Source organism: Bacillus sp. FSL M8-0071, from assembly GCF_037975455.1.
Classification (GTDB): Bacteria; Bacillota; Bacilli; order Bacillales; family Bacillaceae; genus Bacillus; species Bacillus subtilis.
Genome location: NZ_CP150256.1, coordinates 2,432,171 through 2,488,713, shown reverse-complemented (window position 1 = coordinate 2,488,713; position 56,543 = coordinate 2,432,171). Strand labels below are relative to the sequence as shown.

Here is a 56,543-nt window from a genome sequence, read left to right as displayed (position 1 = left end):
TATTTAAACGCACTCGAACAGGAAATGATAAATACAATAGCAAAAACTGGGCAGCCTGATCTCAAAACAATCTTTATCGGAGGAGGCACGCCAACCTCCCTGTCTGAGGAACAGCTCAAAAAGCTGATGGATATGATCAACCGTGTGCTGAAGCCCTCAAGCGACTTATCGGAATTTGCGGTTGAAGCGAATCCGGACGACTTGTCCGCAGAGAAATTAAAAATATTAAAAGAAGCAGGCGTAAATCGCCTCAGCTTTGGTGTGCAAACGTTCGAAGACGATCTGTTAGAAAAAATCGGCCGAGTGCACAAGCAAAAAGATGTATTCACCTCTTTTGAAAGAGCGCGGGAAATCGGTTTTGAGAATATCAGTCTTGATCTCATGTTCGGGCTTCCGGGGCAAACCCTCAAGCATCTGGAACATTCCATAAACACTGCTTTATCATTGGACGCCGAGCATTATTCCGTTTACTCCCTTATTGTAGAACCGAAAACGGTATTTTATAATTTGATGCAAAAAGGGCGGCTTCATCTTCCGCCGCAGGAGCAGGAAGCTGAAATGTATGAAATGGTGATGAGCAAGATGGAAGCTCACGGCATTCATCAATATGAAATCAGCAACTTTGCTAAGGCAGGCATGGAATCTAAGCACAATCTAACGTATTGGAGCAACGAACAATATTTCGGTTTCGGAGCCGGCGCTCACGGATATATCGGCGGCACACGAACAGTGAACGTCGGACCTGTTAAGCATTACATTGACCTGATAGCTGAAAAGGGTTTTCCGTACAGAGATACACATGAAGTGACAACAGAAGAACAGATTGAGGAAGAAATGTTTTTAGGTTTGAGAAAAACAGCCGGTGTCAGCAAAAAACGATTCGCAGAAAAATACGGCCGTTCCCTGGATGGACTTTTCCCAAGCGTGTTAAAAGACCTCGCTGAAAAAGGGCTGATTCACAATTCAGAGTCTGCCGTTTATTTGACTCATCAAGGGAAATTATTAGGCAATGAAGTTTTTGGCGCTTTTTTGGGTGAGTTATAATTGACATTTTTCTTGTGGTTTGATATTTTTGTTATAGAATTAGCACTCACTTATTGAGAGTGCTAACAGAGGTGATGATGATGTTAACAAATCGTCAGCTGCTGATCCTTCAGGTTATAATCAACGATTTTATTAAATCGGCACAGCCGGTAGGATCAAGAACTCTTTCGAAAAAAGATGAAATCACATTTAGCTCTGCAACAATAAGAAACGAGATGGCTGACTTGGAGGAATTGGGCTTTATTGAAAAAACCCATTCATCCTCAGGACGTGTTCCGTCAGAAAAAGGGTATCGGTACTATGTTGACCATTTGCTGTCACCCGTCAAACTGACGAAAAGCGACCTGGACCAAATCCACTCGATCTTCAAAGAGAAAATTTTCGAGCTGGAGAAGACAGTTCAAAAATCAGCGCAAATTTTGTCCGATCTGACGAATTACACATCCATCGTACTCGGGCCGAAGCTGAGTGAGAATTACCTTAAACAGATTCAAATCATTCCGATTCAGCCTGATATGGCGGTAGCGATTCTCGTTACCAATACGGGGCATGTGGAAAACAAAACGATTAACTTTCCGACCAAAATGGATCTGTCTGATATTGAAAAACTGGTAAATATACTGAACGACCGTTTAAGCGGCGTTCCAATGGATGAACTGAATGAGCGCATATTTAAGGAAGTTGTCATGTACCTAAGACAGCACATTAAGAACTATGACAATATACTCGACGCGCTTCGTTCAACCTTTCATTCCACAAATCATGTTGAAAAGTTGTTTTTTGGCGGGAAAATCAATATGCTGAACCAGCCTGAGTTCCATGATATCACCCGAGTTCGGTCGCTCCTTTCATTAATTGAGAAGGAACAGGATGTTTTAAAGCTGGTTCAATCCCCGCACACGGGAATTTCGATTAAAATCGGAAAAGAAAACGACTATGAAGAGATGGAAAATTGCAGTCTGATTACGGCTTCTTATTCCGTAGACCAGAAGCAGATCGGCTCAATTGCGATCATCGGCCCGACCCGCATGAATTATTCCAGGGTTGTCAGCCTGCTTCAGCATGTGACTTCGGACTTGTCAAAAGCATTAACAAGTCTGTATGATGAATAAGGGAATTTTGGCAAAATTTATCGAAGGGCAGCACCTGTCCTTCTCCTTACACTTTGAGGGAGGTGAACACAATGTCAGAAGAAAAACAAACCGTTGAACAAAACGAAACAGAAGAGCAAGAAATCATTGAAGAACAAGCTGCCGCTGATGAACATCAGGAAGAAACAAATGAAAGCGAACTTCTTCAAAACCAAATTAACGAATTGCAAGGTTTGCTTGAGGAAAAAGAAAACAAACTTTTGCGTGTTCAAGCAGACTTTGAAAACTATAAACGACGCAGCCGTTTAGAGATGGAAGCGTCCCAAAAATACCGTTCTCAAAATATCGTGACTGATTTACTGCCGGCTCTTGACAGCTTTGAACGAGCGCTTCAGGTTGAAGCCGACAATGAACAGACGAAAAGTTTGCTCCAGGGAATGGAAATGGTCCACCGTCAGCTCGTAGAAGCCTTGAAAAAAGAAGGCGTCGAAGCCATCGAAGCTGTAGGGCAGGAATTTGATCCTAATCTGCACCAAGCTGTTATGCAGGCTGAAGACGAAAACTACGGCTCCAACATTGTTGTTGAGGAAATGCAAAAAGGCTATAAGCTGAAGGATCGCGTCATTCGCCCTTCCATGGTCAAAGTGAATCAATAATTACATAGCAGGAGGTTATTCAAGTGAGTAAAGTTATCGGAATCGACTTAGGAACAACAAACTCATGTGTGGCAGTGCTTGAAGGCGGCGAGCCTAAAGTTATTGCTAACGCTGAAGGAAACCGCACAACGCCATCAGTTGTTGCATTTAAAAACGGCGAACGTCAAGTAGGGGAAGTGGCTAAACGCCAATCTATTACAAACCCTAACACAATTATGTCTATCAAACGTCATATGGGTACTGATTATAAAGTTGAAATTGAAGGAAAGGATTACACTCCACAAGAAGTGTCTGCTATCATCCTTCAACACCTTAAATCATACGCTGAAAGCTATCTTGGCGAAACAGTATCAAAAGCAGTTATCACAGTTCCTGCATACTTTAACGATGCTGAGCGTCAAGCAACAAAAGACGCTGGTAAAATTGCAGGTCTTGAAGTAGAACGTATCATCAACGAGCCGACTGCAGCAGCGCTTGCATACGGACTTGATAAAACAGATGAAGATCAAACGATCCTAGTATACGACCTTGGCGGCGGTACATTCGACGTTTCCATCCTTGAGCTTGGCGACGGTGTATTCGAAGTTCGTTCAACTGCCGGCGACAACCGTCTGGGCGGGGACGATTTTGACCAAGTTATCATCGATCATCTTGTGTCTGAATTCAAAAAAGAAAACGGCATTGATTTATCAAAAGACAAAATGGCGCTTCAGCGTTTGAAAGACGCAGCTGAAAAAGCGAAAAAAGATCTTTCCGGCGTATCTTCTACGCAAATTTCTTTACCGTTTATCACAGCTGGAGAAGCAGGACCGCTTCACCTTGAACTTACATTAACTCGCGCTAAATTCGAAGAGCTTTCTTCTCATTTAGTAGAGCGCACAATGGGTCCTGTCCGTCAAGCGCTTCAAGATGCAGGACTTTCTGCAAGCGAAATCGATAAAGTCATCCTTGTCGGCGGATCAACTCGTATCCCTGCCGTACAAGAAGCAATCAAAAAAGAAACTGGAAAAGAAGCTCATAAAGGCGTAAACCCGGATGAAGTTGTGGCGCTTGGTGCTGCGATTCAGGGCGGCGTTATCACAGGTGACGTAAAAGATGTTGTTCTTCTTGACGTTACACCGCTTTCTCTCGGTATCGAAACAATGGGCGGCGTGTTTACAAAACTGATCGACCGCAACACGACGATCCCAACAAGCAAATCTCAAGTGTTCTCAACTGCTGCTGATAACCAAACAGCTGTTGATATCCATGTTCTTCAAGGTGAGCGCCCAATGTCTGCCGACAACAAAACACTCGGCCGCTTCCAGCTTACTGATATCCCGCCAGCACCGCGCGGCGTGCCTCAAATCGAAGTTTCTTTCGATATTGACAAAAACGGTATCGTAAACGTAAGAGCAAAAGACTTAGGCACAGGAAAAGAACAAAACATTACAATTAAATCTTCTTCAGGTCTTTCTGATGAAGAGATCGAACGCATGGTAAAAGAAGCGGAAGAAAATGCTGACGCTGATGCGAAGAAAAAAGAAGAAATCGAAGTCCGCAACGAAGCAGATCAGCTTGTTTTCCAAACTGAGAAAACATTAAAAGATCTTGAAGGCAAAGTGGACGAAGAACAAGTGAAAAAAGCCAACGATGCCAAAGATGCTTTAAAAGCAGCGATTGAGAAAAACGAATTTGAAGAGATCAAAGCGAAAAAAGATGAGCTTCAAACAATCGTTCAAGAGCTTTCTATGAAGCTTTATGAAGAAGCTGCTAAAGCACAGCAAGCTCAAGGCGGAGCAAACGCTGAAGGCAAAGCGGATGACAACGTTGTCGACGCTGAATACGAAGAAGTAAACGACGACCAAAACAAAAAATAAGTTCTTTTTAGTGTCAGCCCCGCTTCCGGAGCTGACCGAAAAGAACACATTTCATAATCTGATTCAATGATTAGAAAGTCAAAGTCAGGCATCTCTTGGCTTTGACTTTTTTTCTTGCCCGGGATAAAAGGAATTGAAAAATCATAATTCAAAATGATACAATCTAATTTATGTGAGAAATTCGGGAGAGTGAAGCGAGATGAGTAAGCGTGATTACTATGAAGTGCTGGGAGTAAGTAAGAGCGCTTCAAAGGATGAAATTAAAAAAGCTTATCGGAAGCTGTCAAAAAAATATCATCCTGATATTAACAAAGAAGCCGGATCAGATGAAAAATTTAAAGAGGTAAAAGAAGCGTACGAAACGCTGTCAGATGACCAAAAACGTGCGCATTACGATCAATTTGGTCACACTGACCCTAACCAAGGCTTCGGCGGCGGAGGTTTTGGCGGCGGCGATTTCGGCGGTTTTGGTTTCGATGATATTTTCTCAAGTATTTTCGGCGGAGGCACAAGACGGAGAGATCCAAATGCTCCGCGCCAGGGTGCTGATTTACAGTATACGATGACCCTGTCGTTTGAGGATGCGGCTTTCGGTAAAGAAACAACCATCGAAATTCCCCGCGAGGAAACGTGCGAAACATGTAAAGGCTCAGGTGCGAAACCTGGAACAAATCCAGAAACATGCTCCCACTGCGGAGGCTCCGGCCAGTTAAACGTGGAGCAAAATACACCGTTTGGAAAAGTCGTTAACAGACGGGTCTGCCACCACTGTGAAGGAACAGGCAAAATCATTAAAAACAAATGTGCGGACTGCGGCGGCAAAGGAAAAATCAAAAAACGCAAGAAAATCAACGTGACAATTCCAGCCGGTGTAGATGACGGGCAGCAGCTTCGTCTCTCGGGACAGGGTGAACCAGGAATAAACGGCGGCCCTGCCGGGGATTTATTTGTCGTGTTCCATGTACGCGCACACGAGTTCTTCGAGCGTGACGGCGATGATATTTACTGTGAAATGCCGTTAACGTTTGCTCAGGCTGCTCTTGGAGATGAGGTAGAAGTGCCGACGCTGCATGGAAAAGTGAAATTGAAAATTCCGGCCGGTACACAAACAGGAACGAAATTCAGATTAAGAGGCAAAGGCGTTCAAAATGTCAGAGGCTATGGACAGGGTGACCAGCATATCGTCGTCCGCGTCGTTACGCCGACAAATCTGACTGATAAACAAAAAGACATTATCCGCGAATTTGCCGAAGTCAGCGGAAACCTGCCTGACGAACAGGAAATGAGTTTCTTTGACAAGGTAAAACGCGCGTTTAAAGGCGATTAATTATTGGATGAGGAGTTGGTAGTTTTGAAATGGTCCGAATTAAGCATTCACACAACACATGAAGCGGTCGAACCTATCTCAAATATATTGCATGAAGCTGGTGCAAGTGGGGTTGTGATAGAGGACCCGCTTGATTTAATTAAAGAACGTGAGAATGTGTACGGGGAAATCTACCAGCTCGACCCCAATGATTACCCAGATGAGGGTGTCATTGTCAAAGCATATCTGCCGGTTAACAGTTTTCTGGGCGAAACTGTAGACGGCATTAAAGAAACGATTAATAATCTCCTTCTTTACAATATTGATTTGGGCAGAAACCACATCACTATTTCTGAAGTAAATGAAGAAGAGTGGGCGACTGCCTGGAAAAAGTATTATCATCCTGTGAAAATTTCTGAAAAGTTTACAATTGTGCCGACGTGGGAGGAATATACGCCGGTCCATACTGATGAACTGATTATTGAAATGGACCCGGGAATGGCTTTCGGCACAGGGACACATCCGACAACCGTACTCTGCATTCAGGCGCTTGAACGCTTTGTGCAAAAGGGTGATAAGGTGATTGATGTCGGCACTGGTTCGGGAATTTTAAGTATTGCGGCTGCAATGCTTGAGGCTGAATCGGTTCATGCCTACGATCTTGATCCCGTGGCTGTAGAAAGTGCACGCCTCAATCTCAAGCTGAACAAAGTCAGCGATGTTGCTCAAGTGAAGCAAAACAATTTGTTAGACGGGATTGAAGGGGAACATGATGTGATTGTGGCCAACATTTTGGCTGAAGTCATTCTTCGCTTTACTTCACAATCGTACAGCCTGTTAAAAGAAGGCGGCCACTTTATTACGTCAGGAATCATCGGTCATAAAAAACAAGAAGTAAAAGAAGCACTGGAACAAGCTGGCTTTACCATTGTAGAAATCCTTTCAATGGAAGATTGGGTCAGCATTATTGCGAAAAAATAACAGTTAGTAGGTGTCACAGCGTATGCAACGATATTTTATCGAGCTCACGAAGCAGCAAATAGAGGAAGCGCCGGCTTTTTTGATTACTGGCGAAGATGTTCATCATATTGTGAACGTGATGAGAATGAATGAGGGAGACCAGATTATCTGCTGCTCTCAAGACGGCTTCGAGGCAAAATGTGAACTTCAATCTGTTTCCAAAGATAAAGTGTCCTGCCTTGTGATAGAATGGACGAATGAAAACAGAGAGCTTCCGATAAAGGTCTATATTGCGAGCGGCCTTCCGAAAGGAGATAAGCTTGAATGGATTATCCAAAAGGGGACTGAGCTCGGAGCTCATGCCTTTATTCCTTTCCAAGCCGCGCGTTCTGTTGTCAAGCTGGATGACAAAAAGGCAAAGAAAAAGCGGGAAAGATGGACGAAAATTGCGAAGGAAGCGGCTGAGCAATCGTACCGTAACGAAGTGCCGCGAGTGATGGATGTCCATTCTTTTCAGCAGCTTCTTCAAAGGATGCAGGATTTCGATAAATGTGTCGTTGCATACGAGGAGTCATCGAAGCAAGGGGAAATAAGCGCATTCAGCGCGATTGTAAGCAGCCTTCCGAAAGGATCATCTCTATTGATCGTATTTGGTCCCGAAGGCGGTTTAACAGAAGCGGAGGTTGAACGGCTCACAGAGCAAGACGGTGTGACGTGCGGCCTTGGACCGAGAATTTTAAGGACAGAAACCGCTCCGCTATACGCGTTGAGTGCGATTTCTTATCAAACAGAGTTATTAAGAGGTGATCAGTAATGGCAACTGTTGCTTTCCATACGCTTGGCTGTAAAGTCAACCATTATGAAACAGAAGCAATCTGGCAGCTTTTCAAAGAAGCGGGCTATGAAAGAAGAGACTTTGAACAAACAGCTGATGTATATGTCATTAATACATGTACGGTTACAAATACGGGAGATAAAAAAAGCCGCCAAGTGATCAGACGCGCCATTCGTCAAAATCCTGACGGTGTCATCTGTGTCACAGGCTGCTACGCGCAAACCTCACCTGCTGAGATTATGGCGATCCCCGGTGTCGACATTGTAGTTGGAACACAGGACCGTGAAAAAATGCTTGGCTACATTGACCAATACCGAGAAGAACGCCAGCCGATTAATGGCGTCAGCAACATCATGAAAGCAAGAGTATATGAAGAGCTTGATGTGCCTGCTTTCACGGACCGCACAAGAGCGTCATTGAAAATACAGGAGGGCTGCAATAATTTCTGCACATTCTGTATCATTCCGTGGGCGCGCGGCCTGCTCCGCTCCCGCGACCCTGAAGAAGTCATTAAACAAGCGCAGCAGCTTGTTGATGCCGGATATAAGGAAATTGTTCTTACGGGTATTCATACAGGCGGCTACGGCGAAGATATGAAAGATTACAACTTCGCGAAGCTTTTGAGCGAATTAGACACCCGTGTGGAAGGCGTGAAACGGATCAGAATTTCTTCAATCGAAGCCAGCCAAATCACTGACGAAGTGATCGAGGTCTTAGACCGCTCAGATAAGATAGTGAATCATTTGCATATTCCGATCCAATCCGGATCAAACACAGTGCTTAAACGGATGAGACGCAAATATACAATGGAATTCTTTGCAGACCGTTTAAATAAATTGAAAAAAGCACTGCCAGGCTTAGCTGTTACTTCTGATGTCATCGTCGGATTCCCTGGAGAAACAGAAGAAGAATTTATGGAAACCTATAACTTTATTAAAGAACATAAATTCTCTGAACTGCATGTTTTCCCTTACAGTAAACGTACAGGAACACCAGCTGCGCGAATGGAAGACCAAGTGGATGAAAACGTGAAAAACGAACGTGTGCACCGCCTGATTGCTCTTTCTGACCAGCTTGCAAAAGAATACGCTTCTCAGTATGAAAATGAAGTGCTTGAGATTATTCCTGAGGAAGCCTATAAAGAAACAGAAGAAGAGAACATGTTTGTCGGTTACACAGACAACTATATGAAGGTTGTTTTCAAAGGCACGGAAGATATGATCGGCAAAATCGTAAAAGTCAAAATCCTAAAAGCAGGTTATCCTTACAACGAAGGACAGTTTGTCCGTGTGGTTGAGGATGAAATAACTGAACACATGCGTTTGTCTTCTTAACCTAAAAAATCGGTGCATTAAAATGTACCGATTTTTTTATTTAGCCGGGATAAGAAGGTGAATCAATCGGTAAAACAAGTTTGTAAGCGGAAGAAATAAAAGAGCTGTCACCACATTAAATAAAAGGCTGAAATGCGCGATCTTTTGTGCGGGATCAGGTGATAACTGCTCTACAAAGCCGGTCGCTGCGGTCAGAAAAGGCAATACTAGAGCCACCCCTAGCACGTTAAATACCACATGGGCATATGCTGTCTGTTTCGCCGCATATCCGCCGGATACAGCAGCCATGACAGCTGTAATGCATGTCCCGATATTTGATCCGAGTACGACGCTCATCGCCTGTGTCAGTCCGATAATCCCTTCATTCATAAAACTCATCAAAATGCCGATACAGACAGAACTGGAGTGAATGATGGCAGTTAACACCATGCCGATGAGCAAAGCGGACCAGTTTGAATCGTTAACATGGTATAGAACGTCGGCGCCCGTTTTCAGCTTTGTCAGCGGCCCGGCAAGATGGCTGAATCCGCTGATGCAAAAGAAGATGATGCCCAGTCCAAGGAAGCTTGTTCCCAGCTGTTTCAAAGGATACCTGCCAGTCAGAAAAAACAATAAACCTCCTATTAAAAGAACCCAAATCACAATATCCATTTTGATAGCAATAAATTCAGTTGTAAAGGTAGACCCAACGTTTGTTCCGAGAATCATCGGTATCGTCCGCTTAAAAGAAAGCACACCCGCACTAACAAAGCCGATGACAATGACCATAAAGGCTGAACTGCTCTGAAGTATCCCCGTAAATACAATGCTGATAAGAAACGCTTTTAATGGATGGTCTGTAAATAAAAGCAAACGATCTTCAATTTTTGAGTACGCCATAGAAATTAAGCCTTTTCGAAGCATGTTCATGCCTGTGAGAAAGAATAATATAAGAGCAGTAAAGCTAATCAGAATTAACATCCTATTCACCAACCCCTTTCTATCATTATATAGACAGGCAGTCGCACTCATGACGGAAAAGTGAACTCACTTAGTTGACCTGACTGATGGCTTATATTATAATGTCAAAGTACATGTTTATATGTGTAACTTAAAGGTAGTCGATTGGTGTATTCGGAGGGAGGGAAAGAGAATGTCAAAAACGGTCGTTAGAAAAAACGAATCGCTTGAAGATGCTCTTCGTCGCTTCAAACGCAGTGTATCAAAGACAGGTACTTTGCAAGAAGCAAGAAAGCGTGAATTTTATGAAAAACCTAGCGTAAAGCGCAAGAAAAAGTCTGAAGCTGCTAGAAAACGCAAATTCTAAAAGAGGGTGGATTTATGAGTCTTCTTGAGCGTCTCAACCAGGATATGAAGCTGTATATGAAAAACCGTGAGAAAGACAAACTGACTGTCGTTCGAATGGTTAAGGCTTCACTTCAAAATGAAGCAATTAAGCTTAAGAAAGACAGTTTGACCGAGGATGAGGAACTCACTGTCCTTTCTCGTGAACTTAAGCAACGTAAAGACTCCCTCCAGGAATTTTCAAACGCTAATCGTTTAGATTTAGTAGATAAAGTTCAAAAAGAGCTGGACATTTTAGAAGTTTATTTACCTGAGCAGCTGTCAGAAGAAGAGCTGCGTACAATCGTAAATGAAACCATCGCGGAGGTCGGTGCGAGCTCAAAAGCGGACATGGGCAAAGTGATGGGGGCAATTATGCCTAAAGTAAAAGGTAAAGCTGACGGAAGTTTAATTAATAAGCTTGTGAGCAGTCAACTGTCTTAAATGGCAAAGAAAAGGACATCTTTCTAAGAGAGATGTCTTTTTTTATACATAAAAAAATGAAACCTTTGATACATTTGTTACGTATGAAGAGAAGGCACTTTATTATAAAGGAAGGAGGGATACACCGCCCTTGCTTCAAATCAAAGGATTCCGTGCTGCTCTTTTGGGTATATTTTTGCTTTCTTTATTAGGCGTACAGCTGAACGCAAAAGCAGAAAAACAAACTGTTTATGTGATCCCGGTTGAAAAAAATGTCGAACAGGGTCTCGCCTCGTTTTTGTCCCGTTCGTTACAAGATGCAAAGGATGCACATGCAGACCATATTATTCTCGATATCAATACCCCGGGGGGATTGGTCAAATCTGCTATTGATATGGCCGATTTGATAACCGAAAGCGAGATCCCCGTAACTGCATATGTCAACAAACGCGCGTTGTCTGCTGGTGCATATATTGCACTTCAAGCAGATCACATTTATATGGCGCCTGGCGGAAAAATGGGAGCCGCCGCGATTGTTGATGGCCAAGGCAATGCCGCTGACCAAAAAGCTCAATCACTTTGGCTGGCAGAGATGCAAGATTCCGCAGTGAAAAATAACCGCGATCCAAAATATGCGCTCGCAATGGCTGACCCAGATATAGATGCCAAGGAAGTTGGCGCGCCTAAGGGAGATCTGCTGACACTTAACGCAGACAAGGCGATTGAGGTAGGCTATTCAGAAGGCACTGCTGACAATTTCTCCACGCTCGTAAAGAAGCTTGGGTTCGAAAAGGCGCAGATCAGCTATGCAAAGGAGAGCTTTGCGGAAAAGACAGCAAGATGGCTGACGAATCCGGTCATTGTCCCTATTCTGCTGACAATCGCTTTTTTAGGTCTGACGGTAGAGCTTTTTTCCCCGGGTGTCGGCCTCCCTGGAACGGCTGGACTCATTGCGTTATTGCTGTTCTTTTACGGGCATCTTGCAGCCGGCCTTGCCGGGTATGAGACGGTTCTCCTCTTTATAGCAGGGGTGATTCTCATTCTGCTTGAGATTTTTCTTCCCGGAGGAATCATTGGATTACTGGGCTTGGGAGCGATTATTGCGAGCCTGTTTTTAGCCGCGGGGAGCTTCACTGTCATGGCGGTTTCTCTCTTGATCGCCTCAGCTGTTTCGATTACAGCTTTTATTTTACTGACAAGGGTGTTGGGAAAGCGTATGAAATTCTTTAAGAAATTGATATTAAATGATTCTACAAATACGGAGAGCGGCTACGTTTCAAATCAAACCCGCACGGACTTAATGGGAAAAGTGGGTATAACCTTTACACCGCTGCGTCCTTCCGGTACCGTCATTATTGATGATGAACGCCTTGACGTTGTTTCGGAGGGATCGTTTACAGAAAAAGATAAAAAAGTAAAAGTGATTAAAGTAGAAGGCTCACGCATTGTCGTGAGAGAAATTTAAATAGAAACGAGGAGAAGTTATATGGATCCGTCAACACTTATGATTCTGGCAATTGTCGCAGTAGCGATCATTGTTTTGGCAGTATTTTTTACATTTGTGCCTGTAATGCTTTGGATTTCAGCTTTAGCAGCCGGAGTGAAAATCAGCATTTTCACTCTAGTTGGGATGAGGCTTCGCCGTGTCATTCCGAATCGGGTTGTTAACCCGCTGATTAAAGCGCATAAAGCGGGACTGAATGTTGGAACAAACCAGCTTGAAAGCCACTACCTGGCTGGAGGTAATGTTGACAGAGTCGTCAACGCGCTGATCGCTGCTCAGCGAGCTAACATTGAACTCACATTCGAGCGCTGTGCTGCCATTGATCTTGCAGGCCGGGACGTGTTGGAAGCTGTTCAAATGAGCGTTAATCCTAAGGTGATTGAAACACCATTCATTGCCGGTGTTGCAATGGACGGGATTGAAGTGAAAGCGAAAGCGAGAATCACAGTAAGAGCGAATATCGAGCGCCTCGTTGGGGGAGCAGGGGAAGAAACCATTGTAGCTCGTGTAGGTGAGGGGATCGTTTCTACAATCGGTTCATCTGATAATCATAAAAAAGTGCTTGAAAACCCTGACATGATTTCTCAGACAGTCCTTGGAAAAGGATTGGACTCAGGAACTGCGTTTGAAATTCTCTCAATTGATATTGCAGATGTAGATATCGGCAAAAACATCGGGGCAATTTTACAAACCGATCAGGCCGAGGCTGATAAAAACATCGCGCAGGCAAAAGCGGAAGAACGACGTGCGATGGCTGTCGCTCAAGAACAGGAAATGCGTGCCCGCGTAGAAGAAATGCGCGCGAAAGTGGTAGAAGCCGAGGCGGAAGTGCCGCTTGCGATGGCAGAAGCTTTGCGTGAAGGGAATATTGGCGTCATGGATTACATGAATATCAAGAACATCGATGCTGACACAGAAATGCGTGATTCATTCGGCAAGCTGACGAAAGACCCTTCGGATGAAGACCGCAAATCATAATCTCTCTAAGAAGGGAGAACGCTGATGGAAGATTTACTGACCAATCCGCTTATTATTGCAGCGATCATCGGAATCATTTCTGCGATTTTCGGCAAAAAGAGCAAAGAAGAAAAGCAAAACAGCCAAAAAAGTAAAAAACCTCAACACATGCAATCTGCTTCTCCTCAAAAGAAGCAGTCAAAAGAAGATGCCCCTGCACCTATCCCTAACCGTATGGAACAGGCAAGACGGGAAGCGGAAGAAAGACGCAGGGAAACAGCAAGAAACCTGAAAGGGCTGGAACGAGATCTTGCTGCTGCCAAACAAAAAACAGTATACACAAAACAAAAAATGCTTCAGGTGAATAAAGACACCGTCGTACAGGGGATCGTTCTAGGAGAGGTGTTCGGACCTCCACGGGCGAAAAAACCTCACCGTACGATGCGCCCTGCCCGTAAAAATTAAAGTGTTAGAACCTCCTTTCAAATCATACATATGAGATGAAAGGGGGTTCTTTTTGTATGGGGCAAAGAAAGAATCGTATGAAAGCTTGGCTGACAAGAGCATTGGAAATTCCCCCGGACGTTATGATGGATCTGCCGAGGATTACAATGGTTGGCAGACTTCATATCTACATAGAAAACCACAGAGGCCTTTTGCTTTTCAGTGAGAATGAAGTGCGGCTGATGCTGAAGCAGGGCCAGTGCATCATATCTGGTAAAAATTTTGTCATCAAGGCGATTCTTCCGGAAGAGATACTTTTGGAGGGTACGATTGATGTCGTTCGATATGTTGAGTCATAAAGCCGAGGGGGAAATGTTGTGAAAAATAAATGGCTGTCTTTTTTTTCGGGTAAGGTCCAGCTTGAATTGACGGGAAGAGGGATTGAGCGGCTCCTTAATGAATGCACAAGACAGGGGATTCCGGTCTTTCATGTCAAAAAAAAGAAAGAAGCCGTATCGTTATATATACAGCTTCAGGATGTACATGCCTTTCGGCGGGTAAGAAGTAAATTTAAATGTAAAGCCCGATTTATCAATCGGAAGGGATTTCCCTTCCTGTTGCTGAAATCAAAGCTGAATATAGGGTTTACGATCGGTTTTGCGATTTTTTTCATTCTTTTGTTTTTGCTGTCCAATATGGTGTGGAAAATTGATGTGACAGGCGCTAAGCCTGAAACAGAACATCAAATGAGGCAGCATCTTAATGAAATCGGCGTCAAAAAGGGCCGTCTGCAGTTTTTAATGATGTCGCCCGAAAAAATACAGAAATCATTAACCAATGGAATAGACAATATCACTTGGGTCGGAGTTGATCTGAAGGGGACGACCATTCATATGAAAGTTGTGGAGAAAAATGAGCCCGAAAAAGAAAAATATGTTAGCCCGCGCAATATTGTCGCCAAAAAGAAAGCAACCATTACGAGAATGTTTGTGCAAAAAGGACAGCCCATGGCCGCCATACACGATCATGTTGAAAAGGGACAGCTGCTTGTTTCGGGACTGATCGGCAGCGAAGACCATCAGCAGGAAGTCGCCTCAAAAGCAGAAATTTACGGAGAAACCTGGTATAGATCAGAAGTGACAGTCCCGCTTGAAACATTATTTAACGTCTATACGGGCAAAGTAAGGACAAAGCACAAGCTTTCTTTTGGTTCTTTGGCAATCCCGATCTGGGGGATGACGTTTAAAAAAGAGGAATTGAAGCATCCAAAAACAGAACAAGAAAAGCATTCGCTTCATTTTCTCGGATTTAAGCTCCCTGTATCCTATGTCAAAGAGCAAACGAGAGAAAGTGAAGAGGCTTTGCGAAAATATACAAAAGAAGAAGCAGTTCAAGAAGGCATTAAATTGGGTAAACAGGATGTAGAGGATAAAATAGGCGAAAACGGCGAGGTGAAAAGTGAAAAAGTTTTGCACCAGACTGTTGAGAATGGTAAAGTAAAGTTGATTATTCTCTACCAAGTTATAGAAGATATCGTTCAAACCACACCTATTGTCAGGGAGACTGAAGAATGACAGAACATTTACTTGCGATGAATCAAAAACTGAAAAACCCGGACGAGGCGCTTTCACTCTTCGGGAACCAAGATTCTTTTTTGAAATTGATGGAGAAAGATCTGAATGTAAATATCATTACGCGCGGCGAGACGATTTATGTTTCAGGCGATGATGAATCGTTTCAGATTGCAGACAGGCTGCTGGGATCGCTCCTCGCTTTAATTCGCAAGGGGATAGAGATCTCTGAACGTGATGTGATTTACGCCATCAAAATGGCAAAGAAGAATGAACTTGAATACTTTGAAAGCATGTATGAAGAAGAAATTACAAAAAACGCAAAAGGCAAATCAATCCGTGTAAAAACAATGGGACAGCGGGAATACGTGGCCGCTATGAAGCGGAATGACCTTGTATTCGGCATTGGTCCGGCGGGAACCGGGAAAACGTACCTGGCTGTCGTAAAAGCAGTCCATGCTTTAAAAAACGGACATATCAAAAAAATCATTTTAACAAGACCTGCCGTGGAAGCCGGTGAAAGCCTTGGTTTTCTCCCAGGTGACCTAAAAGAAAAAGTAGATCCTTATTTGCGCCCGCTGTATGACGCTCTCCATGATGTGCTTGGGGCAGATCATACAGAACGTCTGATGGAAAGAGGCATCATTGAAATTGCTCCGCTCGCATATATGAGGGGGCGGACGCTCGATGATGCTTATGTTATACTTGATGAAGCACAGAATACCACGCCTGCTCAAATGAAAATGTTTTTGACGAGACTGGGTTTTGGCTCTAAAATGATCATTACAGGTGACGTCAGCCAAATTGATCTGCCGAAAGGCGTCAAATCGGGACTTGCAGTAGCGAAGGAGATGCTGAAAGGAATAGACGGCATTTCTATGATTGAGCTAGACCAGACAGACGTGGTCAGACATCCGCTTGTTGCGAAAATTATTGAAGCATACGATAAGCAAAATTAATGCTGAATGACCCGATCGCGCGTTATCGGGTCATTTTTATGATTGCTTATGGGCTTGATGTTTCAAGAGGAGGTTCTTGTGTTGAAAAAGAAGGCTAAGACCAAAAGCAGCTCGAAAAAATGGAGCAGTTTTAAAAATGCCCGCTCCATGCATGTACTGCTGTATCTTCTGCTGGCTGCCATTATGTTTGCTTTGCTTTTTGTACATGTTAAGCCGGAAACACTTGATTTAGACCTGTTTTCAGTCAGCGACAAGACCATTTACGCTCCGGCAACCGTAGAAGATCAAAAAGCCACAGAGGAAAAAAAGCAAGCCGCTGAGGACGCGGTTGAAGATCAATATACATTAAAAAAAGAATATACAGACAATCGGATTGACCTTGTGTCATCAATATTCGACAGTATTAGTGAAGTGAAAAAATCATCGGAAGAAGGCAGTAAATCACCATCGGAAAAATCAATGGTCAAATCTGTAAAGGACAAATTGACATCAGATGTGAATGATTCTATATCGGAGGATTCCATCAAGACATTGCTGAAAGCAGACAGTGAAGACTTTTCTTTTGTCAGAGATACGGTCATTACCGCAGTAAATACGGTCATGAGCAGTGAAATCCCCTCGGATAAACTATCTGATGCAAAGGATAAGGTAGAAAAAGAGCTAAAAAGCAATTCTATTCCTTCTAAATACTTGGGAGCTGCGACAGAAATCGGGCGTTTTGCTATTATTCCGAATTACGTCTTCGATCCGAAAGCAACAGAGGCAAAACGGCAGGAAGCCTCAGATAATGTCCAGCAGGTTCAAATCAAACAGGGGCAAGTGCTCGTGGAAGAAAATGACCTCATTGATCGGGAAGTGTACAGAAAACTTGAGCTGACCGGGTTATTAAATAACTCAAATCTCTTTAAACCGATCAGCGGGCTATTGATTATGATCGGACTTTTCATTGCAACACTTGTATATTATTTTGAAAAACAGAAACAAAATCTGAAGTTTAAAAACCAATCCATTCTGTTATTCTCCATAATCACAACACTTTTGCTTGTGATCATGGAGGTTGTCAGTTTGTTTCAGAAGATGGAGTATAATAATATCGGCTATCTGGTCCCCATTGCGGCCGGCGCCATCTTAATCAAACTGCTGATGAATGAACGCATTGCCATTTTGGGAAGTATCATTCTTGCGATTTGCGGAAGTATGATGTTTAATCAGGGTGTGACAGGAACATTCAATTATGTCATAGGGATTTATTATTTGATCAGCGGCATTTCAGGTGTATTATTTTTAGGAAAACACAATGCAAGATCAAAGATTTTGCAGACCGGACTTTTCGTGGCGTTTATTAATATGGTTGTCGTTCTATCCTTATTATTGATCCAGAACACTGCGCTGTCGGGTCTTGAAATCGGCACGTTAATGCTCATGGGGGTTGTGTCGGGGTTTGCTTCATCTGTATTGATCATCGGCCTGATGCCGTTTTTTGAGACGGGCTTTGGCATTTTATCCACCATGAGGCTGCTCGAGCTGTCTAATCCTAACCATCCGCTATTGCGCAAAATACTGACAGAAACACCAGGTACATATCATCACAGTGTAATGGTTGCCAATTTATCAGAGGCAGCCTGTGAAGCGGTTGGGGCTAATGGTTTGCTTGCAAGAGTCGGCGCATATTATCACGATCTCGGAAAAACAAAGCGCCCGCAATATTTTATTGAAAACCAAATGAATATTGACAATCCGCATGACAAGCTGTCACCTCAGTTGAGTAAAAATATTATTATCTCGCATACGACAGACGGTGCGAATATGCTGAGAAGCTATAAATTTCCGAAAGAGCTTGTCGATATTGCTGAGCAGCATCATGGAACCTCGCTTTTAAAGTTTTTTTACTATAAAGCGAAGGAAAAAGGCGACCAGATTACAGAGGAAGAGTTCCGTTATCCGGGGCCGAAGCCGCAGTCAAAGGAAGCCGCAATTATATCAGTGGCCGACAGTGTTGAAGCGGCCGTCAGATCCATGCATAATCCAAATCCTGAACGAATTGAAAAGCTTGTCCGGGGTATTATATCCGATAAGCTTCAGGACGGACAGTTCAGTGAATGCGATTTGACATTTAAAGAGCTGGATACAATCGCAAAAACGCTTTGTGCAACATTAAAAGGAATTTTCCACTCCCGGATTGAATATCCGGAGGCTACTAAGAAGGTGAAATAGATGAGTTTACTGATTGATATCGTTGATGAAACGGGAAGCGTCTCAGAAGAGATGCTCAAAGAAGTAGAAAATCTGCTTCAATTTGCCGCTGAGCGTGAAGGCGTTCAGGATCAGGCTGAAGTTTCTGTCACGATTGTTTCCAATGATGACATACATCAGATTAACAAAGAATACCGGGGAAAGGATGCTCCGACAGATGTCATCTCATTTGCTCTTGAAGAAGAGGGGGAAGGCGAGATCGAAATCGTGGGCGCCGAAATGCCTCCGGTTTTAGGTGATATTATCATCAGTGCCGATCGCACAAGAGAGCAGGCAGAGGAGTATAATCATTCTTTTAAAAGAGAGCTCGGATTTCTAGCTGTACACGGATTTCTGCACCTTTTAGGATATGACCATATGACGAAAGAGGAAGAAGAGGAGATGTTTACTAAGCAAAAGGAATTGCTGGACGCTTATGGACTCAAAAGATCATAGAAATGAGCTGAAGCGATTCTTCAAAAGCTTCGTGCATGCAGGCCGGGGCATCTGGGAAACAGCGCGGACGGAGCGGAATTTCCAATTTCATGCCGCAGCCGCCTGTGCTGTTCTCATTTGCGGCTTCCTTGTAGAGCTCAGCATGATTGAGTGGATGATTATATTCCTTTTGATAGGCGGTATGTTTTCGCTTGAGCTTTTAAATACAGCCATTGAACATACGGTTGATTTAATAACTGACAAACATCACCCTCTTGCTAAAGCGGCCAAGGACGCTGCCGCCGGGGCTGTTTGCGTTTTTGCCGTGATTTCGTGTATCATTGGTTTACTTATTTTTTTGCCAAAGCTGTAATGGCTGAAAATTCTTACATTTATTTTACATTTTTAGAAATGGGCGTGAAAAAAAGCGCGCGATTATGTAAAATATAAAGTGATAGCGGTACCATTATAGGTAAGAGAGGAATGTACACATGAACAGACAAGAATTAATAACAGAAGCTTTAAAAGCGCGTGATATGGCATATGCGCCGTATTCCAAATTCCAAGTAGGAGCCGCTCTTCTTACCAAGGATGGAAAAGTGTACAGAGGCTGCAACATTGAGAACGCGGCATACAGCATGTGCAATTGCGCCGAGCGTACCGCTTTATTTAAAGCTGTTTCTGAAGGGGATACAGAGTTTCAGATGCTGGCCGTTGCGGCTGACACCCCTGGACCGGTATCTCCGTGCGGAGCCTGCCGCCAGGTGATTTCTGAGCTTTGCACAAAAGACGTTATTGTCGTACTGACTAATTTACAAGGACAAATAAAAGAAATGACTGTGGAAGAATTATTGCCAGGCGCATTTTCATCGGAGGATTTACATGACGAACGAAAGCTTTAAATCAGGATTTGTATCCATTATTGGAAGACCAAACGTAGGAAAATCTACATTTTTGAACAGAGTCATTGGACAAAAAATCGCGATCATGAGCGATAAGCCCCAAACGACGAGAAACAAGGTGCAAGGAGTACTGACGACAGGCACATCACAAACCATTTTTATTGACACACCAGGGATTCATAAACCTAAGCATAAGCTTGGGGACTTTATGATGAAAGTGGCGCAAAATACATTAAAAGAAGTCGATTTGATCTTGTTTATGATCAATGCTGAGGAAGGCTACGGGAAGGGCGACGAATTCATCATTGAGAAATTGCAGACGATGTCTACACCTGTATTCTTAATCGTAAACAAAATCGATAAAATTCATCCCGACCAATTGCTTCTGCTAATTGACGAATACCGCAAACGTTATCCTTTTAAGGAAATTGTTCCGATTTCTGCTTTAGAAGGAAATAACATCGAAACCTTGCTCGCTCAGATTGAAGCGTATTTGCCGGAAGGGCCGCAATTCTATCCGAGTGACCAGGTAACTGACCACCCTGAGCGATTTATCATTTCTGAATTAATCAGGGAAAAGGTGCTGCATTTGACGAGAGAAGAAATCCCGCACAGCATTGCGGTGGCCATCGAATCCATCAAAGGGCAGGACAACGGTTCTGTGCACGTAGCGGCAACGATTGTGGTCGAGCGGGATTCCCAGAAAGGCATCGTGATCGGTAAAAAAGGAAGCCTTCTAAAAGAGGTTGGAAAAAGAGCGAGAGCGGATATTGAAGCACTGTTGGGCTCCCGTGTCTACCTTGAATTGTGGGTGAAAGTGCAGAAAGACTGGCGTAATAAAATGTCCCAGCTTCGCGATTTTGGCTTTAAAGAGGACGAATATTAATCTCTAGCTGTGTGTGTCATTATCTCACAGGAACAGGGATACATTAGCAAATTTTGTTTAACATGAAATGGAGGACATCTGGTCAAGATAAAGGTAAGAATTTGGAGTTTAGGTAAGCTAGTTTAACTACAGAAAGGTGGGTTTCTTGTGTTGAATTTTACCTGGAACGTATTTTCTCAAACAGGAAATGTTGATACGTATCTTCTTTTTAAAGAACTGGAAAAAGAGAACATGGAAAGACCCGAAGAACTAGAAGATGAGCTAGCCCGATTTGATTATCCAATTTTATAAACCTCTTGGCCGCTCCTGCTTGAGGAAGGTGCGGAAATGCTGACAAAATGTGAAGGAATCGTTCTTCGCACAAATGATTACGGAGAGACGAATAAAATCGTAACTTTACTGACAAGAGAACACGGAAAAATAGGTGTTATGGCACGAGGCGCCAAAAAACCGAACAGCCGTTTATCAGCAGTCAGCCAGCCCTTTTTGTATGGTTCTTTCTTAATGCAAAAAACATCGGGCCTAGGAACGCTTCAGCAGGGGGAAATGATCCTCAGCATGAGAGGCATCAGGGAAGACTTGTTTTTAACAGCATATGCTGCCTATATTGCTGAGTTAGTCGACAGAGGCACAGAAGAAAAAAAGCCAAATCCTTATTTATTTGAATTCATATTAGAGTCATTAAAACAGCTAAATGAAGGAACAGATCCGGATGTTATCACCTTCATTGTTCAAATGAAGATGCTCGGTGTCATGGGCCTGTATCCTGAGCTAAATCATTGTGTACATTGTAAAAGCCAAGACGGAACCTTTCATTTCTCTGTTCGTGATAATGGTTTTATATGCCACCGCTGTTTTGAAAAAGATCCTTACAGGATACCGATCAAACCGCAAACGGCAAGGCTGTTAAGACTCTTTTACTATTTTGATCTGTCGAGACTCGGCAATGTGTCCTTAAAAGAGGAAACAAAAGCTGAATTAAAGCAAGTGATTGATTTATATTACGAAGAATATTCGGGATTGTATTTAAAATCAAAGCGCTTTTTAGATCAAATGGAAAGCATGAAACATTTTATGGGTGAAAACAAAAGTTGACTTTTGGTCCATCTTTTTATATGATCATTTATTATAAAATATGTTGCAGTGAGAGAAAGAAGTACTTGCGTTTACCTCATGAAAGCGACCTTAGGGCGGTGTAAGCTAAGGATGAGCACGCAACGAAAGGCATTCTTGAGCAATTTTAAAAAAGAGGCTGGGATTTTGTTCTCAGCAACTAGGGTGGAACCGCGGGAGAACTCTCGTCCCTATGTTTGCGGCTGGCAAGCATAGAGACGGGAGTTTTTTGGTTGCTGCCGCAGTCAACTTATGAAAGAAAAGTGGAGGTGCTTGAAATGAATATTCAAGACATGATTCTAACCTTGCAAAAGCATTGGTCCAGTCAGGGCTGTGTGCTTATGCAGGCTTACGATGTAGAAAAAGGAGCCGGCACGATGAGCCCGTATACATTTTTGCGCAGTATCGGTCCTGAGCCGTGGAAAGTGGCTTATGTAGAGCCTTCCAGACGTCCGGCAGACGGCCGCTACGGGGAGAACCCGAACAGACTGTATCAGCATCATCAGTTCCAGGTCATTATTAAACCGTCACCTGATAACATTCAAGAGCTGTATTTGGATTCCTTGCGTGCTCTTGGAATTGATCCGCTTGAGCACGATATTCGCTTTGTTGAAGACAACTGGGAGAATCCGTCTTTAGGCTGCGCGGGTCTAGGCTGGGAAGTTTGGCTTGACGGAATGGAAATAACACAATTTACGTATTTCCAGCAGGTCGGGGGATTAGAGTGTAAACCCGTTTCTGTAGAGATTACGTATGGAATTGAGCGTCTCGCGTCTTATATCCAGGATAAAGAAAACGTGTTTGACTTGGAATGGACGTCAGGGTTTACAGTAAAAGATTTATTCATGATGGCTGAATATGAGCATTCTGTTTATACGTTTGAAACATCAGACGTCGATATGCTGTTCCAATTGTTCAGCACATATGAAAAAGAAGCGATCAAGCAAATGGACAACGGACTTGTTCATCCAGCATATGACTATGTGCTGAAATGCTCGCACACTTTCAACCTGCTTGATGCCAAAGGTGCGATCTCTGTTACCGAGCGGACGGGCTATATCGCAAGAGTGCGGAATTTAGCTAGAAAAGTAGCAAAAACCTACTATGAGGAACGAGAAAAACTAGGGTTCCCAATGCTTAAAGGGGAGGGTTCTTCTCATGAGTAAACAGGATTTACTTTTAGAGATCGGATTAGAGGAAATGCCGGCGCGCTTTTTGAATGAAAGCATGGTTCAGCTTGGCGACAAGCTGACAGGCTGGCTTAAAGAAAAAAACATTACTCACGGTGAAGTGAAACTCTTCAATACACCGAGACGTCTTGCTGTGTTCGTTAAGGATGTCGCAGAAAAGCAGGATGATATAAAAGAAGAAGCAAAAGGGCCTGCGAAAAAAATTGCCCTTGATGCGGACGGGAACTGGACAAAAGCGGCAATCGGCTTTTCAAAAGGCCAAGGCGCAAATGTGGAAGACCTGTACATCAAAGAAGTAAAAGGCATAGAGTATGTATTCGTGCAAAAATTCCAAGCCGGCCAAGAAACGAAGTCGCTTCTGCCAGAATTGAGCGGTTTAATTACAAGCTTGCATTTCCCGAAAAACATGCGCTGGGGAAATGAAGATTTGCGTTATATCCGACCGATCAAATGGATTGTCGCATTATTTGGACAGGATGTCATTCCATTTTCGATCACAAACGTTGAGTCTGGACGGACAACACAGGGACACCGTTTCCTCGGACATGAAGTGTCAATTGAATCACCTTCAGCTTATGAAGAGCAGCTGAAAGAACAGCATGTTATTGCTGATCCTAGCGTCCGAAAGCAAATGATTCAATCTCAGCTGGAAACAATGGCTGCTGAAAACAATTGGAGCATTCCAGTTGACGAAGACCTTCTTGATGAAGTGAATCATTTAGTAGAATACCCGACAGCTCTTTACGGTTCATTTGAATCCGAGTTTCTGTCAATTCCTGAAGAAGTGCTTGTCACAACAATGAAAGAGCATCAGCGCTACTTCCCTGTCAAAGACAAAAACGGTGACCTGCTGCCTCACTTTATCACAGTCCGAAACGGCAACAGCCACGCGATTGAAAATGTGGCCCGAGGCAATGAAAAAGTGCTGCGCGCACGTTTATCTGATGCTTCATTCTTCTACAAAGAAGATCAGAAACTAAACATTGATGCAAATGTGAAGAAGCTTGAAAATATCGTTTTCCATGAAGAGCTTGGTTCTCTTGCTGATAAGGTTAGGAGAGTCACATCAATCGCAGAGAAACTTGCCGTTCGTCTTCAGGCTGATGAAGATACATTAAAACATGTGAAGCGGGCTGCTGAAATTTCTAAATTCGACCTTGTGACGCATATGATATATGAATTCCCTGAACTTCAAGGAATTATGGGCGAAAAGTATGCGAGAATGCTTGGCGAAGATGAAGCTGTGGCTGCGGCAGTTAATGAACATTATATGCCTAGATCAGCGGGCGGAGAAACGCCTTCTACTTTCACCGGAGCTGTTGTAGCAATGGCGGATAAGCTTGACACAATCGCTTCATTCTTCTCTATCGGCGTAATTCCGACCGGTTCCCAGGACCCTTACGGACTGCGCCGCCAAGCAAGCGGTATTGTTGCGATTCTTCTTGACCGCAACTGGGGAATTTCATTTGAAGAGCTGCTTACTTTCGTTCAAACCGATAAAGAAAATGAACTGCTGGATTTCTTCACTCAGCGCTTGAAATATGTCTTGAATGCTGAACAAATCAGACATGATGTCATTGACGCCGTGCTGGAAAGCTCTGAGCTTGAGCCGTACTCTGCGCTGCATAAAGCACAAGTACTGGAGCAAAAGCTTGGTGCACCTGGCTTTAAGGAAACAGCCGAAGCGTTAGGCCGAGTGATCTCTATCAGCAAAAAAGGAGTCCGCGGAGACATTCAGCCTGATCTGTTTGAAAATGAATACGAAGCAAAACTGTTTGATGCCTACCAAACAGCGAAGCAAAATCTGCAGGAAAACTTCAGCAAAAAAGATTATGAGGCGGCGCTTGCTTCACTTGCAGCCTTAAAAGAACCGATCGATGCTTACTTCGATCATACAATGGTTATAGCGGATAATGAGTCATTAAAGGCAAATCGTTTAGCGCAAATGGTAAGCTTGGCGGATGAGATCAAGTCCTTTGCGAATATGAATGCCCTTATTGTAAAATAAAGAGAGAAAAGGCGGTTGCTGTGTGATCGGTAATCGTCTTTTCCCCATTTATAAGTTTTTTGTTTGATTACAAGATATTTACGTTATAATATGGATTATTATTTCTTTACATAGCTATGAAGTGAAAAGGTGGTGAGTACGATCGAACTAAATAAACGGCAAGAACATATTTTGCAGATTGTAAAAGAAAACGGGCCGATTACAGGGGAGCATATTGCAGAAAAGCTGAACCTAACCAGGGCCACATTGCGCCCGGATTTAGCCATACTCACCATGTCAGGATTCCTCGAGGCGCGCCCGAGAGTCGGTTATTTCTATACGGGAAAAACCGGCACACAGCTTTTGGCGGATAAACTCAAAAAGCTTCAGGTGAAAGACTTTCAATCTATCCCCGTAGTGATTCACGAAAACGTTTCTGTGTACGATGCGATTTGCACCATGTTTTTAGAAGATGTAGGTACTCTGTTTGTGGTGGACCGCGATGCTGTTTTAGTCGGGGTGCTTTCACGAAAAGACTTGCTCAGAGCGAGCATTGGCCAGCAGGAGCTTACATCGGTCCCTGTTCACATCATCATGACAAGGATGCCGAACATTACGGTGTGCAGACGCGAGGATTATGTGATGGACATAGCAAAGCACTTAATAGAAAAACAAATTGATGCACTGCCTGTCATCAAAGACACCGATAAAGGCTTTGAAGTGATCGGCAGAGTGACAAAAACAAATATGACCAAAATACTTGTCAGTTTATCTGAAAATGAAATCCTATAAGATTGCAAACTAACGGGGGGATAATATGAATAACCGCATCATCTATGTTGTATCGGATTCCGTCGGTGAAACGGCTGAATTGGTAGTAAAAGCAGCACTCAGCCAATTTAACGGATCGGCGGATGATACTCATGTAAGAAGAATTCCTTATGTTGAAGATATAGGCACTATCAATGAAGTGATTTCACTTGCAAAGGCAGACGGCGGCATTATCTGTTTTACACTCGTAGTGCCGGAAATCAGAGAATATTTGATAGCCGAAGCGGAAAAAGCAAATGTTTTATATTATGATATTATCGGCCCGTTGATTGATAAAATGGAAACAGCCTACGGTTTAACAGCGAAATACGAACCGGGGCGGGTGCGCCAGCTTGATGAAGATTATTTCAAAAAAGTGGAGGCCATCGAGTTTGCAGTTAAATACGATGATGGACGTGATCCAAGAGGAATTTTAAAAGCTGATATCGTTTTGATCGGCGTGTCAAGAACGTCTAAAACACCGCTGTCTCAATATCTCGCACACAAACGCCTGAAGGTTGCCAATGTTCCGATTGTACCGGAGGTTGATCCGCCGGAAGAACTCTTTAACGTTGATCCGAAAAAATGCATCGGTTTAAAGATTAGCCCTGATAAACTGAATCATATCAGAAAAGAACGTTTAAAATCACTCGGGCTTAATGATAAAGCGATTTATGCAAATATCAACAGAATCAAAGAGGAACTCGAGTATTTCGAAAAGATTGTGGATCGGATCGGCTGCCAGGTTGTTGATGTTTCAAATAAAGCGGTTGAGGAAACAGCAAATATTATCCATCATCTCAAAACAAAAAACATATAACTCAGGACGCTCTATCCTGGGTTTTTGGCTGTGCCAAAAGGGAATAATGAAAAACAATAGCATCTTTGTGAAGTTTGTATTATAATAAAAAATTGTGATAAAATGATTAATTTTAGGTTTAAGGATCGTGTGATACGAATAAACTATTATGGGTAAGATGTCAAGAATTTCTCCCGGAAATTTTTCGACAAATTCATATACATCCACAATAATAAAGGATGTGCGATTTTGCTTGCTTTTATGCAGGAGTTTAATGGAGGGATGGAGAATTACTCTTCTTAATGAACAAGAAAAGACGATTTTTGTCGATGCTGATGCTTGTCCGGTAAAAGATGAAATTTTACAAACAGCATCCGAGTATGAAGTTCAAGTTCTTTTTGTCGCTTCATTTGAACATTATCAGCTTTCCAGAAGCAATGAAGAAAAATGGAAGTATGTTGATCCTCATAAAGAAGCTGCTGATTTATATATCGCAAATCACGTGAAACCGGGAGATATTGTTGTGACGCAGGACATCGGATTAGCATCTCTGCTGTTGAACAGAAATGTCTCCGTTATGTCGGAAAGGGGTCGTCTTTACAAAGAAGACACGATTGATTTTGCCCTAGAGGGCCGTCATTTTTCCGGCAAACAAAGAAGAAAAGGCGTATATGCCAAAGGGCCTAAAAAATTGAATAAAGAAGATCGAGAACGATTTATTACACTGCTGCAAAAAATCCTGTCGAACGATGAAGGGATTTTGCACTAAAGCATCGAATAATGTACGACGGAGTGTTATAAGATGGGAAATCGGATACCAGATGAAATTGTGGATCAGGTGCAAAAGTCGGCAGATATCGTTGAAGTCATAGGTGATTATGTTCAATTAAAGAAGCAAGGCCGAAACTACTTTGGACTCTGTCCTTTTCATGGAGAAAGCACACCTTCGTTTTCCGTATCGCCCGACAAACAGATTTTTCATTGCTTTGGCTGCGGAGCGGGCGGCAATGTTTTCTCTTTTTTAAGGCAGATGGAAGGCTACTCATTTGCCGAGTCGGTTTCTCACCTTGCTGACAAATACCAAATTGATTTTCCAGATGATATAACAGTCCATTCCGGAGCCCGGCCAGAGTCTTCTGGAGAACAAAAAATGGCTGAGGCCCATGAGCTCCTGAAGAAATTTTACCATCATTTGTTAATAAATACAAAAGAAGGTCAAGAGGCACTGGATTATCTGCTTTCTAGGGGCTTTACGAAAGAGCTGATTGATGAATTTCAGATTGGCTATGCTCTTGATTCTTGGGACTTTATCACGAAATTCCTTGTAAAGAGGGGATTTAGTGAGGCGCAAATGGAAAAAGCGGGTCTCCTGATCAGACGCGAAGACGGAAGCGGATATTTCGACCGCTTCAGAAACCGTGTCATGTTTCCGATCCATGATCATCACGGGGCTGTTGTTGCTTTCTCAGGCAGGGCTCTTGGCAGCCAGCAGCCTAAGTATATGAACAGTCCTGAAACCCCGCTCTTTCATAAAAGCAAACTGCTTTACAATTTTTATAAGGCCCGCCTTCATATCAGAAAGCAGGAAAGAGCAGTCTTATTTGAAGGGTTTGCTGATGTCATATCGGCCGTAAGCTCGGGTGTAAAAGAAAGCATAGCCACGATGGGAACATCTCTTACAGATGATCATGTCAAGATCCTGAGAAGAAACGTCGAAGAAATCATTCTTTGCTATGACTCTGATAAAGCCGGTTATGAAGCCACCTTAAAAGCTTCGGAGCTTCTGCAAAAAAAAGGCTGCAAAGTCAGAGTTGCAATGATTCCTGACGGATTGGACCCTGATGATTACATCAAAAAATTCGGCGGGGAAAAATTTAAAAACGACATTATTGATGCCAGTGTCACCGTAATGGCGTTCAAAATGCAATATTTCCGAAAAGGAAAGAACCTGTCCGATGAAGGCGACCGACTAGCTTACATTAAAGACGTACTGAAAGAAATCAGCACGCTTTCAGGGTCTCTAGAGCAGGAAGTCTATGTAAAGCAGCTTGCTTCAGAGTTTTCGCTTTCACAGGAGTCTTTAACTGAGCAGCTGTCTGTTTTCAGCAAGCAAAACAAACCTGCTGACAATAGCGGTGAAACAAAAACGCGGCGAGCGCATCTGACGACAAAAGCAAGGCAAAAACGTTTGCGTCCGGCGTATGAAAATGCAGAAAGGCTGTTACTCGCTCACATGCTTCGAGATCGGAGCGTCATCAAAAAAGTGATTGACCGGGTAGGGTTTCAATTTAATATTGATGAGCACCGGGCATTAGCCGCCTATCTTTATGCTTTTTATGAAGAGGGAGCCGAGCTTACGCCTCAGCATCTGATGGCCAGGGTGACGGATGATCATATAAGCCAGCTCTTGTCCGATATATTAATGCTTCAGGTTAATCAAGAGCTTAGCGAAGCCGAGTTATCAGATTATGTAAAAAAAGTGTTGAATCAAAGAAATTGGTCAATGATAAAAGAAAAAGAGGCGGAAAGAGCCGAAGCAGAGAGGCAAAAAGATTTTTTAAGAGCTGCTTCTTTGGCTCAAGAAATCGTTACATTGAACCGATCTTTAAAATAACTGGAGAACTGATGAGGAGCATTTATTGGCAATGATTCCTTGCGGAGGAGCAAATAGATCGCTTAACCTCATCATGAATTGTCATTTCATTATTCGCACATTGTTAAAGGCAGTTCACATAGAAAACGCCTGAATGGACCGAATAAGAATCATACCGCTTATAGAATTCGTTGCAAGCTTTGGAAGGAGGGATCCATAATGGCTGATAAACAAACCCACGAGACAGAATTAACATTCGACCAAGTAAAAGAGCAATTAACAGAGTCTGGTAAAAAACGTGGCGTTTTGACATATGAAGAAATTGCTGAGCGTATGTCCAGCTTTGAAATTGAATCAGACCAAATGGATGAGTATTATGAATTTTTAGGTGAACAAGGTGTTGAATTAATTAGTGAGAATGAAGAAACAGAAGATCCTAATATTCAGCAGCTTGCCAAAGCCGAAGAAGAATTTGACCTTAATGACCTAAGTGTACCGCCTGGCGTTAAAATCAATGACCCAGTTCGTATGTATTTAAAGGAAATCGGTCGGGTTAACCTTCTTTCTGCAAAAGAAGAAATCGCCTACGCTCAAAAGATTGAAGAAGGTGACGAAGAATCTAAACGCAGATTGGCTGAAGCGAACCTGCGGCTTGTTGTCAGTATCGCAAAACGGTATGTCGGACGCGGTATGCTGTTCCTTGATCTGATCCAGGAAGGAAACATGGGCCTGATGAAAGCCGTTGAAAAATTTGATTATCGCAAAGGTTATAAATTCAGTACGTATGCTACGTGGTGGATCAGACAGGCGATTACACGCGCCATTGCCGATCAGGCGAGAACGATCCGGATTCCCGTTCATATGGTTGAAACCATTAATAAATTAATCCGTGTGCAGCGTCAATTACTGCAAGACTTAGGCAGAGAACCAACACCTGAAGAAATTGCGGAAGATATGGATTTAACGCCTGAAAAAGTACGCGAAATCTTAAAGATTGCTCAAGAGCCGGTATCTCTGGAAACACCGATCGGTGAAGAGGATGACTCGCACCTTGGTGATTTCATTGAAGACCAAGAAGCAACTTCACCTTCTGACCACGCCGCATACGAGCTATTGAAAGAGCAGCTGGAAGATGTGCTTGATACGTTAACTGATCGTGAAGAAAATGTATTGCGTCTTCGATTCGGTCTTGATGACGGCCGTACAAGAACATTAGAAGAGGTCGGCAAAGTATTTGGAGTAACGAGAGAGCGTATTCGACAAATCGAAGCCAAAGCGTTGCGGAAACTAAGACATCCTAGCAGAAGTAAACGTTTGAAAGATTTCCTTGAATAAGATGGAACGGGTCTTGAAGATCCGTTCTTCTTTTTTTTAAAAAGATATATGGATAATATGCCTTTATTTTACTGAAAAATGATGTCATTTGCAAATGAACATTGTGGTGAAAAATTTCAAAATCTAATTCCATATTTTCTATTGTAAGCGTATACAATACATTATACAATAGAATAAAAAGGATATTAGAGATTTAGGCATGTTTCAATTCAATTTTGTATAAAGTGTGAATAAAAAACTTTTGTATAGCAATCCATTTACTTTTTGTAAAAATAAGTTAGAATTAGAAGTGTTTACATAGGGGGAAGGATCAAAAAGGGGGAAGGGAAATGAAATGGAACCCGCTTATTCCATTTTTGCTGATCGCTGTTTTAGGAATTGGTCTAACTTTCTTTTTATCAGTAAAAGGACTTGATGACTCTCGGGAGATTGCAAGCGGAGGAGAAAGCAAATCTGCTGAAAAGAAAGATGCAAACGCTTCACCAGAAGAAATTTACAAGGCAAACTGCATCGCATGCCACGGTGAAAATTATGAAGGTGTTTCGGGTCCGAGCTTAAAAGGTGTAGGGGATAAGAAAGATGTCGCTGAAATTAAAACAAAGATCGAAAAAGGCGGTAATGGAATGCCTTCCGGTCTTGTTCCTGCCGATAAGCTGGATGATATGGCAGAGTGGGTGTCAAAAATTAAATAAAAGAACTATTTTTCTCTTTATACATTCACAGGCCGCCGAGATGTTCTCGACAGCCTTTTATTTTTGACTGCCGCGTGCAGACCCGCATCAAAAGAAATAATTTCAAAATCATTTGCTTCAGCTTGGATTCCGGGCTGATTTTTTATATGATAGTAAAGGAAAAAATGATTGAGAAAAGTTGTGATGACAAGTGAACGAATTAAAATTATCTAAACGATTGCAAACAGTAGCGGAGTACATACCGAATGGAGCGGTGATGGCCGATATCGGCTCTGACCACGCCTACCTTCCTTGTTATGCGGTGCTGAATCATAAAGCCAGCGGGGCGATTGCCGGAGAAATAACAGACGGCCCATTTTTGTCTGCAAAGCGGCAGGTTGAAAAATCAGGCTTAAACTCGCACATTTCTGTAAGGCAGGGAGACGGACTGGAAGTGATTAAAAAAGGTGAAGCTGATGCCATTACGATTGCCGGAATGGGCGGATCTTTGATCGCTCACATTTTAGAAGCGGGCAAAGACAAATTAACGGGGAAGGAACGGCTCATTTTACAGCCGAATATTCATGCTGTTCATATCAGGGAGTGGCTTTATAAAGAAAGATATGCGCTGATAGATGAGGTAATCCTTGAAGAGGACGGAAAGTGCTATGAGGTGCTGGTGGCAGAAGCGGGAGACAGGGATGCGGCTTATGACGGTATTTCTTTATCAGCCGGGATGCTCGTCGGCCCTTTCTTGGCAAAAGAAAAAAATGCTGTCTTTTTGAAAAAGTGGACACAAGAGCTTCAGCACACTCAAAGCATTTATGAACAGATCAGCCAAGCGGCGGATACAGAGCAAAACAAACAAAAATTAAAGGAGCTCGCTGATCGAATGGAGCTGTTAAAGGAGGTAATCGATCATGGCTAAAAGTGTAAATGGGCAGCAGATCATCCAGCTGTTTGAACAATTTTCCCCGAAAGCCTATGCGGTTGAAGGAGATAAAATCGGCCTGCAAATCGGCACCTTAAACAAACCAATTAAAAATGTGATGGTTACACTTGATGTGTTAGAGAGCGTTATCGATGAAGCGATTGAAAAAGAGGTTGACTTGATTATTGCACACCATCCTCCTATTTTCCGGCCGCTAAAGCATATTTCAACAGATCAGCCTGCCGGAAGGTTAATTGAAAAGTGTTTGAAGCATGATATTGCTGTTTATGCAGCTCATACAAATTTAGACGTTGCGGACGGCGGCGTGAATGATTTGCTTGCTGAAGCATTAGAGCTGAGTGAGACGGAAGTGCTGGCACCTACTTATACGGATCCTCTGAAAAAGCTGGCAGTTTACGTGCCGAAGGAATATGAAGAGCAGGTCAGAGCCGCGCTCGGAAATGCGGGGGCCGGCCATATCGGTGAATACAGCCATTGCGCGTTTTCATCTGAAGGAATCGGCAGCTTTAAGCCATTAGAGGGAGCTAAGCCTTTTATCGGTGAAGTGGGAGAGCTTGAGCTTGTTCATGAAGTAAGGCTTGAGACTGTATTTCCTAAAAGCGTCGAAAAGGCTGTTATCAATGCAATGATAAAAAGCCATCCATATGAAGAAGTCGCTTACGATATCTATCCTGTCGAACAGACTCCCGCCGAAAAAGGGCTCGGCCGTGTCGGAACCCTTAAAAATGAGATGACGCTCAAGGAATTCGCTTTATTTGTGAAAGACAAGCTTGACGTCAATGGTGTCAGAATGGTTGGGGATGCTGACAGCATGGTGAAAAAAGTAGCTGTTCTTGGTGGAGATGGAAACAAGTATATTCATCATGCAAAACGAAAGGGAGCCGATGTTTACGTCACAGGAGATTTATACTTCCATGTGGCCCATGATGCGATGATGCTTGGCCTAAATGTGGTTGATCCGGGCCATTACGCGGAAAAAATCATGAAAGAAGGCGTCACGAGAAAACTTACATCAATGTGTAATGATAAAAAGTTTGGCGTGAATATCTTTGTTTCTGAAACAGATACAAATCCATTTACATTTCTATAAAAAAACTGAGGCTTTTACAGCCTCAGTTTTTTGCTTTTACTTTTGGAAGTATTTTTTTGAGCGGTATATTATGTTCAGTTGTCCAAGTTGATGGATCTTCGTGATCAAACTGCTCTAAAAAGCGAATGACTTCTTTTGTGATCGGCGTCGGTGTTGAAGCTCCCGCTGTAACTGCAACGGTATTAACGCCTTTCAGCCATTCGAGCTTCAATTCGCTTAAGTCGCCGATCCGGTATGCTTTTGTCCCGGCTATTTCCTCTGACACTTGAGCAAGCCTATTTGAATTGTTGCTTTTCGGGTCTCCGACAACGATTGTTAAGTCCGCTTTTTTTGCCTGCTCTGATACAGCTTCCTGCCGCACTTGAGTAGCGAGGCAAATCTCTTGGTGATATTCGACATGAGGATATTTTTCTTTGACAAGCTCCATAATGTCGTGAACATCCCATTGAGACATTGTTGTTTGATTCGTCACGATTAACTTCTCGGCTTGGATATCAAGGTTCTTTACATCTTCTTCTGTTTCAACTAAGTGAACGATCTCCGGCGCTACGCCAACGGCTCCCTCAGGCTCTGGATGCCCTTTTTTGCCGATATAGATCACGTGATATCCTTTTTCTTTCATCTCTAAGATTAGATTATGAGTTTTCGTCACATCCGGACAAGTAGCATCAATTGCGACTAACCCTTTTTCTTCTGCGATTCTTCTGACTTCGGGAGAAACACCGTGCGCAGTGAAAATGACAGTTCCTTTGTCAACCTGCTTTAAGATGTCCAGACGGTTAGAGCCGTCCAATGTAAAAATCCCTTCCTCTTCAAACGCATCAGTGACGTGTTTATTATGAACAATCATCCCGAGTATATAGATGGGTCTTGGCAAGCTTTTATCTAGCGACGCATTTTTGGCAATGACCATAGCATCAACAACACCATAGCAATAGCCGCGCGGTGAAATTTTAATTACGTCCATTTTCGGTTGTCCTCCAATACTGAAGTGAGTAAAGGCAATATAAAAAGCCGTAATCAAACGGCTCTATTCTTGCATTCTTCTGATCTCATTATAGCCAATCTCACTTAAGATATCAAAGAATGTTAAATATATAATCTCGGTTTTGAACTGCCTGATGTTCTTTTCGGAGCAGGAGAGGCAGCTTCCTTTTTCTTCGGGGCAGATGTTTTTAATTCTTGTTCTTTATTGTCAGTTGTTTTAGATTTCTTTGGGAGAGAAGAACTTTTTGGTTTTGATTTTTTGTTCCCATCTGAGGTTTTTGTTTCAGTCTCTTTTTCTTTTTCTGATGATTCTTCTGAAACGGATTGTTTTTCACTTTCCTCATTGGCCTCTGTCTCAGTATCATCACTTTTACTTAATTGGCTGTACAGCTTCATCATTGCTGGCAGATTGCGGACTAATGGGCCGTACTGCTGGATCATAGGGGTGACTTGCTGCGCCATGCCGAGTACTTTTTGCACATTTCCAAGCATACTGGATAATGATGCAGGATTGGCAATATTTTGAATGCCTTGCAGGCCAGCACCTCCGCTTGCTGCTGCACCTGCTCCTGGAATTCCGGGAACCCCGGCGCTGCCAGCGCCTCCTCCGCCGGGGAGGAACCTTGACAGCATTCCTTTTAAGCCTCCGCCTGCACCTGCACCATTTCTCGCTCCGGCATTTGCCTGAGGAAGAAATTGTCCGGCTTGCTGAAAACCTTGCTGCTGTGCTCCAAATGAAGGTCCTCGCATATTAGGCGGTCTTCTGCCCATCATTCGCTGATTTGGCATGGGGCGGGGCGGTCCGGGCTGTGGGTAATTTCTCATTGGCTGCTGCGGTGAAAACATACTTGTACCTCCTTTCAGCTCTCTCTGCTATTAGAATATGCATGGGCTGCGGTATTTGCTTTACATAACTGAATAAAACAAACGCCTTGCAAACGTGGTGTTTTTAAGCAAAATCGGGTATAATGTGATGATGGACACATAATGTGCCGCTTTAAGGAGCTGGGAAAAATGAAAGAAACGAAATTTGAACTTTATGAATTGAAACCATTTATTATAGATGCAGTACATCGCCTTGGTTTTTACGAACCGACTGATATCCAGAAAAGGCTGATTCCTGCAGTGTTAAAAAAAGAAAGCGTCATCGGCCAGTCTCAGACGGGTACTGGAAAGACTCACGCTTATTTACTGCCTTTATTAAACAAAATCGATCCTGCTAAGGATGTCGTTCAGGTAGTCATTACGGCTCCGACAAGAGAGCTTGCCAACCAGATTTATCAGGAAGCGCTTAAAATCACGCAGGGTGAAGAAGGAAGTCAGATTCGCTCGAAATGTTTTATCGGAGGCACTGATAAACAAAAATCAATTGATAAATTGAAAATACAGCCGCATCTTGTTGTCGGTACACCTGGACGGATTGCTGACTTAATCAAAGAACAGGCGTTAAGTGTTCATAAAGCGGAATCTCTTGTTATTGATGAAGCGGATTTAATGCTGGACATGGGATTCCTTGCAGATGTAGATTACATCGGTTCCCGCATGCCTGAGGATCTGCAAATGCTTGTGTTCTCAGCGACCATACCGGAAAAGCTGAAACCATTCTTGAAGAAATACATGGAAAATCCGAAATACGCCCATGTGGAGCCAAAACAGGTGACTGCTGCGAAAATCGAGCATATCCTCATTCCTTCGAAACATCGTGACAAGGACAAGCTCCTTTTTGACATCATGTCGCATCTGAATCCATACCTGGGGATTGTGTTTGCCAACACGAAAAATACGGCTGACCATATTGCCCAGTATCTGACTGGCAAAGGCATGAAAATCGGCTTGCTGCACGGCGGATTAACACCACGTGAGCGGAAAAAAGTCATGAAGCAGATCAATGATTTGGAATTCACATATATCATTGCAACTGACCTTGCCGCAAGAGGTATTGATATTAAAGGTGTCAGCCATGTTATCAACTATGAGCTGCCGGATGATCTCGATTTCTATGTTCACCGTGTGGGCAGAACGGCTCGTGCCGGCTCATCAGGACAAGCGATGACCATTTATGAGCTTACTGATGAGGATGCATTAGTAAGACTTGAAAAAATGGGCATCGAATTTGAGTACTTAGAGCTTGAAAAGGGCGAATGGAAAAAAGGCGATGACCGTCAGCGCCGCAAAAAACGTAAAAAAACGCCGAATGAAGCGGATGAAATTGCTCATCGTCTCGTGAAAAAGCCGAAGAAGGTTAAGCCTGGGTATAAAAAGAAAATGAGCTATGAGATGGAGAAAATCAAGAAAAAACAGAGAAGAAACCAATCTAAGAAAAGAAAGTAGGGGAACCTGTTGCTGAGAATAGGCTCACACGTCTCTATGAGCGGAAAACATATGCTTCTGGCTGCAAGCCAGGAAGCAGTCTCTTATGGGGCGAATACGTTTATGATCTATACAGGCGCACCGCAAAATACGCGCCGAAAGAAAATTGAAGACTTAAATATAGAAGCAGGCCGGGCACATATGCAAGAAAACGGCATTGACGAGATTATCGTACACGCGCCTTATATTATTAATATTGGCAACACGACAAATCCGTCCACTTTTGAGCTGGGTGTTGATTTTCTTCGTTCAGAAATTGAACGGACAGCGGCCATCGGAGCGAAGCAAATTGTCCTTCATCCTGGCGCTCACGTAGGGGCAGGAGCTGAAGCCGGCATCAAAAAAATTATTGAAGGCTTAAATGAAGTGATTGATCCGAATCAAAATGTCCAGATTGCATTAGAAACAATGGCTGGAAAAGGATCAGAATGCGGCAGAAGCTTTGAGGAGCTTGCGCAGATTATCGAAGGCGTTACACACAATGAGCAGCTGTCAGTGTGCTTTGACACGTGCCATACACATGATGCCGGGTATAACATTGTCGAAGACTTTGACGGAGTGCTAAATGAGTTCGATAAAATCATTGGCATTGACCGTATTAAAGTGCTTCATATCAATGACAGCAAAAATGTCAAAGGTGCGAGAAAAGACCGCCATGAAAATATTGGCTTTGGTGAAATAGGTTTTGACGCACTGCAATATGTTGTTCACCATGAGCAGTTAAAAGACATTCCAAAAATTCTTGAAACACCATACGTCGGTGAAGATAAAAAGAACAAAAAACCGCCATACCGTTTTGAGATTGAAATGCTGAAAGAAAAACAATTTGATGATACATTGCTTGAAAAGATTTTACAGCAATAAAAAATGGGGGATAACACCCCCATTTTTTAGCTTGTAAATTGTTTGAATAGTTCATTAACTGTTTGAGCTGTTTCTTTCGATGTAATCGTCTCTACTTGTTTCAGCAGCCGCATTCGTTCACTCTCATTAAAGATGTTTACATTTTTCCCGTATAACAGGTTCGCTACTTCAACGGCCTGCGATCTTGTTAAGCTGATTCCGTATTGTTTTGAGTACTTCAGCAAATCATCAGCAGTAGCCTGATTAAGCCGCTGCAAAATAATTCTTTGAAATAAAATCATCGGTCATTCCACCTCCAGACTTAATGTATGGGCAAATCAGTAAAATGTGTCAGTGTTTAATGGTAAAATAGATTTATAATGTATTTAAAATAGTTATTGCAGGAAAGGAGATTTTATGACCCCAACAAAACAACATAAGAAAGAAACATTTACCCATTTTATTTTCAGGGTCTTTATGATTCTGGTAGGAGCTGCATCTGCGGCTGTAAGTATTGAATTATTTTTAATCCCCAATGATTTTATTGATGGCGGGATTATCGGTGTATCACTTATTTTAGACCACCTCTTTATGTCAAACCCCTTTCTGAATTTCGCTTTTTTCGTTGTCATATTAAATATTCCTTTTATGATCTTCGGATATAAATATATCGGTAAGACCTTTCTAGTCTCTACGTTTATAGGGATTGTCGGGCTTGCCGTTATTGAATCCTCACTTCACCATGTAGAAGCCATTACAACCCAGCCTATTTTGGCTACTGTGTTCGGAGGTCTTTTACTCGGCTTTGGCGTCGGGCTTGTTATTCGAAATGGAGGTTCAATGGATGGTACAGAAATTCTCGGTATTTTGCTGACCAAAAAACTCCCGTTTTCTGTAGGTGAGTTCGTTATGTTCATCAATGTGTTCATTTTCATTTGGGCAGTTTTTGTGTTCGGTCCTGAGCAAGCGATGTACTCATTCATGACTTATTATATTGCGATGAAAACGATTGATGCCGTGATCCAAGGGCTTGATGAAACAAAAGCTGTCATTATTGTGTCTGAGCAGTATGATGAGATTTCCGACGCGATTTTGCACCGTCTCGGTCGGGGCACAACGAAGCTGAAGGGGAAAGGCGGATATACGGACGAAGAAAAAGACGTAATTTACGCGGTTGTCACAAGGCTGGAAGTGACAAAGCTCAAATCGATCGTGTTTGAAGTTGATCAAAATGCATTCATAACAATTATGAATACTCATGAAACGAGAGGCGGAAAATTCAAAAACGCAATCCACTAGGCTTTCATTTACTTTTATTCATTTTATGGGTATAATTTTATCTGCAGTAAAGAAAATGGCTTGCTGGACAGACAGCTGCCATTTTCTTTTTCATACATGTAATACGTTCTTAAGCAAAGCGAAAAGGGGGACCCTTCATGAACGTACAAGAAGCGCTGAACCTACTAAAAGAAAACGGATATAAATATACAAACAAACGGGAGGATATGCTGCAGCTTTTTGCTGATTCAGACAGATATCTTACCGCTAAAAACGTACTGTCTGCACTGAATGATGATTATCCAGGCTTAAGCTTTGATACAATCTACAGAAATCTTTCTTTATATGAAGAACTTGGGATTTTGGAAACAACTGAGCTGTCCGGTGAAAAGCTCTTCCGATTTAAGTGTTCATTCACCCATCACCACCATCATTTTATTTGTCTTGCCTGCGGCAAAACAAAGGAAATTGAATCATGTCCGATGGACAAGCTTTGTGATGATTTGGATGGCTATCAGGTCAGCGGACATAAATTTGAGATTTACGGCACATGCCCTGATTGTACAGCGGAAAACCAAGACAACACTACTGCGTCGTATATATGAAAAAGGGGCCCGGTTTGGGCTCCTTTTTCAGTTATTGACGCGTATTAAGTGATGCTTGTTGTTGTTCATCCATTGAACGGCTTCTAGCCAGTTGTTTACTCTGATGATGTTTGAATCAATCGGAAGCTGATTATAAGGGGAATTGAACAAAATCACCGGTATCCCGGCTTCTTTCGCAATCATCATGGCGTTACCGTGATGATCCTCAAAAAACAGGTCGATGTTATGATTCTTGACCGCTTCAACTTTGTGATGACCGCCAACGAGTTCGATGTGGTCATAATGAATGTTTTGTCTGTCAAACCATTCATAGGTAATATCAGTTAAATGAGTCCGTCTCGCTGTAATATAAATAAGCTTGTGCTCCTCTTTGAGAAGATCAAGTGACTGTTTCGCATGCTGTGCAAGCAATGCTTCCTTATATATGATCGCTTCATTTTGATTCATCCAATCCCAAAATTCTTCCTGGGTAATGTTTAACAGCTTTGTTAAATCATAATCCGTCATATCGTTTAATGAAATGGAAAGATTAAACGAACGGTTCAAATAAGGGACGAATGTATCCTGAGCCGTGATTGTGCCGTCAATATCTATTCCTAAGCGTAACATGCCCACACTCCTTCAGTTTCATCCCTTCAAGTGTAACATAAACAATTGACATTAACAGAAAAGTTTAGCAAACATGAATCAGGCAAAATGGATCAAACTATAAAAGCTCCTTTAATAAAACAGAAGGGGGAATTGAAGGTGGCAAACGATTACGAAAAGCGTGATAACAACAGTTACTATGTTGATCATGGATCTGAAGGGACAAATATTACCCGTGACAATGACGGTTTTTTTGAGGAAACAGCTGCTGAAATCGCAGAGCCTTATCGTGCTGCTGACCGCAGCAATGACCAAGACAATGATCGCAGCGGCGGCAATGTCAATGAAGGACGGGGAATAGGATATATCGCTTTAGCCTTGTCTATTATTTCATTGTTTGTACTGCCTGTTTTATTGGGAGCTGCCGGTATTATTGTCGGCTATATCGCAAGAAGAAGAGGTGCTCAAGGCCTTGGCGCCTGGGCAATGGGTATCGGTGTCGTTTCATTAGTGCTTGGAATATTTATTATTCCATTTTTCTAACACAAAAAAGCTTGACGGGTTCCCGTCAAGCTTTTTGTGTTTCTTCTTTTAATTTTGCTTTTTCAGCTTCAAGTTTTGCGTAGTGTTCCTCAGCAAGAATGTCAATTTCTTTTTTGAGTTCTTCTACCATCGTTTCCTCTGGAACCTTACGGACAATTTTCCCTTTCCGGAACAGCAGTCCTTCACCGCGTGCGCCGGCGATTCCGATATCAGCTTCTCTCGCTTCACCAGGTCCGTTTACAGCGCAGCCGAGAACAGCAACTTTAATCGGCGCTTTTATCTTAGAAATATACTCTTCCACTTCATTGGCAATGCTGATTAGATCAATTTCAATACGGCCGCAAGTCGGGCATGAGATGAGCGTGGCAGCATTGGAGGCTAAGCCGAAAGATTTCAGAAGCTCCCTTGCTACTTTTACCTCTTCTACAGGGTCTGCGCTTAGTGAAATGCGCATGGTGTTCCCGATGCCTTTGCTTAAAATGGCGCCGAGTCCTGCTGCGCTCTTTACTGTGCCGGCAAACAGTGTTCCTGACTCGGTGATCCCGAGGTGAAGCGGGTAGTCAAACGCTTTCGCCGCTTTTTCATAAGCCTCGATTGCAAGGTTCACGTCAGAGGCCTTCATGCTGACAATAATATCGTGAAAATCAAGATCCTCAAGAATTTTAATGTGATGAAGTGCGCTTTCTACCATTCCATCGGCAGTCGGATAACCGTATTTTTCTAAAATGCGTTTTTCCAATGAACCGGCGTTTACTCCGATTCTGATCGGAATGCCTTTGTCTTTGGCCGCTTTAACAACCGCTTCAACTTTTTCGCGCCGGCCGATGTTGCCGGGGTTGATGCGGATTTTATCTGCGCCGCCTTCAATGGCTTTCAACGCAAGTTTATAATCGAAATGTATGTCAACAACGAGAGGAATGGAAATGCGCTTTTTAATATCCGCAATGGCGTTTGCTGCCCGTTCATCAGGACATGCTACCCGAACGATTTGGCATCCGGCTTCAGCCAAACGGTTAATTTCCGCAACCGTTGCTTCTACATCATGTGTTTTTGTTGTTGTCATGCTTTGGATGACAACTTCATTGTTGCCGCCTATTGTTAAAGGTCCCACTTTGACGGGACGCGTTTTTGTACGATGTGTGATTTCACTCACTTGCAATCGCTCCTTAATTGTAGTTGCCGCTTCTAGATATAACAATTCTAGTATGGTTTATGTGAATTTATTTTACAAATTACATTGTAACAGTGTCTTCGCCGAACTGACAAGAAATTAACGTTAAATTAAGGGTAGACCGGGAATTTATACGCTGTTCCCGCTTGAATGGCATTGGCTTTCACATTTGGATTCAGTGCTTCAAAATCCTTTACAATGTCATCCGGAGAACCTGCTGATCCGACTATCGACATAACCGTATCACCCGGCTTTACCTTCACCGTTTTATAAGTCGGTTCTTGTACAGCCGTTTTTGCTGATGCTTCATAGACAGGGAGGTCCTGAATGGGTATGGTTCCAATTTTAAGGTCATAAAAAAGAATAAAAAGTATAAAAACAATGCTGCATACTAAGGTGAGACGCTTCATCGCTTTTCCTCCCGCATACGAAATTTTATACCATAGTATGCTTGTCCATTTCGATTCATGACAAAAGAAAAGAGACTGCGAATGCAGCCTCGGTTTATACAGCAGCTTTTTTGGACGGAATCTCTTTTAAAACGAGAAACAGGATGACAAAATTGACAAACCAGTTCAGCAAAAATTCACTTGGTACGGTTGCTTCTAATGCCCGCATGATTGTAAAGAATACAGTTGAAAGGGTGATGGAATAAGCAGAAAGCTTCCAGAGCCGATGATAGGATAAATGCTTTTTCTGCGAATTCTTAATGATTAACCCGATAAGCGCTAAAAACGATACTTCAATAAATTTTCCCGCTGCTGTTACGAGAAAAATAAGAGCTGAGAGAACAGTTACAATCATCGCTTTATTTTGGTTTAAACCTGCAATGACATCTTTTTTCTGTAACTCTGACGGCATCATTGAGTAAGACATTTCTTGGGCTTGTCCGTCAATGGCCAAAACAAATTTGTTCTGAAGGATGCCGATTGCGTTTTGCTTTGCTTCAATTTGTTCAGTGCCATAGGAGTCTGTTGGATCGAACACGATAACGAAACCATTTGCTTGAGATTCCGTGGCTTTTTTCTCATCCGTTTGAAGTTTGCCGTTTGAAATTGTGAAATCAGGGAAATCTTTGTTTAAAACAGTTTTAAAGCCGTTCATTGATTTTACGGTCCCTGTACTTACATAATAAGCGGTAGGGATTGCAAACAGGACAGAGAGCAAAAATACATAAAGAATCGCTTTTCCAATTCCTTGAAATCTTGTTTTTGCAATATCACGGGGAGAGTATGTACTTTTAATGAAAAGCTGAAACACATTCACTATCTTCACTTCCTAGCTAAACTAATATATGTTGCTTATTGTATCGTTGCATGCGTGTGAATACAAGGAAGACATGAAGAAGACAGAGTAAAATGGGAGGATGGAAGCTATGGATATGTTGTATTGGCTGTTGATTGCAGCGGTTTTTATCATTGCCTTTATCGGGCTGGTGTATCCTGTTATTCCGAGCGTAGTATTTATTGTTGCCGGATTTGTATTGTACGGATTTTTATTTTCATTCAGTCCGTATTCTTATATGTTCTGGCTTGTTGAGGCAGTTTTTGCCGCAGTATTATTCGCAGCAGATTACGTGTCGAATCTGCTTGGAGTAAAAAGGTTCGGAGGAAGCAAAGCTGCCATATGGGGAAGCACGATCGGTTTATTAATCGGGCCTTTTGTCATTCCGGTTGCAGGGATCATATTGGGGCCGTTTATCGGGGCTGTTTGCGCAGAACTTATCGTTCATCAGAAGGACTTAAAGTCAGCGTTTAAAATTGGCCTCGGCTCACTCATTGGTTTTTTAACAGGGGTTATTGCAAAGGGCATCATACAGCTTTTGATGATCGGATACTTTTTATGGACGGTCCTATAAGAAATGCTGGCGGCAGGTTTAATGGGGCAGATTATCGGTTAAAGTGAAATATGTCGCTGAAATGAGCCAAATCGTGAGCTTTTTCATTGATTACAAAGCATTCTTTTGTTACATTGAATGAAGAAAGGCTCGCTGTGAAGCGGCATTTCAGTACATATATACTAAGGAGGAATTATCATGGCTTACGAACTTCCAGAATTACCTTATGCGTACGATGCTTTAGAACCGCATATCGACAAGGAAACTATGACTATTCACCATACGAAACACCACAACACATACGTGACAAATTTAAACAAAGCGGTTGAAGGAAACACTGCTCTTGCCAACAAATCAGTTGAAGAGCTTGTTGCAGATCTTGATTCTGTTCCTGAAAACATCCGCACTGCAGTCCGCAACAACGGCGGCGGACACGCGAACCACAAATTATTCTGGACACTTTTATCTCCAAACGGCGGAGGCGAACCGACTGGCGCGCTTGCTGAAGAGATCAACAGTGTATTTGGAAGCTTTGACAAATTCAAAGAGCAATTCGCAGCAGCAGCAGCTGGACGCTTCGGTTCTGGCTGGGCATGGCTTGTTGTGAACAACGGGAAACTTGAAATCACAAGCACGCCAAATCAAGATTCTCCGCTTTCAGAAGGCAAAACGCCTATCTTAGGTCTTGACGTTTGGGAGCATGCTTACTACCTTAACTATCAAAACCGCCGTCCTGATTACATTTCAGCTTTCTGGAATGTTGTAAACTGGGACGAAGTGGCTCGTCTATACAGCGAAGCAAAATAATGGCACAAACAAGGTCCTCATTATGGGACCTTGTTTTTTTATGTCTTCTTTTTACATATCTCGGTTTGAGTGAGACAGACTAAGGGATAGTAAAGGGGAGTCAGTAATGAGCAAACTAAAAAAAGTGATAGGCGATGTAGACGTAAACAAAGGGTTACTCTTTCTGCTGACCATTGGCGGGCTTTACTCGCTGGGAATTGCACTGTCCAATACATTTGTTAATGTGTATCTTTGGAAGCAGTCAGGGAAATTTATTGATTTGGCGATATATAATTTATCCATTGTGACAATGCAGCCGATAACCTTTTATTTGGCTGGACGGTTAGCCAAAAAAATAGACAGGGTATTCATTTTAAGGTTCGGCGTCATTTTTTTAGCTGCCTTTTATTTAAGTGTGCTTTTAGCCGGAGAAACGGCGGCCAGCCGTCTCGTGCTAATCGGCGCGGTGCTCGGAGTTGGCTATGGCTTTTATTGGCTAGCGTTTAACGTGCTGACCTTTGAAATAACAGAGCCGGATACACGAGACTTTTTCAACGGGTTTATGGGCATTCTGTCTTCCTCTGCAGGAATGATCGGCCCGATTGTAGCCGGATTCGTGATCTCAAGGCTTGAAAATAATACGGGTTATACAGTGATTTTCAGTCTCTCCCTCAGTTTATTTGCCCTGGCTGTCGTGATGAGCTTTTTCTTAAAACGGAGAGAATCAAAGGGCCGTTTTATGCTGAGCAAAGTATTTGGAGAGCGCCATAGCAATATGAATTGGCGGAGAATCACGAATGCGCATTTTTTTCAGGGTTTGAGAGAAGGGATTTTTGTCTTTTTAATCAGTGTGTTTGTATTTATTGAGACAAACAGCGAACTTGCTCTCGGTACATTCGGTCTTGTCAATTCAGCTGTTTCCTTCTTTGCCTACTACTTTGCATCCAGGCTGATTAAGAAAAAGGCGAGAAAAAAATCGATTTTGCTGGGCGGACTTATTTTGTATGGCGCGCTGTTTTTGATTCTGTTCCATATGAGCTTTTCGACATTATTAACGTATGGCGTTTTTATTGCCATCGGCTATCCTCTGTTGCTTGTGCCATATGTATCACTTACATATGATGTGATAGGGCGCGCGAGGCATGCCAGAAAAGCAAGAATTGAATATATCGTGCTTAGAGAAATGTTCTTGAACGCCGGCAGAATTGTTTCCATTTTGTGCTTTCTCCTGATTGTGGCCCTTCTGAAAGAGGATGTGGGAATTCCTTTGTCACTTGCGATATTGGGTATAGGACATCCTTTGATTTATTACTTTGTCAAGGATATCCGTTTTAAGGAGAAAGAAGGGGAAAATGAAACCATGGAAGAAGATGGCCAAAAACGGGTAACAGAACCGACCCTGTTAAAAGGCGAGAGATAATTTTTTTGCCAAAAAGGGGTTATCTGTAGAAAAAAGTCGAAAAAACCTTTAAAATGAAAACTGGCACTCTTACTTGAGTGTCTTTTCTTTCTGTAAATAGAAAAGGTGATGTTATGAGGAGAAATAAACCAAAAAAGCAAAATCATAAAGAGAAAAAGAAGTCGCTTCCGATCCGGCTGAATATTTTATTTTTAGCTGCCTTTGTTATATTCACCTGGATTATTGTGGAACTGGGCATCAAGCAGATCGTGCAAGGCGATGATTACAAAAACCAAGCGAATAAGCAGGAACAAAGTGAAGTCAGCTCAGCGGTACCACGCGGGAAAATTTATGATCGAAACTTTAATGCCATTGTGACAAATAAGGCTTTAAATGCAATCACATACACGAGATCTAAATCGACCACGCAAGAACAGCGCTTAAAGATCGCAAAAAAGCTGTCTGACATGATCAAAGTCGATACAAAAAAAGTAACAGAACGGGATAAAAAAGATTATTGGATTTTGACTAGACCGAAAGAAGCGAAAAAGCTCATTAGCTCTAAAGAAAGACAGCAGGTTGAAGACAAAAAAATATCCGATGACGATTTATACCAGCTTCAGCTAAAACGGATTACTGATAAGCAGCTGAATGAATTGACGGATAAAGATATGCAGATCCTTGCTATCAAAAGACAGATGGATTCGGGCTATGCATTGACCCCTCAATATATCAAAAACGAAGATGTATCAGCGAAGGAAATGGCAGTGGTAAGTGAACATTTAGACGAACTGCCAGGTGTTGATGTCACGTCCGATTGGGAACGTGAATATCCTTATAAAAACCTTCTTCGCTCAGTGCTCGGAAGTGTTTCCAGCTCTAATGAAGGATTGCCGTCCAACTTGCTCGACCATTATCTGTCGCTTGGCTACAGCCGAAATGACAGGGTCGGAAAAAGTTATCTGGAATACCAATACGAAAGCCTTCTGCAGGGCCAAAAAGCCAAAGTCGAAAATATCACAGATTCAAACGGCAATGTCACGGGAACGAAAACCGTTTCTGAAGGTAAAGCCGGTAAAGATCTCGTCCTTACGATTGACATTGATTTGCAAAAAGAAGTGGAAAAAATCATTGAGAAGAACCTCAAATCTGCTAAAGCAAGACCAAGCACGCAATTGTTAGACAGGGCATTCGTTGTCATGATGGACCCAAGAAACGGTGAAGTGCTTTCAATGGCGGGCAAGCAGATTAAACAAGAAAATGGGAAATATAAAATTGATGATTACGCTTTAGGTACAATGACGTCATCTTACGCCATGGGTTCAGCAGTCAAAGGGGCAACAGTCTTGACAGGCCTTCAAACCGGTGCCATCAACCTGAATACAGTTTTTCAGGATGAACCATTGTATATCGGTCAGGATAAAAATGGTAAAAAATCCTGGACTACTTTAGGACCTGTTAACATTCAAAGAGCCTTAGAGCAGTCTTCTAACGTATTTATGTTTAAAACAGCGATCGCGCTCGGAAAAGGTGAATATAAACCGCACCAAGCTTTACCGATTGATACGACGGCCTTTGATACGTTCCGTAATTATTTCAGCCAATTTGGATTAGGTGTCAAAACTGGAATTGATCTTCCGAATGAAATGACAGGCTATAAAGGAACAGACAGATTGACGGGATTCTTGCTTGACTATGCGATCGGGCAATACGACACGTATACACCGCTGGAACTTGCGCAATACGTATCAACGATTGCAAACGGCGGATATCGCTTAAAGCCTCAGCTTGTAAAGGAAGTCAGAGAACCTGATGCTAAAAGAGGGATCGGTGCTGTCGTGCAATCCGTTCAGCCGGAAGTGCTGAATAAAATCGACATGAAGAGTGAATACATTAAAGAGGTTCAGGCCGGATTCAGACGGGTGATGACAAAAGGGACAGCTGCCAGCCAATTTGCTTCAGCGTCATATCAGCCTGCTGGTAAAACAGGAACAGCACAATCGTTCTATGATGGACCTGATAAATCAAAAACAGGAACAGCGACTTATAATACGACACTTGTTGCCTATGCACCGGCTGATAATCCTGAGATTGCGATCTCTGTAGTAGTCCCTTGGGCTTATATTGATTACAGCGCTAAATATACCATTACAAACGAAATCGGCAGGGAAGTAATGGATAAATATTTTGAGCTGAAATCGAAGCAGGACAAAGAAGATACTCAGCAAAAGAATAAAGACAAAATTGAAGAAAATGCAGAAAACACAACGTCTTCTGATAACTAAAAAGAAACGCTCACATGATGTGGGCGTTTTTTTATACAAAAAAACGCACTGATTTACAAAACCTTTACATTCGGTTCAAACCCTTTTTACATAGAACCTTTACTCTATACGTGTAGGACAAATTACACATTATACGCAGGGGGAATTCAGGAAATGAAAAAAAACAAATTGGTGCTTATGCTTCTGATGGCTGCTTTTATGATGATTGCAGCTGCATGCGGAAATGCAGGAGAAAGTAAAAAATCGAATAGCGATTCTGCAAAAGGAGAAGAAAAGGCATCAGGTTCTTTAACCATTTCTGGTTCATCGGCAATGCAGCCACTAGTACTTGCAGCCGCGGAAAAATTTATGGAAGAAAACCCTGATGCTGATATACAGGTACAAGCTGGCGGTTCTGGAACAGGGCTTTCTCAAGTCTCTGAAGGAGCTGTTCAGATCGGGAATTCAGACGTTTTTGCTGAAGAAAAAGAAGGCATCGATGCAAAAGCGCTTGTCGATCATCAAGTCGCTGTAGTTGGTATGGCAGCAGCTGTAAACCCTGATGCTGGTGTAAAGGATATTTCAAAAGATGAATTGAAAAAAATCTTCACTGGCAAAATCAAAAACTGGAAAGAGCTCGGCGGCAAAGACCAAAAGATTACACTTGTAAACCGTCCTGATTCTTCTGGCACACGTGCTACATTTGTGAAATATGCGCTTGACGGAGCGGAGCCTGCAGAAGGCATTACTGAAGATTCCTCCAACACGGTGAAAAAGATCATTGCTGATACTCCGGGAGCGATTGGATATCTTGCATTCTCATATTTAACAGATGACAAAGTAACTGCTCTATCTATTGACGGTGTTAAACCTGAAGCGAAAAATGTAGCAACTGGCGAGTATCCGATTTGGGCTTATCAGCATTCTTATACAAAAGGTGAAGCGACAGGTTTAGCTAAAGAATTTCTTGATTATCTAAAGAGTGAAGACATTCAAAAAAGCATTGTTACTGACCAAGGCTACATTCCGGTTACTGATATGAAAGTGACACGCGATGCCAAAGGGAAGCAAAGCTGATCTTAATAAAAAGAGGAGTGCGGGGACAACCGTTTCTCCTCTTAACACATTCATAGGAGTGTAAAACAATGATAAACAATAGAGAAAATATGTCTGTGAGCGAGCGTTTAATCAGCTCAAGGCAAAATCGGCAATTGGATGAAGTTCGGGGAAGAATGATTGTGACAGCATGTGCGCTGATTATGATTGCGGCATCTGTTGCGATCACCATTTTCCTCGGCGTGAAGGGGCTGCAATCTTTTCTTGTAAATGGTGTAAGCCCAATTGAATTCTTAACGAGCTTAAATTGGAATCCTACAGATAGTGATCCGAAATACGGAGTGCTGCCATTTATTTTTGGCTCATTTGCAGTAACGATTCTTTCTGCTCTAATCGCTGCGCCGCTTGGCATTGCAGGTGCGATTTTTATGACAGAGATTGCCCCGAATTGGGGAAAGAAAGTGCTGCAGCCGGTGATTGAGCTTTTAGTCGGTATTCCATCTGTTGTTTATGGATTCATAGGTCTTACAGTATTGGTGCCGTTTATCGCCCATTTCAAATCGAGCGGAACAGGGCACAGTTTATTGGCGGGAACGATTGTCCTTTCCGTCATGATTCTCCCGACGATCACATCGATTTCTGCTGATGCAATGGCTTCTCTTCCGAAGAGTTTACGAGAGGGTTCTTACGCGCTTGGTGCCACAAGATGGCAGACGATCAGAAAAGTACTTGTGCCTGCGGCTTTTCCAACATTGATGACAGCTGTTGTGTTAGGCATGGCTCGGGCGTTCGGTGAAGCTTTGGCTGTTCAGATGGTCATTGGAAATACAAGAGTATTGCCGGAAAGCCTGTTTGACACTGCGGGAACGCTGACAACGATCATCACGCTGAATATGGGCCACACCACATACGGAAGTGTTGAAAACAATACGCTGTGGTCAATGGGGCTTGTGCTTCTGGTGATGTCATTCTTGTTCATCCTGCTTATTCGCTACTTGTCATCTAGGAGGAAAGTGTAATGAACCGCAAAATAACAGATAAACTGGCGACCGGAATGTTTGGTTTGTGTGCAGCCATTATCGCTGCCATTTTAGTAGGTTTGTTTTCCTATATTATTATAAACGGTGTTTCTCAGCTCAGTTTTCAATTTATTACAACAAAATCGAGCGCCATTGCAGCTGGAGGAGGCATACGAGATCAGCTGTTTAACTCCTTTTATATTTTGTTTATTACAATGCTGATTACAATCCCGCTCGGTGTGGGCGGCGGAGTCTTCATGGCTGAATACGCGCCTAATAACAAAGTAACTGACTTCATCAGAACATGTATAGAGGTGCTTTCATCTCTTCCGTCTATTGTCATTGGGATGTTTGGATTATTGATGTTTGTCAACTTAACAGGCTGGGGATATACGATCATAGGCGGAGCGCTTGCGTTAACTGTTTTTAACCTTCCTGTCATGGTGCGTGTGACAGAAGACGCGATCCGTTCAGTCCCTAAAGATCTGAAGGAAGCCTCTCTCGCTTTAGGTGTATCACGCTGGCATACCGTAAAAACAGTTTTAATTCCAAGTGCGATTCCTTCTATCATCACAGGAGCAATTTTAGCGTCAGGAAGGGTGTTCGGGGAAGCGGCCGCATTATTATTTACGGCAGGCCTGACAACACCGCGTCTTAATTTTACGGAGTGGAACCCGTTTTCGGAAACATCACCGCTTAATATTTTCAGGCCCGCTGAAACACTTGCGGTCCACATTTGGAACGTCAATACACAAGGAATGATTCCGGATGCTGAAGCGATTGCCAACGGTGGTTCTGCCGTGCTGGTGATTTCTGTTCTTGTGTTTAATCTCGCGGCGAGATGGCTTGGCACGATGATCTACAAAAAGCTTACGGCAAATTAGAACGGAAAGAGGCGAAAAACATGTCTGAACAAATGGTAAAAGAAAAACCTGAGCGAGCTGTTATTGTTCCGAAGCAGAATCACGTGCTTGAGGTCAAAGATCTGTCTATTTTTTACGGAAATAAACAAGCCGTTCATCATGTAAACATGGATATTGAAAAAAATGCGGTGACTGCTTTAATTGGGCCGTCGGGATGCGGAAAATCTACTTTTTTGAGAAATATTAACCGAATGAACGATTTAATTCCATCTGCAAGAGCGGAAGGTGAAATCCTTTATGAAGGATTAAATATATTGGGCGGCAATATTAACGTTGTCAGCTTGAGAAGAGAAATCGGAATGGTTTTTCAAAAACCAAATCCATTTCCGAAATCGATCTATGCGAATATCACACATGCATTGAAATATGCCGGAGAGCGGAATAAAGCTGTTTTAGATGAAATTGTGGAAGAAAGTTTAACAAAAGCGGCCCTCTGGGATGAGGTGAAGGATCGTTTACATTCATCCGCACTCTCGTTATCCGGCGGCCAGCAGCAGCGTTTATGCATCGCGAGAACACTTGCGATGAAGCCGGCTGTTCTTCTGCTTGATGAACCAGCTTCAGCGCTTGATCCGATTTCAAATGCGAAAATAGAGGAATTAATTACAGGATTGAAAAGAGAATACTCAATTATTATTGTCACGCACAATATGCAGCAGGCTCTGCGGGTTTCTGACCGGACGGCATTCTTTTTAAACGGCGAGCTTGTAGAATACGGACAGACCGAACAGATTTTCACGAGTCCGAAAAAGCAAAAGACAGAGGATTATATTAACGGGAAATTCGGATAGGAGGGCGGCAATGAGTATTGCTACCGAAGCTGTAATGAAACAGGAAGTCTATCAAGTCAATGGAATGAACTTATGGTATGGACAGCATCATGCTTTAAAAAATATCAATTTGAGCATTTATGAAAATGAGGTTACGGCGATTATCGGTCCATCCGGATGCGGGAAATCGACCTTTATCAAGACATTGAATTTAATGATTCAAATGACGCCAAATGTAAAGCTTGCAGGTGAGCTGAACTATAATGGCAGCAATATTTTAAAGGATAAAGTGGACATCGTGGATTTACGGAAAAATATCGGCATGGTATTCCAAAAAGGGAATCCGTTTCCGCAATCTATTTTTGATAATGTGGCTTACGGACCGAGAGTCCACGGCACCAAAAATAAGAAGAAGCTTCAGGAAATTGTGGAAAAGTCATTAAAAGACGTGGCGTTATGGGATGAGGTGAAGGATCGATTGCATACGTCCGCTCTTTCGCTGTCAGGGGGCCAGCAGCAGCGTCTTTGCATCGCCAGAGCACTTGCGACCAATCCTGATATTTTGCTGATGGATGAACCGACATCTGCACTAGATCCAATCTCAACGAGAAAAATTGAAGAACTCATTCTAGAGCTGAAAAATAAATATACAATTGTCATTGTCACGCATAACATGCAGCAGGCAGCAAGGGTTTCTGATCAAACCGCCTTTTTCTACATGGGCGAGCTTGTTGAATGCGACAATACGAATAAAATGTTCTCTAACCCGAAGGACCAAAGAACGCTCGATTACATTTCAGGAAAGTTTGGATGAAAAAAACAGGCTGAGTCAGCCTGTTTTTTTATCGTGTTAACGTTTTTACGATCTTTTTGAAACTCATGTCTGATTTTACTTTAAACTCGCCGGCACGAATTTCTTTGTGATAGCCGGCATCAATGACATAGTCATTAAAGTCTTGAGCCGAAGAGATAATGCCCTCTTTTTCAAGAATAGCAGATACATCCGCCGTGCTCATGCCGTCTTTAATGGTGAGCTTGTAGGTTTTGACTTTGTCTGATTTCGTGTCTGAGCCGCTGTCATTGTTTAAGGATTTCTCTTTTGAATCGAGAAGTTTTTGATATTCATCACGGTTGACAGAAACCAATTTTTTAGAATCAAGATAATTGTTCACGTCTTGTTCGGTTACTGTTTTATTTTCTTTTACAGCAGCGGCCTGGTCTTCGTCAGTCAGATAAAAAACAGCTGCAAGAACGGCTGTCGCTAAAATGATGCCGCCAGCAAATGCCTGAATGCCCCGTTTTGTCATACGAGCACCTTCTCATTATCTTTGATAATCGTATTCACGTCTTCCACTGATACATGCTCAGCTTTAGCAATCGCTTCAGCCGACATACCGTTATTATATTTAGAAAGTATTTGTTTAGCGATTTTTTGATTGATATCGTTCTGCTTTGATTTGCGAATGACAAGGTTTGTTTCCAGTAATTCTTCCTCAAGCACTGTCATTTTCTTTTTGAGCTTGTAAATTTCCTGCATCGCAGAAAGCTGCAGTGTTTCGAGCTCCTGTTCTACATCTTTCATCGGGTCTCTTTGAGAATATGAGAATGCAATTAGCGCTATACTGACGATAAACAACGCAATAATAGCAATTTCCACGTTTCATCACCTTCTATTCTTTTTTTATCCTTCTTTTTTATACCATAAAACCAATAGTTTCTAAAGGAATTCGCGAAAAAAACGAGATTTTGTCGAGAAATCTTTCTTTGCTTCTTCTTTATGTAATGGTTTAATAGGAACACGAAGTGAACGATTGGAAAGGAGAATGTTAGGAGTCCATGGATAAACACCCATTTCCCTATAATATACGACATAAGCTTTCCTTTTTTAGGGACACATTCGACATGATCATTCAAAACGCTCACACCCTGACCGTAACCTGGGAAATCTCAGAAGAAACAATGCGGCTGGCTGAAGCGGTCCTTTTCGAAAAAACGCAGGATATGATAAAAGAATTGCGCATTGTCATCAAAAGAAAAGACATTGAAGCTGTCAGTACAAAACGCATAACGTATGATAAAGGCGAATGGACGATTAGACAGGCGGCTGGTGATGCTGTATATCGGGCTGAATACAGAATTGTGAATTCAATGAATGTCTCTCTCAAGCTTGCCGATACAGACGACATCTACCTTGATGAAAATGGGATTCGTCATATAAACAGTTTTCAGATTGAGGAAGCGCACACCAGTTGGGAGGCGCAATTTTCTGCATACACCTGTTATGGGAGAGGGGAAAAAGAACGGTGAACATTCTCATGCTTTCACCCGAACATCCCGATGAGCCGAAAAGCGGGCTCGGTGTCCATTTAAACCGCCTCATTTCCTATTTAAAGCCTCATATCAACATTACAGTTTGTACTCCGAGCGGGCAGCTGTTTTCGTATGCGAAGTTTGAAGATTACATAGCTGATGCTAGCTTTACAATGGTTCGCCATGTGTTATCACACAATAAACGCTTTGATCTGATTCATGCCCATGATGACACAACTGCCCCTGCCGCCCAGTATTTGAAACAACGGCTTGGCCTTCCGCTTGCTGCGACAATCCACGGTCTTGAAAGCGAAAGGAAGAAGGTGTGCCGAGAAGCCCCACACCAATACAGGCTCAAGACCGAACGGCTCCTTATAGAATCCGCTGATGCATTGATCGTATTAAGCACATTTATGAAGCGGTCTCTTGATAAGGCGGCACATAAGAAAATAACCGTTATCCCGAGTCCTGCATCTATGGAGAAAGAGAAGGGGAAAATCCCAAGAAGCATGAATAGAAGATTCCTCTTTTCATATGGAAGGTTTGTTCCGGAAAAAGGATTTTCGCAGCTGTTAAAGGTGTTTGCCATCTTGAAGCAGCGTCAGCCAGACCTCTATCTAGTGCTGGCTGGGGAGGGGCCGTCTCTGTCCTGCTATGAGAAATTGGCTGCGGCATATAACCTGAAGGATCGCGTCATGTTCCTGCCGTTTCTCAATAGGAAAGACATCAGAACGTTACTGTCTCAATGTGAAATGGCTGTTTTCCCTAGTTCTTATGAACCGTTTGGGCTTGCCGCGCAAGAAAGCATGGAACAAGGTGTGCTGACTGTCGTTTCTCAGTCGGGTGGTTTTTGTGATTATGCCGTTCATGACAAAACGGCAATCATCGCTGATTTTACGCTCGTACAGGAAGCGGCTGATCTGCTGGACAGTTTTTTAAAAGACCGGGAAAAAGCCCGCCGGATAAAAGAAGCTGGCAGACAACAAGTGTTCAAGCTCCACCACCCCCGACTCATTATGTCATCATATTTGCAGCTTTATGAGCGTATCTTCAATAATTCAGCAATTCATTGAAAAACAGCCTAGCATTCCGTCCATTATAGTGGTATTATATATAAGTCTGAATAAGTAAATGATTTTAGTTTGGAGGGAAAATAATGCGCGTTAATATTACTTTGGCTTGCACTGAATGTGGTGAGCGTAACTATATTTCTAAAAAGAACAAACGCAACAATCCAGACCGCGTTGAATTTAAAAAATATTGCCCACGTGATAAAAAATCTACGTTACACCGTGAAACAAAATAACAGCTTTGCTGTTTTTGAGGTGTAAGAAAAAAGCCAGAGCTTTGAAAAAGGTTCTGGCTTTTTTTCTATTCCGAGGGGGATGAGAGATGAAATCACAATTAAGAAAAAAGACAATGCAGGCACTGTCTGCTTTATCAAGTGATGATCTGCTTCAAAAAACGGAACGTATGTATAAGTACTTGTTTTCTCTGCCGGAGTGGCAAAATGCCGGCACCATTGCGGTCACCATCTCCAGAGGATTAGAGATACCGACGCGTCCTGTCATTGAGCAGGCTTGGGAAGAAGGGAAACAAGTTTGCATCCCAAAATGCCATCCGGACACGAAGAAAATGCAATTTCGCACATATCAGACTGATGATCAGCTCGAAACCGTGTACGCCGGACTGCTCGAGCCGGTAATTGAAAAAACAAAAGAAGTAAACCCATCACAAATTGACTTGATGATCGTTCCAGGTGTTTGTTTTGATGTTAACGGGTTTAGGATCGGCTTTGGAGGCGGCTATTATGATCGCTATTTAAGTGAATATGAAGGGAAGACAGTCTCTTTGCTTTTGGAGTGCCAGTTGTTTGGGCACGTACCCCGTCTGCCGCATGACATCCCGGTACATAAGCTGATAACAGAGGATCGGATTATTTCTTGTTTTTCATAACTTTCCTGTCCCTTATTCGAGAATAAATAAGGTAGAATAACAAACCCTATTGGCAGGAGGGATATCATGAAAAAACTTTTGATATATGCCATTTTCGCGGTTTCTGCCGTCATGTTTTATCAAAATCGCTACCGTCTTATGAATACTGTACTCAGCCAGCCAGGAATCAGGCGGTCTTTTATCCATTTGTTTTTAAGAATTCCATTTATCCGCAATAAGTTTATACAGCAAGCTTTCTAAAATCCCGTGAAAAACGGGATTTTTTGCTTTCAGTAGGCGTTTCGGAGCGCCAGCTGTTATAATGAAAAAAAACTATTGGAGCGGTAAACATGTTTTTGCTGGAGTATACATATTGGAAAATTGCGGCGCACCTGGTGAATAGCGGGTATGGCGTCATACAAGCCGGTGAGTCAGATGAAATATGGCTGGAAGCGCCGGACAAGTCCTCTCATGATCTAGTTCGTCTTTATAAGCACGATCTTGATTTCCGTCAAGAAATGGTTAGAGACATCGAAGAGCAGGCCGAACGAGTAGAACGAGTCAGACATCAATTGGGCAGACGAAGGATGAAGTTGCT

The 56,543-nt window shown here is 42.6% G+C and carries 63 protein-coding genes (2 of these 63 running past the window's edge); 53 read left to right on the top strand and 10 right to left on the bottom strand.

The window, feature by feature from the left end; genetic code table 11:
* The 8 genes from hemW to mtaB all read left to right on the top strand — a co-directional run.
* A protein-coding gene (gene hemW, locus MKX71_RS12710) for a radical SAM family heme chaperone HemW (RefSeq protein ID WP_339231178.1) crosses the window boundary here: on the top strand, nucleotides 1-1,044 show its 3' portion. It extends 96 nt beyond the left edge of the window; 1,044 of the gene's 1,140 nt are visible here — the last part of the coding sequence; the start codon falls outside the window, past its left edge; the stop codon is at nucleotides 1,042-1,044.
* Nucleotides 1,045-1,124: 80 nt separating this feature from the next.
* A complete protein-coding gene (gene hrcA / locus MKX71_RS12705) occupies nucleotides 1,125-2,156 on the top strand; it encodes a heat-inducible transcriptional repressor HrcA (RefSeq protein WP_003246126.1) in 1,032 nt (343 codons plus the stop codon).
* Nucleotides 2,157-2,227: 71 nt separating this feature from the next.
* Nucleotides 2,228-2,791 carry a nucleotide exchange factor GrpE gene (gene grpE, locus MKX71_RS12700; protein WP_029317891.1) on the top strand — a complete coding sequence of 188 codons (564 nt, stop codon included), beginning with the start codon at nucleotides 2,228-2,230 and terminating at the stop codon, nucleotides 2,789-2,791.
* A 23-nt stretch (nucleotides 2,792-2,814) separates the two neighbouring features.
* A complete protein-coding gene (gene dnaK, locus MKX71_RS12695; RefSeq protein WP_004398786.1) occupies nucleotides 2,815-4,650 on the top strand; it encodes a molecular chaperone DnaK in 1,836 nt (611 codons plus the stop codon).
* A 199-nt stretch (nucleotides 4,651-4,849) separates the two neighbouring features.
* Nucleotides 4,850-5,977, top strand: coding sequence for a molecular chaperone DnaJ (gene dnaJ, locus MKX71_RS12690; protein WP_003230010.1), 1,128 nt, complete (start codon nucleotides 4,850-4,852; stop codon nucleotides 5,975-5,977).
* 24 nt (nucleotides 5,978-6,001) lie between these two features.
* Entirely contained in the window at nucleotides 6,002-6,937 is a 936-nt protein-coding gene (gene prmA / locus MKX71_RS12685; RefSeq protein WP_220396769.1) for a 50S ribosomal protein L11 methyltransferase, read from the top strand.
* A gap of 22 nt (nucleotides 6,938-6,959) precedes the next feature.
* Nucleotides 6,960-7,730, top strand: a complete 771-nt coding sequence (locus MKX71_RS12680) for a 16S rRNA (uracil(1498)-N(3))-methyltransferase (protein WP_024572268.1) — start codon at nucleotides 6,960-6,962, stop codon at nucleotides 7,728-7,730.
* Nucleotides 7,730-9,085, top strand: a complete 1,356-nt coding sequence (gene mtaB, locus MKX71_RS12675) for a tRNA (N(6)-L-threonylcarbamoyladenosine(37)-C(2))-methylthiotransferase MtaB (protein ID WP_014114458.1) — start codon at nucleotides 7,730-7,732, stop codon at nucleotides 9,083-9,085. Before MKX71_RS12680 ends, mtaB begins: the two co-directional genes overlap by 1 nt.
* Nucleotides 9,086-9,121: 36 nt before the next feature.
* Here the strand turns inward: mtaB and MKX71_RS12670 are convergent, their stop codons facing one another.
* A complete protein-coding gene (locus tag MKX71_RS12670; protein ID WP_326132250.1) occupies nucleotides 9,122-10,045 on the bottom strand; it encodes a Na/Pi symporter in 924 nt (307 codons plus the stop codon).
* A 172-nt stretch (nucleotides 10,046-10,217) separates the two neighbouring features.
* Between MKX71_RS12670 and rpsU the strand changes: the two genes are divergently transcribed.
* The 25 genes from rpsU to MKX71_RS12545 all read left to right on the top strand — a co-directional run bounded on the left by rpsU (nucleotide 10,218) and on the right by MKX71_RS12545 (nucleotide 33,261).
* A complete protein-coding gene (gene rpsU, locus MKX71_RS12665) occupies nucleotides 10,218-10,391 on the top strand; it encodes a 30S ribosomal protein S21 (protein WP_003152957.1) in 174 nt (57 codons plus the stop codon).
* A gap of 14 nt (nucleotides 10,392-10,405) precedes the next feature.
* On the top strand, nucleotides 10,406-10,852 hold the full coding sequence (locus tag MKX71_RS12660; protein ID WP_003230022.1) for a GatB/YqeY domain-containing protein: 447 nt from the start codon (nucleotides 10,406-10,408) through the stop codon (nucleotides 10,850-10,852).
* Between the two features lie 130 nt (nucleotides 10,853-10,982).
* A complete protein-coding gene (locus MKX71_RS12655; protein WP_339231177.1) occupies nucleotides 10,983-12,296 on the top strand; it encodes a nodulation protein NfeD in 1,314 nt (437 codons plus the stop codon).
* Between the two features lie 21 nt (nucleotides 12,297-12,317).
* On the top strand, nucleotides 12,318-13,313 hold the full coding sequence (gene floA, locus MKX71_RS12650) for a flotillin-like protein FloA (protein ID WP_003230026.1): 996 nt from the start codon (nucleotides 12,318-12,320) through the stop codon (nucleotides 13,311-13,313).
* Between the two features lie 24 nt (nucleotides 13,314-13,337).
* A complete protein-coding gene (locus MKX71_RS12645) occupies nucleotides 13,338-13,757 on the top strand; it encodes a hypothetical protein (RefSeq protein ID WP_032722132.1) in 420 nt (139 codons plus the stop codon).
* Between the two features lie 56 nt (nucleotides 13,758-13,813).
* Nucleotides 13,814-14,095 carry a sporulation protein YqfC gene (yqfC, locus tag MKX71_RS12640; RefSeq protein WP_003226191.1) on the top strand — a complete coding sequence of 94 codons (282 nt, stop codon included), beginning with the start codon at nucleotides 13,814-13,816 and terminating at the stop codon, nucleotides 14,093-14,095.
* 18 nt (nucleotides 14,096-14,113) lie between these two features.
* Complete coding sequence (yqfD, locus tag MKX71_RS12635) at nucleotides 14,114-15,310, top strand: sporulation protein YqfD (protein ID WP_003230033.1); 1,197 nt, start codon at nucleotides 14,114-14,116, stop codon at nucleotides 15,308-15,310.
* Nucleotides 15,307-16,266 (top strand): PhoH family protein, encoded by a 960-nt coding sequence (locus MKX71_RS12630; protein ID WP_014477373.1) that lies wholly within the window; start codon nucleotides 15,307-15,309, stop codon nucleotides 16,264-16,266. The genes yqfD and MKX71_RS12630 overlap by 4 nt, the downstream gene beginning before the upstream one ends.
* Nucleotides 16,267-16,344: 78 nt before the next feature.
* Complete coding sequence (gene pgpH / locus MKX71_RS12625) at nucleotides 16,345-18,480, top strand: cyclic-di-AMP phosphodiesterase PgpH (RefSeq protein ID WP_010886570.1); 2,136 nt, start codon at nucleotides 16,345-16,347, stop codon at nucleotides 18,478-18,480.
* Nucleotides 18,481-18,954 carry an rRNA maturation RNase YbeY gene (gene ybeY, locus MKX71_RS12620; RefSeq protein WP_003230039.1) on the top strand — a complete coding sequence of 158 codons (474 nt, stop codon included), beginning with the start codon at nucleotides 18,481-18,483 and terminating at the stop codon, nucleotides 18,952-18,954.
* A complete protein-coding gene (locus MKX71_RS12615) occupies nucleotides 18,935-19,306 on the top strand; it encodes a diacylglycerol kinase family protein (RefSeq protein ID WP_015384119.1) in 372 nt (123 codons plus the stop codon). The genes ybeY and MKX71_RS12615 overlap by 20 nt, the downstream gene beginning before the upstream one ends.
* A gap of 118 nt (nucleotides 19,307-19,424) precedes the next feature.
* The gene (locus tag MKX71_RS12610; RefSeq protein WP_003230049.1) at nucleotides 19,425-19,835 is read left to right on the top strand and encodes a cytidine deaminase; all 411 of its coding nucleotides are present in this window, start codon (nucleotides 19,425-19,427) and stop codon (nucleotides 19,833-19,835) included.
* Nucleotides 19,816-20,721, top strand: coding sequence for a GTPase Era (gene era / locus MKX71_RS12605; RefSeq protein ID WP_003230051.1), 906 nt, complete (start codon nucleotides 19,816-19,818; stop codon nucleotides 20,719-20,721). The genes MKX71_RS12610 and era overlap by 20 nt, the downstream gene beginning before the upstream one ends.
* Nucleotides 20,722-20,868: 147 nt before the next feature.
* Nucleotides 20,869-21,012 (top strand): YqzL family protein, encoded by a 144-nt coding sequence (locus MKX71_RS12600; protein WP_003230053.1) that lies wholly within the window; start codon nucleotides 20,869-20,871, stop codon nucleotides 21,010-21,012.
* A 36-nt stretch (nucleotides 21,013-21,048) separates the two neighbouring features.
* Nucleotides 21,049-21,816 (top strand): DNA repair protein RecO, encoded by a 768-nt coding sequence (gene recO / locus MKX71_RS12595; protein WP_041850024.1) that lies wholly within the window; start codon nucleotides 21,049-21,051, stop codon nucleotides 21,814-21,816.
* Nucleotides 21,817-22,112: 296 nt separating this feature from the next.
* Nucleotides 22,113-23,000 (top strand): glycine--tRNA ligase subunit alpha, encoded by an 888-nt coding sequence (gene glyQ, locus MKX71_RS12590; RefSeq protein WP_003226213.1) that lies wholly within the window; start codon nucleotides 22,113-22,115, stop codon nucleotides 22,998-23,000.
* A complete protein-coding gene (gene glyS, locus MKX71_RS12585; RefSeq protein ID WP_032722129.1) occupies nucleotides 22,993-25,032 on the top strand; it encodes a glycine--tRNA ligase subunit beta in 2,040 nt (679 codons plus the stop codon). The genes glyQ and glyS overlap by 8 nt, the downstream gene beginning before the upstream one ends.
* A gap of 132 nt (nucleotides 25,033-25,164) precedes the next feature.
* Nucleotides 25,165-25,803 (top strand): transcriptional regulator CcpN, encoded by a 639-nt coding sequence (gene ccpN, locus MKX71_RS12580; RefSeq protein WP_003237058.1) that lies wholly within the window; start codon nucleotides 25,165-25,167, stop codon nucleotides 25,801-25,803.
* A 25-nt stretch (nucleotides 25,804-25,828) separates the two neighbouring features.
* On the top strand, nucleotides 25,829-26,641 hold the full coding sequence (locus MKX71_RS12575) for a pyruvate, water dikinase regulatory protein (RefSeq protein ID WP_003230064.1): 813 nt from the start codon (nucleotides 25,829-25,831) through the stop codon (nucleotides 26,639-26,641).
* 253 nt (nucleotides 26,642-26,894) lie between these two features.
* Entirely contained in the window at nucleotides 26,895-27,389 is a 495-nt protein-coding gene (locus tag MKX71_RS12570) for a YaiI/YqxD family protein (protein ID WP_003230065.1), read from the top strand.
* A 33-nt stretch (nucleotides 27,390-27,422) separates the two neighbouring features.
* Entirely contained in the window at nucleotides 27,423-29,234 is a 1,812-nt protein-coding gene (gene dnaG, locus MKX71_RS12565; RefSeq protein ID WP_014480290.1) for a DNA primase, read from the top strand.
* Between the two features lie 198 nt (nucleotides 29,235-29,432).
* Nucleotides 29,433-30,548 carry an RNA polymerase sigma factor RpoD gene (gene rpoD, locus MKX71_RS12560; protein WP_003226225.1) on the top strand — a complete coding sequence of 372 codons (1,116 nt, stop codon included), beginning with the start codon at nucleotides 29,433-29,435 and terminating at the stop codon, nucleotides 30,546-30,548.
* A gap of 329 nt (nucleotides 30,549-30,877) precedes the next feature.
* Nucleotides 30,878-31,240 (top strand): cytochrome c550, encoded by a 363-nt coding sequence (gene cccA / locus MKX71_RS12555; protein WP_003230068.1) that lies wholly within the window; start codon nucleotides 30,878-30,880, stop codon nucleotides 31,238-31,240.
* Nucleotides 31,241-31,496: 256 nt separating this feature from the next.
* Complete coding sequence (trmK, locus tag MKX71_RS12550) at nucleotides 31,497-32,147, top strand: tRNA (adenine(22)-N(1))-methyltransferase TrmK (RefSeq protein WP_032722127.1); 651 nt, start codon at nucleotides 31,497-31,499, stop codon at nucleotides 32,145-32,147.
* A complete protein-coding gene (locus MKX71_RS12545; RefSeq protein WP_015251693.1) occupies nucleotides 32,140-33,261 on the top strand; it encodes a Nif3-like dinuclear metal center hexameric protein in 1,122 nt (373 codons plus the stop codon). The genes trmK and MKX71_RS12545 overlap by 8 nt, the downstream gene beginning before the upstream one ends.
* Before the next feature lie 22 nt (nucleotides 33,262-33,283).
* Here MKX71_RS12545 and MKX71_RS12540 read toward each other — a convergent pair whose 3' ends face one another.
* Together MKX71_RS12540 and MKX71_RS12535 are read right to left on the bottom strand one after the other, a co-directional pair.
* Nucleotides 33,284-34,228, bottom strand: coding sequence for a 4-hydroxy-3-methylbut-2-enyl diphosphate reductase (locus MKX71_RS12540; protein ID WP_014477361.1), 945 nt, complete (start codon nucleotides 34,226-34,228; stop codon nucleotides 33,284-33,286).
* 122 nt (nucleotides 34,229-34,350) lie between these two features.
* Entirely contained in the window at nucleotides 34,351-35,094 is a 744-nt protein-coding gene (locus MKX71_RS12535; protein ID WP_003246095.1) for a YqfQ family protein, read from the bottom strand.
* 168 nt (nucleotides 35,095-35,262) lie between these two features.
* Here MKX71_RS12535 and cshB point away from each other — a divergent pair, with 168 nt between their 5' ends.
* Together cshB and MKX71_RS12525 are read left to right on the top strand one after the other, a co-directional pair.
* A complete protein-coding gene (gene cshB, locus MKX71_RS12530; protein WP_004399101.1) occupies nucleotides 35,263-36,579 on the top strand; it encodes a DEAD-box ATP-dependent RNA helicase CshB in 1,317 nt (438 codons plus the stop codon).
* Nucleotides 36,580-36,588: 9 nt separating this feature from the next.
* On the top strand, nucleotides 36,589-37,482 hold the full coding sequence (locus MKX71_RS12525; protein WP_009967756.1) for a deoxyribonuclease IV: 894 nt from the start codon (nucleotides 36,589-36,591) through the stop codon (nucleotides 37,480-37,482).
* A 26-nt stretch (nucleotides 37,483-37,508) separates the two neighbouring features.
* On the opposite strand, the gene MKX71_RS12520 is transcribed toward MKX71_RS12525, so the two are convergent.
* Nucleotides 37,509-37,763: a DUF2624 domain-containing protein gene (locus MKX71_RS12520; protein ID WP_003230076.1), complete on the bottom strand. Its 255-nt coding sequence runs from the start codon at nucleotides 37,761-37,763 to the stop codon at nucleotides 37,509-37,511.
* A gap of 115 nt (nucleotides 37,764-37,878) precedes the next feature.
* Between MKX71_RS12520 and MKX71_RS12515 the strand changes: the two genes are divergently transcribed.
* Nucleotides 37,879-38,760: a YitT family protein gene (locus MKX71_RS12515; protein ID WP_003230077.1), complete on the top strand. Its 882-nt coding sequence runs from the start codon at nucleotides 37,879-37,881 to the stop codon at nucleotides 38,758-38,760.
* 137 nt (nucleotides 38,761-38,897) lie between these two features.
* A complete protein-coding gene (gene zur / locus MKX71_RS12510) occupies nucleotides 38,898-39,344 on the top strand; it encodes a zinc uptake transcriptional repressor Zur (protein ID WP_015714272.1) in 447 nt (148 codons plus the stop codon).
* 27 nt (nucleotides 39,345-39,371) lie between these two features.
* Here zur and MKX71_RS12505 read toward each other — a convergent pair whose 3' ends face one another.
* The gene (locus MKX71_RS12505; RefSeq protein ID WP_003246215.1) at nucleotides 39,372-39,953 is read right to left on the bottom strand and encodes a nucleotidase; all 582 of its coding nucleotides are present in this window, start codon (nucleotides 39,951-39,953) and stop codon (nucleotides 39,372-39,374) included.
* A 132-nt stretch (nucleotides 39,954-40,085) separates the two neighbouring features.
* Between MKX71_RS12505 and MKX71_RS12500 the strand changes: the two genes are divergently transcribed.
* A complete protein-coding gene (locus MKX71_RS12500; RefSeq protein ID WP_010886568.1) occupies nucleotides 40,086-40,475 on the top strand; it encodes a DUF308 domain-containing protein in 390 nt (129 codons plus the stop codon).
* Nucleotides 40,476-40,500: 25 nt separating this feature from the next.
* Here MKX71_RS12500 and ispG read toward each other — a convergent pair whose 3' ends face one another.
* The 3 genes from ispG to MKX71_RS12485 form a co-directional block, all read right to left on the bottom strand.
* The gene (gene ispG / locus MKX71_RS12495) at nucleotides 40,501-41,634 is read right to left on the bottom strand and encodes a flavodoxin-dependent (E)-4-hydroxy-3-methylbut-2-enyl-diphosphate synthase (RefSeq protein ID WP_010886567.1); all 1,134 of its coding nucleotides are present in this window, start codon (nucleotides 41,632-41,634) and stop codon (nucleotides 40,501-40,503) included.
* A 122-nt stretch (nucleotides 41,635-41,756) separates the two neighbouring features.
* Nucleotides 41,757-42,056, bottom strand: a complete 300-nt coding sequence (locus MKX71_RS12490; RefSeq protein WP_029317899.1) for a LysM domain-containing protein — start codon at nucleotides 42,054-42,056, stop codon at nucleotides 41,757-41,759.
* 94 nt (nucleotides 42,057-42,150) lie between these two features.
* The gene (locus MKX71_RS12485; RefSeq protein ID WP_213379488.1) at nucleotides 42,151-42,912 is read right to left on the bottom strand and encodes a DUF1189 domain-containing protein; all 762 of its coding nucleotides are present in this window, start codon (nucleotides 42,910-42,912) and stop codon (nucleotides 42,151-42,153) included.
* Between the two features lie 109 nt (nucleotides 42,913-43,021).
* Here MKX71_RS12485 and MKX71_RS12480 point away from each other — a divergent pair, with 109 nt between their 5' ends.
* From MKX71_RS12480 to pstB (MKX71_RS12440), 9 genes are all read left to right on the top strand, one after another.
* Entirely contained in the window at nucleotides 43,022-43,504 is a 483-nt protein-coding gene (locus MKX71_RS12480; protein ID WP_004398518.1) for a DUF456 domain-containing protein, read from the top strand.
* Between the two features lie 177 nt (nucleotides 43,505-43,681).
* Nucleotides 43,682-44,290 (top strand): superoxide dismutase SodA, encoded by a 609-nt coding sequence (gene sodA / locus MKX71_RS12475; protein WP_004398583.1) that lies wholly within the window; start codon nucleotides 43,682-43,684, stop codon nucleotides 44,288-44,290.
* Between the two features lie 106 nt (nucleotides 44,291-44,396).
* Nucleotides 44,397-45,689 carry an MFS transporter gene (locus MKX71_RS12470; RefSeq protein WP_003230095.1) on the top strand — a complete coding sequence of 431 codons (1,293 nt, stop codon included), beginning with the start codon at nucleotides 44,397-44,399 and terminating at the stop codon, nucleotides 45,687-45,689.
* A 113-nt stretch (nucleotides 45,690-45,802) separates the two neighbouring features.
* A complete protein-coding gene (gene pbpA, locus MKX71_RS12465; RefSeq protein WP_017696170.1) occupies nucleotides 45,803-47,953 on the top strand; it encodes a penicillin-binding protein 2A in 2,151 nt (716 codons plus the stop codon).
* A 153-nt stretch (nucleotides 47,954-48,106) separates the two neighbouring features.
* Entirely contained in the window at nucleotides 48,107-49,009 is a 903-nt protein-coding gene (locus tag MKX71_RS12460) for a phosphate ABC transporter substrate-binding protein (RefSeq protein WP_015714269.1), read from the top strand.
* A 68-nt stretch (nucleotides 49,010-49,077) separates the two neighbouring features.
* A complete protein-coding gene (gene pstC, locus MKX71_RS12455) occupies nucleotides 49,078-50,007 on the top strand; it encodes a phosphate ABC transporter permease subunit PstC (RefSeq protein WP_046160595.1) in 930 nt (309 codons plus the stop codon).
* Complete coding sequence (pstA, locus tag MKX71_RS12450) at nucleotides 50,007-50,891, top strand: phosphate ABC transporter permease PstA (RefSeq protein ID WP_003230103.1); 885 nt, start codon at nucleotides 50,007-50,009, stop codon at nucleotides 50,889-50,891. Before pstC ends, pstA begins: the two co-directional genes overlap by 1 nt.
* Nucleotides 50,892-50,911: 20 nt before the next feature.
* Nucleotides 50,912-51,721, top strand: a complete 810-nt coding sequence (gene pstB, locus MKX71_RS12445; RefSeq protein ID WP_015384102.1) for a phosphate ABC transporter ATP-binding protein PstB — start codon at nucleotides 50,912-50,914, stop codon at nucleotides 51,719-51,721.
* Between the two features lie 10 nt (nucleotides 51,722-51,731).
* A complete protein-coding gene (pstB, locus tag MKX71_RS12440; protein ID WP_014480273.1) occupies nucleotides 51,732-52,514 on the top strand; it encodes a phosphate ABC transporter ATP-binding protein PstB in 783 nt (260 codons plus the stop codon).
* Nucleotides 52,515-52,542: 28 nt separating this feature from the next.
* On the opposite strand, the gene MKX71_RS12435 is transcribed toward pstB (MKX71_RS12440), so the two are convergent.
* A complete protein-coding gene (locus MKX71_RS12435) occupies nucleotides 52,543-53,007 on the bottom strand; it encodes an endolytic transglycosylase MltG (RefSeq protein ID WP_024571927.1) in 465 nt (154 codons plus the stop codon).
* Nucleotides 53,004-53,357, bottom strand: coding sequence for a hypothetical protein (locus MKX71_RS12430; protein ID WP_003245993.1), 354 nt, complete (start codon nucleotides 53,355-53,357; stop codon nucleotides 53,004-53,006). The genes MKX71_RS12435 and MKX71_RS12430 overlap by 4 nt, the downstream gene beginning before the upstream one ends.
* 179 nt (nucleotides 53,358-53,536) lie before the next feature.
* Between MKX71_RS12430 and MKX71_RS12425 the strand changes: the two genes are divergently transcribed.
* From MKX71_RS12425 to yqgP, 6 genes are all read left to right on the top strand, one after another.
* Nucleotides 53,537-54,007 carry a hypothetical protein gene (locus MKX71_RS12425; RefSeq protein WP_256682878.1) on the top strand — a complete coding sequence of 157 codons (471 nt, stop codon included), beginning with the start codon at nucleotides 53,537-53,539 and terminating at the stop codon, nucleotides 54,005-54,007.
* A complete protein-coding gene (locus MKX71_RS12420; RefSeq protein WP_256682877.1) occupies nucleotides 54,004-55,083 on the top strand; it encodes a glycosyltransferase family 4 protein in 1,080 nt (359 codons plus the stop codon). The genes MKX71_RS12425 and MKX71_RS12420 overlap by 4 nt, the downstream gene beginning before the upstream one ends.
* Before the next feature lie 83 nt (nucleotides 55,084-55,166).
* Complete coding sequence (gene rpmG, locus MKX71_RS12415) at nucleotides 55,167-55,316, top strand: 50S ribosomal protein L33 (RefSeq protein WP_003153056.1); 150 nt, start codon at nucleotides 55,167-55,169, stop codon at nucleotides 55,314-55,316.
* 86 nt (nucleotides 55,317-55,402) lie between these two features.
* The gene (locus tag MKX71_RS12410) at nucleotides 55,403-55,966 is read left to right on the top strand and encodes a 5-formyltetrahydrofolate cyclo-ligase (RefSeq protein ID WP_106073569.1); all 564 of its coding nucleotides are present in this window, start codon (nucleotides 55,403-55,405) and stop codon (nucleotides 55,964-55,966) included.
* A gap of 66 nt (nucleotides 55,967-56,032) precedes the next feature.
* Nucleotides 56,033-56,206 (top strand): hypothetical protein, encoded by a 174-nt coding sequence (locus tag MKX71_RS12405; RefSeq protein ID WP_003230126.1) that lies wholly within the window; start codon nucleotides 56,033-56,035, stop codon nucleotides 56,204-56,206.
* Nucleotides 56,207-56,295: 89 nt separating this feature from the next.
* Nucleotides 56,296-56,543 carry the beginning of a rhomboid protease YqgP gene (gene yqgP / locus MKX71_RS12400; protein ID WP_256682876.1) on the top strand. Its footprint extends 1,276 nt past the window's final position, so 248 of the gene's 1,524 nt are visible here — the first part of the coding sequence; it begins with the start codon at nucleotides 56,296-56,298; its stop codon lies off the right edge, out of view.

What these genes read in the sequence shown, in the direction of transcription:
- hrcA (WP_003246126.1), top strand. Translation starts at nt 1,125, where the DNA reads ATGTTAACAAATCGTCAGCTGCTGATCCTTCAGGTTATAATCAACGAT.
- grpE (WP_029317891.1), top strand. Translation starts at nt 2,228, where the DNA reads ATGTCAGAAGAAAAACAAACCGTTGAACAAAACGAAACAGAAGAGCAA.
- dnaJ (WP_003230010.1), top strand. Translation starts at nt 4,850, where the DNA reads ATGAGTAAGCGTGATTACTATGAAGTGCTGGGAGTAAGTAAGAGCGCT.
- MKX71_RS12680 (WP_024572268.1), top strand. Translation starts at nt 6,960, where the DNA reads ATGCAACGATATTTTATCGAGCTCACGAAGCAGCAAATAGAGGAAGCG.
- mtaB (WP_014114458.1), top strand. Translation starts at nt 7,730, where the DNA reads ATGGCAACTGTTGCTTTCCATACGCTTGGCTGTAAAGTCAACCATTAT.
- MKX71_RS12670 (WP_326132250.1), bottom strand. Translation starts at nt 10,045, where the DNA reads ATGTTAATTCTGATTAGCTTTACTGCTCTTATATTATTCTTTCTCACA.
- rpsU (WP_003152957.1), top strand. Translation starts at nt 10,218, where the DNA reads ATGTCAAAAACGGTCGTTAGAAAAAACGAATCGCTTGAAGATGCTCTT.
- MKX71_RS12660 (WP_003230022.1), top strand. Translation starts at nt 10,406, where the DNA reads ATGAGTCTTCTTGAGCGTCTCAACCAGGATATGAAGCTGTATATGAAA.
- floA (WP_003230026.1), top strand. Translation starts at nt 12,318, where the DNA reads ATGGATCCGTCAACACTTATGATTCTGGCAATTGTCGCAGTAGCGATC.
- MKX71_RS12645 (WP_032722132.1), top strand. Translation starts at nt 13,338, where the DNA reads ATGGAAGATTTACTGACCAATCCGCTTATTATTGCAGCGATCATCGGA.
- yqfC (WP_003226191.1), top strand. Translation starts at nt 13,814, where the DNA reads ATGGGGCAAAGAAAGAATCGTATGAAAGCTTGGCTGACAAGAGCATTG.
- MKX71_RS12630 (WP_014477373.1), top strand. Translation starts at nt 15,307, where the DNA reads ATGACAGAACATTTACTTGCGATGAATCAAAAACTGAAAAACCCGGAC.
- ybeY (WP_003230039.1), top strand. Translation starts at nt 18,481, where the DNA reads ATGAGTTTACTGATTGATATCGTTGATGAAACGGGAAGCGTCTCAGAA.
- MKX71_RS12615 (WP_015384119.1), top strand. Translation starts at nt 18,935, where the DNA reads ATGGACTCAAAAGATCATAGAAATGAGCTGAAGCGATTCTTCAAAAGC.
- MKX71_RS12610 (WP_003230049.1), top strand. Translation starts at nt 19,425, where the DNA reads ATGAACAGACAAGAATTAATAACAGAAGCTTTAAAAGCGCGTGATATG.
- era (WP_003230051.1), top strand. Translation starts at nt 19,816, where the DNA reads ATGACGAACGAAAGCTTTAAATCAGGATTTGTATCCATTATTGGAAGA.
- recO (WP_041850024.1), top strand. Translation starts at nt 21,049, where the DNA reads ATGCTGACAAAATGTGAAGGAATCGTTCTTCGCACAAATGATTACGGA.
- glyQ (WP_003226213.1), top strand. Translation starts at nt 22,113, where the DNA reads ATGAATATTCAAGACATGATTCTAACCTTGCAAAAGCATTGGTCCAGT.
- glyS (WP_032722129.1), top strand. Translation starts at nt 22,993, where the DNA reads ATGAGTAAACAGGATTTACTTTTAGAGATCGGATTAGAGGAAATGCCG.
- MKX71_RS12575 (WP_003230064.1), top strand. Translation starts at nt 25,829, where the DNA reads ATGAATAACCGCATCATCTATGTTGTATCGGATTCCGTCGGTGAAACG.
- MKX71_RS12570 (WP_003230065.1), top strand. Translation starts at nt 26,895, where the DNA reads ATGGAGGGATGGAGAATTACTCTTCTTAATGAACAAGAAAAGACGATT.
- dnaG (WP_014480290.1), top strand. Translation starts at nt 27,423, where the DNA reads ATGGGAAATCGGATACCAGATGAAATTGTGGATCAGGTGCAAAAGTCG.
- rpoD (WP_003226225.1), top strand. Translation starts at nt 29,433, where the DNA reads ATGGCTGATAAACAAACCCACGAGACAGAATTAACATTCGACCAAGTA.
- cccA (WP_003230068.1), top strand. Translation starts at nt 30,878, where the DNA reads ATGAAATGGAACCCGCTTATTCCATTTTTGCTGATCGCTGTTTTAGGA.
- trmK (WP_032722127.1), top strand. Translation starts at nt 31,497, where the DNA reads ATGGCCGATATCGGCTCTGACCACGCCTACCTTCCTTGTTATGCGGTG.
- MKX71_RS12545 (WP_015251693.1), top strand. Translation starts at nt 32,140, where the DNA reads ATGGCTAAAAGTGTAAATGGGCAGCAGATCATCCAGCTGTTTGAACAA.
- MKX71_RS12540 (WP_014477361.1), bottom strand. Translation starts at nt 34,228, where the DNA reads ATGGACGTAATTAAAATTTCACCGCGCGGCTATTGCTATGGTGTTGTT.
- MKX71_RS12535 (WP_003246095.1), bottom strand. Translation starts at nt 35,094, where the DNA reads ATGTTTTCACCGCAGCAGCCAATGAGAAATTACCCACAGCCCGGACCG.
- cshB (WP_004399101.1), top strand. Translation starts at nt 35,263, where the DNA reads ATGAAAGAAACGAAATTTGAACTTTATGAATTGAAACCATTTATTATA.
- MKX71_RS12520 (WP_003230076.1), bottom strand. Translation starts at nt 37,763, where the DNA reads ATGATTTTATTTCAAAGAATTATTTTGCAGCGGCTTAATCAGGCTACT.
- MKX71_RS12515 (WP_003230077.1), top strand. Translation starts at nt 37,879, where the DNA reads ATGACCCCAACAAAACAACATAAGAAAGAAACATTTACCCATTTTATT.
- zur (WP_015714272.1), top strand. Translation starts at nt 38,898, where the DNA reads ATGAACGTACAAGAAGCGCTGAACCTACTAAAAGAAAACGGATATAAA.
- MKX71_RS12505 (WP_003246215.1), bottom strand. Translation starts at nt 39,953, where the DNA reads ATGTTACGCTTAGGAATAGATATTGACGGCACAATCACGGCTCAGGAT.
- MKX71_RS12490 (WP_029317899.1), bottom strand. Translation starts at nt 42,056, where the DNA reads ATGAAGCGTCTCACCTTAGTATGCAGCATTGTTTTTATACTTTTTATT.
- MKX71_RS12480 (WP_004398518.1), top strand. Translation starts at nt 43,022, where the DNA reads ATGGATATGTTGTATTGGCTGTTGATTGCAGCGGTTTTTATCATTGCC.
- sodA (WP_004398583.1), top strand. Translation starts at nt 43,682, where the DNA reads ATGGCTTACGAACTTCCAGAATTACCTTATGCGTACGATGCTTTAGAA.
- MKX71_RS12470 (WP_003230095.1), top strand. Translation starts at nt 44,397, where the DNA reads ATGAGCAAACTAAAAAAAGTGATAGGCGATGTAGACGTAAACAAAGGG.
- pbpA (WP_017696170.1), top strand. Translation starts at nt 45,803, where the DNA reads ATGAGGAGAAATAAACCAAAAAAGCAAAATCATAAAGAGAAAAAGAAG.
- MKX71_RS12460 (WP_015714269.1), top strand. Translation starts at nt 48,107, where the DNA reads ATGAAAAAAAACAAATTGGTGCTTATGCTTCTGATGGCTGCTTTTATG.
- pstC (WP_046160595.1), top strand. Translation starts at nt 49,078, where the DNA reads ATGATAAACAATAGAGAAAATATGTCTGTGAGCGAGCGTTTAATCAGC.
- pstA (WP_003230103.1), top strand. Translation starts at nt 50,007, where the DNA reads ATGAACCGCAAAATAACAGATAAACTGGCGACCGGAATGTTTGGTTTG.
- pstB (WP_015384102.1), top strand. Translation starts at nt 50,912, where the DNA reads ATGTCTGAACAAATGGTAAAAGAAAAACCTGAGCGAGCTGTTATTGTT.
- pstB (WP_014480273.1), top strand. Translation starts at nt 51,732, where the DNA reads ATGAGTATTGCTACCGAAGCTGTAATGAAACAGGAAGTCTATCAAGTC.
- MKX71_RS12435 (WP_024571927.1), bottom strand. Translation starts at nt 53,007, where the DNA reads ATGACAAAACGGGGCATTCAGGCATTTGCTGGCGGCATCATTTTAGCG.
- MKX71_RS12425 (WP_256682878.1), top strand. Translation starts at nt 53,537, where the DNA reads ATGGATAAACACCCATTTCCCTATAATATACGACATAAGCTTTCCTTT.
- rpmG (WP_003153056.1), top strand. Translation starts at nt 55,167, where the DNA reads ATGCGCGTTAATATTACTTTGGCTTGCACTGAATGTGGTGAGCGTAAC.
- MKX71_RS12410 (WP_106073569.1), top strand. Translation starts at nt 55,403, where the DNA reads ATGAAATCACAATTAAGAAAAAAGACAATGCAGGCACTGTCTGCTTTA.
- MKX71_RS12405 (WP_003230126.1), top strand. Translation starts at nt 56,033, where the DNA reads ATGAAAAAACTTTTGATATATGCCATTTTCGCGGTTTCTGCCGTCATG.